This is a genomic window from Streptomyces panacea, assembly GCF_040560175.1.
Taxonomy (GTDB): domain Bacteria; phylum Actinomycetota; class Actinomycetes; order Streptomycetales; family Streptomycetaceae; genus Streptomyces; species Streptomyces panacea.
Genome location: NZ_JARJHW010000013.1, coordinates 1 through 57,671 on the forward strand (window position 1 = coordinate 1; position 57,671 = coordinate 57,671).

Sequence of the window (57,671 nt, forward strand, 5' to 3'; positions counted from 1 at the left end):
TCACCGGGTCGAGCTGGGCGAGGTGGAAGAAGTCCTCCGCCGCCACCAGCAGGTGAACGAAGCCGTTGTCGTTGCCCGCGAGGACGCATCCGGATCACTGCGTCTGGTCGCGTACGTCGTCCCGGACAAGCCCGGCGACGTCATCGCCGCCGAGCTGACCTCCCACGTCCGCACCTGGCTGCCGGACTTCATGGTTCCTTCGGTCTTCGTCGGCCTGGAGGAGTTCCCGCTTCTCCCGAACGGGAAGATCGATCGGAACGCGCTTCCCGACCCCGAACCCGGCACCGGCCGCACCGCCTACCGGGCACCCACCGGGCCGGCCGAGGAACTCGTCGCCGAAATATGGCGCGAGGTTCTGGACGTCACCGAAGTCGGGGCGGACGACGACTTCTTCGCTCTCGGCGGCCACTCCCTCCTCGCCACCCGTCTCACCCACCGACTCGGCGCGGCCCTCGGCACACACGTCCCGCTGCACCTCGTCTTCGAACACCCCACACTCACCGAACTCGCCACCCACCTGCCGCGCTCGGGCGACGGCCACCAGCCCATCCCGACCGCGCCGCGCACCCCGAACTCCGACGGCACCATCACTATCCCCGCCACCTCCGGCCAGAAGCGCCTGTGGCTGCTGTGCGCGCTGGACCCACAGGCCAATCTCGCCTACACCCTCAACGGCGGGGCCCGGCTGTCCGGCCAACTCGATGCCCCGGCATTGGCACGGGCCGTCGAGGAGGTCGCCCGCCGCCACGAGGTGCTGCGGACCACGCTGCGCGAGGAGAACGGCGAGATCGTCCAGGTCGTCCATCCGGTCTGGCACGGGGATCCGCTGCCATCGACGGCAGCGGACGCGGCACCGGCGGACGACGAGGCCGAACTGCTGGAGAACTGGCGCCGGTCCACGGTGGACCTCGCCGACGGCCCCCTGTTCCGCGCCCGGATCGTCCGCCGCACCGAGGACGCCCACCTGCTCCTGCTCTCCCTGCATCACACCATCGCCGACGGCTGGACGCTCGCACTCCTCCTCGACGAAATAGCCCACACATACACGGCACTTGTCGAAGACCGCCCGCTCGCCCCGGCCCCTGCTCTCCAGTACGGCGACTTCGCGCACTCGCGGGCTGCCGTACCCCTATCCGAGGACGACACCGGGCTCGTCCACTGGCGTGAGCGGCTCGCGGGGGCGCACTCCCTGGACCTCCCGACCGACCATCCGCGCCCGGCCCGCCGTACCCACAACGGCGCGGCCATCCCCGTGGAGCTGAGCGCCGAAGCGGTCAGGCGGCTCGCGCGGAGTACCGGAACCACCCCGTTCGCCGTGGTCGCCACCGCGGTCACCGTCGTCCTCGGCGCCCTGTCGGGCAGCCACGACGTGACCATCGGCATCCCGACCAGCGGCCGTACCCACCCCGACACCGCTGAAATCCTCGGGTTCTTCACCAACACACTGCCGCTACGGCGGACCCTGGACCCGCAGGCCACCCTCGCGGCGACCCTGAGCGCCACCCACCACGCCCTGGTGGAAGCGCACCAGCACGCGGAGACACCGTTCGAGGAGATCGTCCGGCACGCGGCGCCCGCCCCTGACGGCCAAGCGCGCAGCCCGCTGTTCCAGACGATGCTCGCCCTCAACGAAACCCCGTCGCGGAGCCTGCACCTGCCCGGTCTGACCGTCGCCCGGCTCGACATCCCGCCGGCGGGCACCCAGTTCGAGTTCTCGCTCCACCTGGAGCAGGGCGAGGACGCGATCACCGGCTACCTCACCTACAACACCGACCTTTACGCGGACACCACCGCGCGCCTCGTTCCCGAGCGCCTTGCCACCGTCGTCTCCGCTCTGGCGGAGCATCCGGACTCTGTACTGGCCGAGTTGGATGTGCGGTCGGTGGGGGAGCGGGAGCGGGTTGGTGTGCTGTCGGTGGGGTCGGCGGTGTCGGGTGTGGTGAGTGGCCGGGTGGAGCACATGGTGGAGGCTGTTGTTGATGGGTTGTGCGGTGAGGGTGTGGCGGTTGTCGGTGTCGGTGGGGCCCTGACATACGGGGAGTTGGAGGAGCGGTCGAACCGTTTGGCCTGGGGTTTGCGGGGCTTGGGTGTGGGCCGGGGTGATGTGGTGGGTGTGTTGTTGCCGCGGTCGGTTGATCTGGTGGTGGCGTTGTTGGGTGTGTTGAAGTCGGGTGCGGGTTATGTGCCGATGGATCCGGGTTATCCGGCTGAGCGTGTGGCGTTCATGGTTGAGGATTCCGGTGTGTCGTTGGTGCTCGATTCGGCCGGGGATTTCCCTGACGGGGGCCGGGTTGATCGTGTTCCGGTGGTGGGTGGTTCGGATGATGTGGCGTATGTGATTTATACGTCGGGTTCGACGGGCCGGCCGAAGGGTGTGGTGATCGAGCACCGGCAGGTGGTGTCGATGTTGGCGTGGGCGGGTCGGGTGTTCTCCGGTGAGGTGCTGGCAGGCACACTCGCCGCGACATCCGTCTCCTTCGACCTTTCGGTGTTCGAGATTTTCGCCCCGTTGTCGGTGGGCGGGACGGTGTATGTCGTTCCGGACAGTGCGCTGGACCTCATCGCCCATCCGGAGCGGTATACCGGTGTGACGTTGGTGAACACCGTTCCCTCCGTGGCGCGGGAGTTGCTCGCGGCGCACGCGGTCCCCCCGCAGGCGCGGACGGTGAATCTGGCGGGTGAGCCTCTGGCGCCTGCGCTGGTGCGGGAGTTGTACGCGCATCCGGTGATCGACGCGGTCAACAACCTGTACGGGCCGAGTGAGGACACCACCTACTCGACGCACGCCGTGACCGTGCCGGGCGACGTGCGGACGTCGATCGGTGTTCCGGTCGACGGAACAACCGCACATGTCCTGGACGGCAATCTGCGGCCGGTGGTGCTGGGCGCGGTCGGTGAGTTGTATCTGGCCGGTGCGGGTGTGACGCGTGGTTATCACGCCCGTCCCGCTCTGACTGCCGAGCGTTATCTGCCCGACCCGTTCTCGAACGCGGGCGGGCGGATGTATCGCACGGGGGATTTGGTGCGGTGGCGTCCGGACGGCCAGTTGGACTATCTGGGCCGTGCGGACGGTCAGGTGAAGGTACGTGGTCACCGGGTCGAGCTGGGCGAGGTGGAAGAAGTCCTCCGCAAGCACGACCAATTGAACGAGGCGGTGGTCGTCGCCCGCGAGGACGCATCCGGATCGCTGCGACTGGTCGCCTACGTCGTCCCGGACAAGCCCGGCGACGTCATCCCCGCCGAGCTGACCTCCCACGTCCGCACCTGGCTGCCCGATTTCATGGTCCCCTCCGTCTTCGTCGGCCTCGACGAATTCCCCCTCCTCCCGAACGGAAAGACCGACCGCAACGCACTCCCCGACCCCGAACCCGGCACCGGCCGCACCGCCTACCGTGCCCCCACCGGGCCGGCCGAGGAACTCGTCGCCGAAATATGGCGCGAGGTTCTGGACGCCACCGAAGTCGGGGCGGACGACGACTTCTTCGCTCTCGGCGGCCACTCCCTCCTCGCCACCCGCGTCATCAGTCGGCTTACGGCGCGCACCGGCAACGACGTACCGCTCAACCTCATCTTCGATCACCCCGTACTCGCCGAACTCGCCGGGCAGTTGCCCGATCCGGCGTCCTGGACGGCCCCCGTCCAGATTCGGCGCATCCAACGGGTCCGCGGACGGTCCGCCGCGGGGTGAAACCCGGCCCCTTCCCCTCTACGTACGCCCTGCTCCCCCCCCTCCCACCGTTCCGCTCCCTACTAGATCAGGAGAAAGCGATGAAGCAGGAAAAGTCAACGCTCGAGGCCCCACCGGCGCCGGTCGCCGAGGCCGCTCCCGCGGCGAGGCCGGCCGCACCCGTGCCGGATCTGTCCACCGGCCCCCAGGCCACCGAGCCCGCCATGCTGGGCTTCGGGGGATTCCTGCTCGGCTCCATCTCGCTCGCCTTCTACCTGAAGGACGTCAGCATCCCGGCCAACTCCCTGGTGGCCTCGCTGCCCATCATGGTGTTCAGCAGCACCATCATGCTGCTGATGGCCTCGGTCTGGGCGATGCGCCTGGGCGACGGGATCTTCGCGGCCGTGTACGGGCTCTTCGGGACTTTCTGGCTGAGTTTCTCCATCCTCAGTCTCGCCCTGAACAACAACTGGATGGGCGAGTTCGAGAACATCGAACAGCGTCAGGCCACCGCCAACTTCGTCCTGGTGTGGGCCATCGTGATCATCCTGCTGACGCTGACGACCCTGCGACTGCCGCGAGTCTTCACGTTTCTCTTTGTGGTCGTCTCGACGACCCTGCTCGTTCTGTACGGCTCGATCGAGCAGGCCATCGACCAGATGGTCAACAACCCCACCAAGCCGGACGACCCCTGGCTGATCTACGTCGGCATCACGACGATGTTCCTCTTCATCGTGCTCGGCATGTACATCTTCGCCGCCTTCATGCACCAGGCGACCGGCGCCAAGCGCCTCCCTCTGGGCAAGCCGCTGATCAAGGGCCGCTGAGCACAGACGCACGACTCCCCCCGACGTAACGCGTATGAACAGGAGGCACGATGACCGACTACCTGCCCCACGTCGCCACCGTCCCCTTCCCCATGCCGCGGCCGGAGGATCTGCCCGTCGACGCCCCGGCGATCGCGGCGGCGTTCCCCACCGCCCTCGCGGCGCCGACCGCCCGGATGTCCGACCCGGCGAACCGGGCCGGACTCGCCCAGCTACTGGCCGCTGCCGTGGCCGCCCGCGCCGACTTCGGCCCGGTGCCCAGCACCCTCGTCGGCGACGACCCGAAGGAGTCGCGGCCGAATCGGGACAACGACCTGGCGTTCGGCATCGAGCGGCACCACGGCGACCCGCTCGCCCTGTTCGTCGCGGCACTCCTCAACGCCCAACTCGGCATCCTGGAAATCGCCGAGGAACGGGGCACCGGCCTCGACCAGCCCTCATGGCACGACATGGTCGCGGGCTTCGACGTACTGCTGCGCTGGCCGGCCGATCCGACTCGGCTGCCTGAACCACTGCCCGCGCCCGAGTGCGTACGGTCCGGGAAACCGGAACCCCTCGACGGGCTCCGCCGCTGGGTCCGCGGCCACCATGTGTTCATGGTGCTCGCGCAGGGCGGCGCCCTCGCCGTGAACAGTCTGAGGGCGGCGGCCGAGGCGGGCGACGAGGAAACCGCCGCTGCGGCGGCCGGGGTGGCCTCCCGGGTCATGTGGGCCTGCCGGGCCGCTCTCCAGTTCGCCGGGGACGCCAGCCCGGACCAGTACCAGGCGGAGATCAGGCCCACCCTGATGCCGCCCGTCGCACCCCCGCAGATGAGCGGGCTGCGATGGCGGGACCACGAGGCCCTGGTGGCCGCGCTCACCGGGTCGAGCGATGCCTGGGCGTGGCTGGCCGAGCGCCGTCCCGGCCCGCTCGAAGACTTCCGGACCGCGCTCGACGCCACGTACGACGCGCACAAAGGCGTGTGCGGACACTTCGTCGGCAGACAGTCGCCGAGCCTGCTCGCGACCAGCCGGTCCCATCGTCCCGCGGTCGGTGTCATCGAACAGTTCCACCGACTGCGGGCGGGCACCCTTCCCGACGCCCCGCTTCCTGACCACAGCTGAATTCCCAACCGCGACGGACTTCCCGACCACCACAGGTGTCGCGGACCACAACCACCAGTGACCGGTAGAGACGCATCCACATCCGAGAGGCAGGGCACTCATGACCGCAACCGCACCCACCCAGCACGGCGGGCCCATCGAGCTCGACATGGACGGCCTGTCCCGGATTCTCTTCGGGCATGCGGCCTTCCAGTACCTCAATGCCGCCTGCGAATTGGGTCTGCCGGACCTGGTCGCCGAGAAGCAGGAGCTGACCCGGGAAGAGATCCGCGACGCGCTCAGTCTCGAGGACCGCGCCATCGACATCCTCCTCCTCGGCTGCACCTCGCTGGGCATCCTCGTCAAGCAGGACGGCCTGTACCGACTGGCCGAGGTCGTCAAGGGCCTCATGGACGAGGGCGACTGGCAGCGCTTCAAGGACACCGTCGCCTTCGAGCAGTACATCGTGTACGAGGGCCAGCTCGACTTCACCGACTCGCTCCGCGAGAACCGCAACGTCGGCCTGCGCCGGGTCCGCGGCTCCGGCCGTGACCTGTACCACCGGCTCGCCGAGAACCCGCACATGGAGCAGGTCTTCTACCGCTACATGCGCTCCTGGTCCGAGCTGGCCAACAAACACCTCGTCCAGGAACTCGACCTCTCCGGCCGCAAGCACCTGCTGGACTGCGGCGGCGGCGACGCGGTGAACGCCATCGCACTCGCCCAGGCCAACCCGGACCTCAAGGTCACCGTCTTCGAGATCCCGGCTTCCGGCACCATAGCCGAGAAGAAGATCGCCCAGGCGGGGGTCGGGAACCAGGTCTCCGTCATCACCGGTGACATGTTCGCCGACCCGCTGCCCACCGGCTGCGACGTGGTGATGTTCGCCCACCAGATGGTCATCTGGACACCGGACGAGAACACCGAACTGCTGCGCCGCGCGTACGACGCCCTGCCCGAAGGCGGTCAACTGGTCATCTTCAACTCCATGTCCAACGACGAGGGCGACGGTCCGGTCGTCGCCGCGCTCGACAGCGTCTACTTCGCCGCGCTGCCGGCCGAAGGCGGCATGATCTACTCCTGGGCAACGCACGAGCGGTCCCTGCGGGCCGCCGGGTTCAGCACCCTCAAGCGGATCCCTTTCCCGGGCTGGACCCCGCACGGCGTCATCGTCGCCACCAAGTAACCCACGTCCCTCGCCAGCGGATCCCACCCGACGAACAAGGAGGTGACAGCGTGCTCCACCCACAACTCCGGGACGACGCCGCACGGATGCGCATGCTGCTCTACGGCCAGCTCGTATCGAGGGCGGTGTGCACGGCGGTGGAGCTCGGCCTGCCGGAGGCCCTGGCCGGCGGCCGCCGCTCCGCCGAGGACCTCGCCGGAGAGGTGGCGGCCCACCCACTCGCCCTGCGCAGGCTGCTCCACGCCCTCGTCCCCTTCGGCGTCTTCACCGAAGAGGCCGACGGCACCTTCGCGCTGACCGGACTCGGCGCCACCCTGCTGCCGGACACCCCCGGCACGGCACGCCCCACCGCCCTGCTGCTCGCCGGCGAGGTCGGCCGGACCTGGGGCGAGTTCGGCCACACCGCCCGGACCGGCGACTCGGCGTTCCGGCTGATCCACGACTGCGAACTCTTCGAGCACCTGGAGCGGCGGCCGGAGCGGCGCGAGGTCTTCGACCGGTCGCAGGAGGCCGGGCTGCGCCTGGAACTCGACGAGATCTTCGAGGCGGTCACCTTCGACCGCTACCCACGGATCGTGGACGTCGGCGGCGGCAACGGCCATCTGATGTGCGAGCTGCTGCTCCGCACCCCGGGCAGCACCGGCGTCGTCGTGGACCTGCCCGGTACGGTCGCGCTCGCCGAGAAGCGGATCGTCGAGGCGAACCTCATCGACCGATGCACCGCCACCGCGGGAGACTTCTTCGGCGCCGTGACTCCCGGAGCGGACCTCTACATTCTCAGCCATGTCCTGCACGACTGGGGTGACGACAGTGCGGTCTCCATCCTCCGTACCTGCGCCGCCGCGATGCCTCCGCACGGGCGGATCATGGTCATCGACCTGCTCACCGACGCCGACTCCGAGGAGGGCGGACGGCACCGGCTTCCCGCTCTGATGGACCTCTACATGCTCTCCCTCTTCGGCGCCTCCGGCGGTCGGGAGCGCACCGGTGGAGCGTTCACGGCGCTGCTCGCGGCCGCCGGGCTGGAGCCGGAGGAGACCCTGGTGCTGCCCAGCGGAATGGCCGTCATCACGGCCCGTCCGCTCGCCGCCTGAATGACGTCGGCAACCGTCGTGTCCGGATTCGCCGACTCCGCCCGCCCACGGGAAGGGTGATCTCCGTTCAGCATTCCGGTGCCGCCGACGCTCGGGCCCGCACGGCCCGGGCGTGGGTCCGGCGTGCTACGACCCGCCGCCCACCTGGCCCGAAAACCGCTCCTGAGCGGCCGTTGGCCGTTCAGCCGGGCGTATCGCCCTCTCGTCGCTGGATAGGCACTCCGACATGAGTCAAGACGCCACTTACTCCCCACCCGCGCGTGCCGGAAGACGCGAATGGACAGCCCTCGGCGTCCTCGCCCTGCCGGCGCTGCTCATCACCCTCGACAACACGGTGCTGCACCTGGCGGTTCCGCATCTCAGCGCGAGCATCGACCCCAGCGGTCTGCAACTGCTCTGGATCGTCGACATCTACAGTTTCCTCATCGCCGGCCTGCTGATCATCGCGGGTACGCTGGGCGACCGGATCGGGCGCCGGCGGCTGCTGTTGATCGGGGCGGCGGGCTTTGGACTGGCCTCGCTGCTCACGGCGTTCTCCTCCAGCGCGGAAATGCTGATCGTCAGCCGGGCGTTGCTCGGTATCGCCGGGGCGACCCTGATGCCGTCCTCGATGTCGCTGATCCGCAACATGTTTGTGGACCCGCGGCAGCGGTCCGTCGCCTTCAGTGTCTGGATCGCCTGCTTCCTGGTGGGTGGAGCGATCGGTCCCATGGTCGGCGGTGCGATGCTGGAGCACTTCTGGTGGGGATCGGTCTTCCTGCTGAGCGTGCCCGCGATGGTGCTGCTGCTGATAGTGGGACCGGTCCTGCTGCCCGAGTACCGGGACCCGAACCCGGGCAGGATCGACCCCGCGAGCGTGCTGCTGCTGGTGGTCTCCCTGCTGGCGACGGTCTACGGACTCAAGGTGCTCGCCGGTGAAGGTGTCCAACCCCTGCCGGTGGTGCTGCTCGTCGCCGGACTTGGGCTGGCCGTGGTCTTCGCGTCGCGGCAGCGACGCCTCAGCCATCCTCTGCTGGAACCCGGCCTGTTTCGCGAGCGCACTTTCGCCGTCTCCCTCGGTGCCATGGCCCTCGCCCTGTTCGTGATGTCGGGATCCCAGTTTTTCGTCGCGCAGTATCTCCAGATGGTGGTGGGGCTGTCCCCGCTGGAGACGGGTCTGTCCTCACTGCCAGGGAGTATCGGCGGTGTGGTGGGTGCCCTGATGGCCCCGCTGGCGCTGCGATGGATGCGTTCCGCGTACGTGATGACGGCGGGCCTCGCCATCGCCTTCGTCGGCTTCGCCGTGCTGACCCAGGTCCAAACGGAGAACGGACTGATCCCGGTGATGGTCGCACTGGGGCTGCTCAACTTCGGTGTGGCGCCGACCATCGCGCTCGGCACCGACATGATGATCGCGTCCGCTCCGCCGGAGAAGGCCGGAGCTGTCTCCGCGATCTCCGAGACCTGTCACGAACTCGGCCTGGGCATGGGCATCGCGATCCTCGGCAGCGTCGGGACCGCCGTGTACCGCGGCGAGGTCTCCGACACCCTGCCCGCCGGTCTGCCCGCCGACGCTGCCTCACGCGTCCGGGACACCATCGGCTCAGCCGTGTACGAGGCCGAACGGCTGCCCGGCGAGTTGGGCACGGCTGTCCTCGACGCCGCCCGAGCGGCTTTCACCGACGGCCTGTTGTATGTCAGCGTGATCTGTACGGTCGTCACGCTGCTGACCGTGTTCATGGTCGCGGTACTGCTGGGTCCGCTGCCGACGGGCGACGCCGACGGCGGTGGTGAGAGTGGTGACGGCGGTGAGAGCGGTGACGGCGCCGCCGAGGGCTCCGGTTCCCCCGAGTCCCTGGAGACCATCGACCTCCGAAAGCCCGACTACCACCGGCAGTCGACGGCGCCGGAGGACCGGGCGCACTGACCTCCTCCCGATCTCTTCGGGCGCCGTGCGGTTTCCTTATCGGTTTGCCGCCGGCGAGCCGGTCGGATAGGAAGCTTGCGTGTTGAGGGGTAAAGAGGTCGGGCTCAGGGCCGGGTACGAGGAAGACATCCCGATCCTGCGGGCCGAGCTCTACGACGACGTGGTCGACTCCGCACGGGCCGACGGACGGCCGTGGCGGCCCATGACACCCGGCTCCAAGGACCCACGGCTCGTGGTGGACGACACCGAGGAAGGGCATGTCCCTTTCTCCGTCGCGGAGTTGGCCGGAGGCACGCTGGTCGGCACCGCGACGCTGTCGCGCATCGACAACCACAACCGGTCCGCGCACATCGGGCTGGGACTGCTGCCGGCCGCCCGCGGCCAGGGCTACGGCACCGACGCGGTCGGGGTGCTGTGTCACTACGGTTTCACCGTGCGCGGTCCGCACCGACTGCAGATCGAGACGCTGTCGGACAACACCGCGATGCCGCGCTCCGCCGAGCGCAACGGCTTCGTCCGCGAGGGCGTGCTGCGCTCCTCGGCCTGGGTGATGGGCGAGTTCCTCTACGACGTGTTGCTCGGTCTCCTCGCCCAGGACTGAACGCCGGAGCCGGCGTAGGCCCGCTCGCCGAACCCGGTGGCCACGGCGGAAGTCGCTCCTCCCGCGCACCACCACAAAGGCGGAAACAACTCCCGTCCACGGAGCCAACTTGACCCCTGCATTCCACTTAAGTAGGGAGATCCAAGAATCGTTTCAGTTCCAACGTCATGACATAAGATCCGATCGGCTGATGCCGGACCAGTCGGCGGATTGCCAAGATTCAACTGTGCTCCGTTCCAGTAAAATGCGAGGAGTCGCGTACATGTCTGAATTGAACCGCCGTGGATTACTTACACGTGCCGCACTCGCCGGGGCCGGCCTGGTCGCGGCGGATGCCTTAGTAGGCGCTCGGCCCGCGACCGCGGCGGGGAAGGGGAAGGCCGCCGGAGCATGCACTCCGGCGTTCGACTCCGTCACCGTGCAGCCCGGGGACTCCCGGTACGAAGGCTTCGTGCGCGCGCACAACACCCGGTTCTCCAACCGGCCCGACCAGGTGACCATCGCGACCACCTCGGCCCACGTCGCCGAGGCGCTCGGCAAGGCCGTCGCGGCCGGCCGACAGGTCTCCGTCCGCTCCGGGGGCCACTGCCTGGAGAACTTCACGACATGGTCCGGAGTCAAGGACCTCATCGACCTCTCGCAGATGTCGGACGTCTACTTCGACGAGCGGCGGAAGGCCTTCGCCGTGGGGCCGGGCGCGATCGTGGCTCCGACGCAGAACACGCTCTTCAAGGGCTGGGGCGTCACCATTCCCTCCGCGGGCTGCTCGGAGGTGGGCCTCGGCGGGCACATACTCGGCGGCGGCTACAACTTCTACTCGCGCGTGCACGGCATCGCCGTCGACCACCTCTACGCCGTCGAGGTCGTCGTGGTGGGCGCCGACGGACAGCCCCGCATCGTCGTGGCGACGCGCGAGGCCGATGACCCGAACCGTGACCTGTGGTGGGCCCACACGGGCGGTGGCGGCGGCAACTTCGGTGTCGTCACCCGGTATTGGATGCGTACGCCCGGGGTGGACACCGCCGACCCCACCAAGCTCCTTCCCCGTGGCTCCGATCAGCGGGTCCGTACGGTGCAGTGGTCGTGGGACACCCTGTCGCAGCAGTCGTTCACCACGCTCATCCGCAACTACTGCCAGTGGTACGAGCGCAACAGCGCCCCCGGCGCGAAGGAGGTCCAGATATGGGCCTCGTTCTCCGCCTCGCACGTGTCGGCCGGTGTGATCGGCCTGATGGCCGGTGTCTCGAAGACGGTCCCGGGCGGCGAGGCCATGCTCGACGGGCTGTTCGACGCGGTCACCGCCGGCGCCGGCGTCACGGCCGCGTCGGACTCCAGGTCCGAGCTGGCGTGGCTCGACCGGGACAACTGGTTCTGGGGTCCCCCCGGCCGCCAGAAGGACAAGACTTCGGATCTGCGGAAGAGTTATACCGATGAGCAGATAGCGACGATCTACCGCTATCTCCACGACGACTCGATCAGCAATCCCGGCGCACAGGTGAACCTGGCCGCCCTCGGCGGGAAGATCAACAGCGTGCGCGCGGACGCGACCGCCTATGTGCATCGCGACTCCATCCTGCGCACCTACTTCACCCCCGGTGTGTGGAGGGCGGAGTCGGACGACGCCGCGCACGTTGCCTGGGTCCGCAAGTGCTACCGGGACGTCTACAGCAGGACCGGCGGTGTTCCGGTGCCCGACGCGATCAACGCGGGTGCCTACATCAACTATCCGGACGTCGATCTCGCCGACCCGGAGTGGAACACCTCCAACACGCCGTGGCACGGGCTGTACTACGGCGCGAACTACGCGAAGCTGCAGCGGGTCAAGAGGGCCTACGACCCGCGTGATGTGTTCCGCCACGCGCTGTCCATACGTCCCAACTGATTGAGCGTCGACACGGGGCACCCACCGACCGGTGGGTGGGTGCCCCGTGGCCGTACGCACCGGGAGTCCGCTCCCGTGGGGAGAGATCCGGCGCGGGTGGGTGGCGGTCGTGCTCGGCCGGAGAGCGGAAACGGGCCAGGGTAGCCGGTGCCCGGACTCGGAAAGCCGAGAAGGTCGACCCGTTCCACGCCGCTGACCTGCGCTTTTCGGCTTGACCCGCTCGACCGGGGCCGATTCGGGCCGCCTTGACACCCAACACCGGTCGTGAGTTTGTTTACGCGTCATAGCAAGATTCGATTACCCCGGGGGAAGCTCCCGGCCCCGTACTCCCACTGTGGCCCGCCAGGGCCCCTGCGGTGGTCCGGCCGGTCGAGCGACCGGGGTCAAGGTGTCGCAGACACGACAGGGAGATCGAGATGGCTGCCGAGATGTCCGGCGTTGACGATGTCGCGAGTTTCTACGAAGGCCTCGGTCAGGTTCTCAACGCCGCCTGGGGTGAGAACCTGCACTACGGCTACTGGGAGGACGACACCGACGACAGCGCCGTCGCGGTCGCCACGGCCCGGCTGACCGACCTGCTGGTCACCCTGCTCGACCCCGCACCCGGCGCCGCGGTCCTCGACATCGGTTGTGGTGTGGGCAAACCCGCGCTTCAGCTCGTCGCGTCCAGGGACGTGCACGTCACCGGCATCGCCATCAGCGACGTCGAGGTGGAGCAGGCCGCCGAGCGCGCCGAGGAGGCGGGCCGGTCGGACGTGACCACCTTCCGCAACGCCGACGTGATGGAACTGCCGTTCGGCGACGGCTTGTTCGACGGCGCGTGGGCGGTCGAGTCCCTGCTCCACGTGCCGGACCGGGGCCGGGCGCTCGCCGAGACGGCCAGGGTGCTGCGCCCCGGCGGGCGGCTGGTGATCGCCGACACCGCCGAAATCCCGCCGGTGGGTCCCGACGGCCGCAAGGTGCTGGGCGACATCTGCGCCTCCTACGGCGTGAGTTCGTTCGCCACCGCCGCCGAGTACCTCGAACTGCTGGCCGCCCACGGATTCGTCGACGTGGAGGTGCGTGACATCAGCGACAAGGTGGTCCGGACAGGGGCGATCATGGCCGACGTCGTCGAGGCCCGGCGCGACGAACTGGCCGAGATCGACGGACCGGAGCCGGTCGACCAGTACATCGACCTCATGCGCCGCGCGGCGGCCAACCCGGACATCGGGTACCTCGTGATCGTCGCGACGCTGGGCGCCGCATCCGGTTCCTGACCCCGGCCCGCTGACTGTCTGCTGCCCCGTACCCGTCCGCGACGACGGGTGCCGGGCAGTTCGCGGACGCGGCGGCTCAGTCGGTGGTCCGGCCGTCGGCTTCCAGCAGTTCCGTCGACGCCCCGCCGGCTCTTCCGGACTCCCCGGTCCCGACGGCCGCGGGCACTCTGCGCAGACCCAGCGTCATGAACGCGGTCAGCACCGTCAGGACCCCGCAGACCACGCTCACCAGCACCAGCCCATGGGTGAACGCCTCGCGTGCCACATCCAGCGCGGCTGTACCCAGCCCCTCCGGCAGACGGGAGATCTCATCGACGGCGTTGCCGATGCTGTCCCGGATACTCGCCGCGGCCCCCTCGGGCAGCCCGGCGGGCAGCTCGCCGGAGACCCGGTCGCTGTAGATCGCGCCACCGAGGCTGCCGAGCACGGCGATGCCCAGGCCCAGGCCCAGTTCGTGAGAGGTGTCCGAGATGGCGGAGACCGCTCCGGCCTTCTCCGGCGGCGCTGAATTGATCATCATGTCGGTGCCGAGCACGACGGTAGGACTGACGCCGATGTTCAGCAGTCCCAGCGCGACCATCACCGTGGCCGGCCCACCGTCGGCACCGGCCTGGGCCAGGACCACGAAGCCGGACGCTGCGATCACGAGGCCCCCGGTCATCACATACGCGGCACGCATCCACCGCAGAGCCACCGGCGCGAACAACGACCCGGCCACTCCACCGAGACTGCCCGGCAGCGACGCCAGCCCGGCCTCCAGCGGCGACAGTCCCACCACCATCTGCAAGTACTGCGCGATGAAGAACTGCGATCCCGACATCGCGAAGAGGGCGAGCCCCATCCCGCCGAGGGACGCGGAGAAGGTCCGCTCGCGGAACAGACCCATGTCGAGCAGCGGGTGGGTGAGCCCGCGCTGGCGTACGACGAACCACACGCCGAGGGCGAGACCGGCGAGCAGGATCAGCGAGGGGACCGCGGCGATGCCTTCGACGGCGAGCTTCTTGAGACCGTAGACACTCGCGAGCAGGGAGAGGACCAGCAGGCCCATGCTCGCGAAGTCGATGGTGCCCGGCCGGGGGTCGCGGTACTCGGGGAGCAGCACGGGACCGAGGATCAGCAGGAGCACCATGGCCGGCACGCTCAGCAGGAAGACCGAGCCCCACCAGAAGTGTTCCAGCATCACGCCGCCGACGAGCGGGCCGATGGCGCCGCCGACCAGGAAGCACGTTATCCAGACGCTGAGTGCCACGGTCCGCTGCCGGGCGTCGTGGAACAGATTGCGTATCAGGGACATCGAGGAGGGCGTCAGGGTCGCCCCGGCTATGCCGAGGAGCGCGCGGCTGACGATCAGCATCTCGGCACTGCTGGAGAACGCTGTCAGCAGTGAGGCGACACCGAAGCCCACAGCGCCGATCAACAGCAGCCGTCGGCGCCCGATCCGGTCGCCGAGCGTACCGGCGATTATCAACAGGCTGGCTATGAGAAAGCTGTAGATGTCGACGGCCCACAGCAGTTGCAGACCGCTCGGGTTCAGGCTCGCGTTCAAGTGCGGTACGGCGAGGTGCAGCACCGTGTTGTCGAGGGTGATGAGCATGGCCGGCAGCGAGAGGACGGCGAGAGCCGTCCATTCGCGTCTTCCGGCGCGGGCCGGGGAAGTGGTGGTCGTTTTCTGTTCAGTCATGGAGGAGAGTCCAGTCGGTGAGAGTGAACGTGCCTCCCGGCCGGGTGGCCGTCGTCGAGGGCCGACGATTCCCGGCCTGCGGGCGGCGTCGAATAACCGATGGCCCGCTCACGGGCCGGGGTGGCGGACTGCCGCCGTCACCACCCCGGCCCGTGAACGGTGCCCGTCACCGATACCCGGTGGCGTCCGCCGGCTTGCCGGTCTCCTCGACCTCGACCAGGTAGCGCCAGCAGTCGGGGCGCGAGCCGTCGAGGTCGGTGAAGCCGTATTCCTGTGCGAGTTGCCCGCTGGACACCGACTGACCGTTCCGGCGCGCGATGTCGGGGTCGCCCGCCAGCGCCGCGACGGCGCGTCCGACGTAGCCCGTGCTCTCCGAGATGCAGAAGTGCGGTACCTCGGTCAGCGCGTCGCGCCAGGTGTCCTCGGTGACACCGAGCGTCTCCAGCATCATCTCCGAACGCATCCAGCCCGGACTGAGCGCCACCGCGGTCCCGCCGTGCGACTTCAGCTCATGTGCGAGCACGAACGCCATGCGCAGAACGCTGTTCTTGACCAGGTCGTAGAAGTAGGAGTTGCGGTAGCGCGTTCCGTTGTACGCGGACGTCCCGTCGGTCATCTCGATCACGAGCCCGCCCGGCCGGCGCACGAGCAGCGGCAGCACGAAGTGGCTGGTGATCGCGTGGGTCTCCACGCCCAGCCGCATCAGCCGCAGTCCGTTGTCGAGGTCGTGTTCCCAGACCGGTTTGTCGAACTCGAACAGCCGCTCCCCGCCCCAGACATCGTTGACCAGCACGTCGAGCCGCCCCTGCTCGGCGTCGATGCGGTCGGCCAGCACCCGGACCTGCTCGGGCACCAAGTGGTCGGTCGGCACCGCGATGCCGGTCCCGCCCGCCGCGGTGACCAGCTCCGCGGTGTCCTCGATCGTCTCCGACCGGTTGTACTCCGAGCGCTGTTCCCGAGTCGTGCGGCCGGTGACGTAGACCGTCGCACCCGCCGCGCCGAGCTGGACGGCGATGGCGCGCCCGGCTCCCCGCGTCGCACCCGCGACCAGCGCGATCTTTCCGCTCAGGTCCGGCGCCGATGTGTCGGGCATGTGTCTCATTGCGTTCCTTATCTATCTGCACGGCCCGGCCCGCGTCAGTCATCGACGCCGACCGGTGACACCATGATCGACCCCAAACCAGACATCTACTGTCGGACTTTGCCGGATAGCCTGGCGAGATGCTGACCGAAGTCATCGCGACCCGCTACGTCGCGCCCTTGCGTGAGGGCGGCTCGCTCCCCGGCATCGTCGAGGCCGACGATCTCGGGACGCACGGCGTGGAGGGCCCCGGGCCAGTGCTCTGAACTGGGATTTTGCGGCCCTTGAGTGTCTGATCTGCGAGGACGTGCCTTTCGGTGTCTTTCAGAGGGATACACGCTTGTGTCGCTGCAACTCCCCTGCCGTTCCCCGAGCGACGAAAACTCTCCACCCGCTCCCCAGAGGGGAGGCGGCTTAGCCGGCCTCAACAAGACGCCGCTCGCCTGCGATTTTTGGGTGTCGAGGACCGGTTTCAGCCTGAGGTCGTGGGGCGGTGACAGTCTCTGATGGCCGCGGGTCAGTGAGCAGCGATAAGTGAACTTCAACCTGTTCCCGATGACCTCGCATGTCGAATGTGTGGCGATTCTTGAACCGGCCGCAAAGGGCGTCTGACCTGCGGGTTTGGGCGGTGTGCGTTATGTGTGGTGTGCGCGTTACGGGCGATATCTTGACGCTGAAATGACGCTCCATGAGGCATTGTGACGCTCATTTGACGCTCGTCCTGATGGGTCATCAGGCGCATTGCGCCGCTGTTCAGGCTGCCTCCTGACCGTACGGGTGCGGCAAGGTGCTGGGAATTTTGTGGTGCTGAGCGGTCCCGCTCAGCCAGCTGCGCAGAGTGCCAGCAAGTTCTTCGTCTGCTGGTGGTACAGCCATTACATGCTTCTGACCTGTATTCATGCGTTGTCGCGGGTTGGCTCACGGACGGATGCATCCATCACGGCCCTGTTGCGCTTCGCCCACCCGAGCACCATCCCAGCAGGCGCGGGGAGCACGCCATGCGTGCTTCGGCGGCGGCGAGTTCGCCGGGACCATCCCTGCGGGCACGGGGAGCACGGCCGATGCCAGCAAGGATGTCGCCGTCAATCGCTGCTCCCCGTACGCGCGGGGATGGTCCCGGTGTGGCCCCTGCACGAGAGGGTCGCCCGCCGGTTCTGGATCGGCCGCCGCTGCCCGTCTGCGACGCGAAGGCTGGCCAGGACTGTACTGATCCGGGTGGGCTGGGCGGCAAGGCGAGCCGGCGTGAGTACGGCCATGACGAGCGGGTCGAGCCGATCGTGAAGGAGCGCGAGGCGGCGGTGAAGGCCAAGAAGGCCCGCGAACCGGAGGACCGGTGTACTCAGCGGGGGAGCGCGAGCATGGTCCCCTGCTACCGGCTGATGAAGATCTGCTGCCCCGTGTGCTACGCCAAGCCGAATGCCGAGTGTGCGCGTGCCCCGGATTCCACCAGGCGAGGCTGGACAACCGCAACCGCAACCGCAACCGCAACCGCACCGGCAACGGCGGCCGCCGACGCCGGTAGCCTCCCGCGTTCAGGCGGCGGGCGGCTGGCTGGAGGGCGTGGCCTGGTCGGCGGTTTGGTCCAGCTTGGCGGCGCCGCTGTTCGTTGTGGTGGTGACGAAGGCCGGGCCCCGGAGTTCGACCGCGAGATCGATTACGTGCCCGCCGCCGGGGCCGTCCCTCCTCAAGATGCGAGGAGCCTCAGGAGATGCCGGGGAGGCTAAGATTCTCGTACTTTGGGTTGGGCTCCGCGCGTACGACCCTGGACAGCGCGGGCCCGGAGATCTCACCCGGACATCCCTGCGAGGGGTAACCCGGCACATTGCGAACCTGGTAGTAGATACAGACCAGTCGATAGTCCTCGGGCCCTCGGAAGCCACCCCCGTGGGGCAGCATCCGCTGCTCACCACAGGCTGGGCACCGGGCCTCCAGATGAAGGAGCACCCTGGGCTCGGTGAACACGTGCGGCAGGCGTCGTCCGGTCACGGAGGCTCGGGGCAGAGACAGCCCGTAGTGCTGACCCATGATCCGGTAAACGGTCGCCATCCCGGTGTCTTCGGACGCGTCATCCCGGTAGACACCGTGGGGGTATGCGACGAAACCGGCCTCCGCGACCAATCGCCGGCTGATCGGATGGTCGACGTCCCTGGTGCCGTACTCCCGAAGCATCCAGTCGGTCCGTCCGTCCACGCTCACCGTGACGGCCGGCGGGTCCATGGTGGTGTTCAGGATGTCCACCACCGTGTGATGGGCCCTGAGGTCTCTTCCGGGAGCCAGCCGGTCTTCCCGGTGGCCGACCTCGGGCGCCTCCAGGGCGAACGCCCAGCCGTCGCCCGTCTCACCCACCATCGCCCAGTCCGGCAGCTTCGACGACCCGGGCCCGTGGAAGAATTCCGGTGCCCCGGGGGTGGTGCCCGGATCTATGAATGTGCCTGATTGTGCGCCCAGATTCGCCGCGAGGACCTCGGGGGCGATGCCCTTCACCATGGTGAGGGAATAGCCATCCGCGCCCAATTCGGCGTCCAGCCAATCGATTCCGTCGTTCATGACCGGAATCCTAGTAAACGGGTTGGGCAGCGAGCCAGGGGGTCTCGATCTCGCACCGAACTTGGTGTGGCCACGGCGTAGGGGCCCAGTCATGGCGACCGGGCCCCTGTTCCTGTTCCCTCCGCTACACGGGCGGAGTTGATAGGGCGTCAAATTGCTCGCTCAGGGGCGATTGGCGTCGAGCCAGTAGTTGTCTCCTTCGAGAACTCGGTTGTCCTTACGCCAGGTCGGAAACAGGCTCATGGACTGGGTGTTCTGGTTGTTCGACATGCTGGAACGTCCACACGGCTCGGTCCAGGTCGGCACGTGGGAGCGCGGGTCGGGCACCAGCCTCCACAGACCGTCCGCGCCGCGCTGGGCGATCGTGTTCAGGCAGCCTTCACCCGATGTCACCTGGTTCAGGTTCTTCCCGCCCCAGCCTTTCGGCGTCGCGGCGCTCTGCCAGCTCGCCGCGAAGGGGAACTCGTCGCAGCTCGGCACGTCATTCGCGCCGAGTTCGGGCGACATCGTCGCCAGCGGGCTGCGCTCCCATGACTGCGGGCAGATTACGCCGCGGTTGTGGTCGACGATGCTCTTGTTGCTCGTCGGCGGATCGGGCACCAGGACATCGTCGCCCAGGAAGGTCAACGGATTGTTGCCCCGCAGCCCGTAGCGTCCGGGCAACTTGTTCTGGACCAGCGAGGCGTGCGCGGCGGCCGCCGGGAACTTCTTGGAATTCATGACGTACGTCGGCTTGTACGAGCTGAAGACACAACCCGGTGTCGCCTTCACATCGCGGTCGCACCGGACGTCAAGTTCCGACTTCTCGGCCGACAACGGATTGCTGGTCTGACCGTTGGCCGTTCCCTTGACCGTCAGATAGGGGCTTATCCGTCCGCTGACGTCGGCGGTGTTGTTCCACTTGATCTTCTGAGTGACTGTGGCCGTGTGAGTATCGCCCGCGATGAAGGTCTTCGAACCGCTCCATACCGGCGTCTCCTTCTCACAGTAGCCACGGCAGCCGAAGTCGATATCCAGGGTCAGTGAAGGCACTTCGGTAACCAACGACTTGAGGCTGACCGACACGGTCTGAGTGAAGGTGTCGCTGTTCGGGTCCAGGACGAACTCGTGCCGGAGGTCGAAGCTTGCCTTCGGTGTGCCGCTCGTCGATCCCGCGAAGTACAGGTCGTCCACGACGCACGCGTCGGTCCGCGTGTAGTTCATGGAGTTTGCTGTGAGGGAGCAGCTCAGCGCACCCATGGTGGAGGCGGAGCCGCCCGACGACTTGGCGGACCGGGTCGCCGACGCCGACGTGAGGACCAGTTCCTCCGCCCCGGTCGCGGACCGAGCGGAGCCGGAGCGCGTGGAGCTGGCACGCGTGGGAAGCAGATCGAAGTAGTCGCCCGAGATGCTCTCGGGCGGCTCTACCGGTGCCGGATCAGGGGCGTTGACATCCGGGTCGCCGAAGGTCAGGTCCGCTGGCATGCCGGAGTAGTCGCCGGGTACGAACGCGATGGCGTCATAGGCGATGTCCTTGGTTCCGTCACCACCGTTGAAGTTGTGCAGGCTGACCTCGGGAGTCATACCGCTGAAGAAGTACGCGCCGAGATCGACCCACTTGTTGGACTGGTTGGCGCTCTGGTCGATCGCCTTCACCGTTTCGCCGGCGGTGTGTTTGATGCGGTACTCGGCCTTGGAGGTCTGCGCCCCGTGGTCGGGGATGTGTACGTAGACCTTGGCCTGGCCGCTGTGTTCGGTGATCTGCCGGCCTAGCTTCCAGGTGCCGGTGACCTTCATACGGTCGCCTGGCTCCGGGAACGATTCGGGGGAGCGGGTGTGGGTGAACCAGAAGTGGTTGCCGTACGCCGCGCCGATCTGGTGGGTGTCGATCTTGCCGGGGTAGGTGGTGACGGTCTGCCCGGTGTCGGCATCAATGATGTCGGAGGGCTGGTACGTGAGGTTGAACGTGCCGTCCGACCGCACTGCCCCGCAGCCCCGTGGGCCGGATCCTGCCGGGGTGGTGCCGTTGGGCACATCGTCCACGATCAAGGCGTTCGAGGGCAGGCCGCTGCTGCAACGCGGTGGGTAGGAGTTGGCGTCCGGCTGTTCCGGATACGAGGTGTTGAAGCGGTGGACCTGGTGGCCGCACTGCGCCGACTGATCGCAGTCCTTCCACTCGGCCGACTTGTCCCACCAGCAGTGCAGCCAGTGCGGGTTGGTGTCGGAGTCGCCCGCGTCGAGTGCGCAGGCACCCAGGCCGGGGTCGTTGGAGTCGTTGTCGCCGATCTTGGAGGGGGCGCAGTCGTTGGAGGCGTCGCAGAACAGGTCGATCGGCGGTTTGACGGTACTGCGGTACTCGTTGCTGTTCCACCAGGCGGCCAGATAGCCCGCTTTGAAGTCGCCGGGAGCGAACATCGCCGAGATCGGGCGTGCGGCCCAGCCGAGAACCTTCTCCTCGTAGGGCCAGTCCTGCGGGTGGGCGGCATGGCTGTAGTCGTCCTTGGACGGGTCCGTGGCGCTTTGCAGGAAGGGGATCCGGTTGGCCTTCCACAACGGGTTGGCCGGGTTGTTGGTCCAGCCCAGTCCCTTGTGCCCCGCGGAGTCGGCCGTCTCGTAGAAGCCGGAGTTGTACGCCCACAGTGCGAAGAACCAGTTCTCGATCCACTGCGGGTGGCCGTCGTTGACCTTCATGCCGGCCCGGTAGGTCTGGTTCCACTTGTCGGAGAGGATCTGCGCGCCGTAGGCGATGTTGGCGGTGTAGTCCAGTGCGACAGCCTCCTGGGTGAGCGGGGACCGAGCCGTCTCACCCTCCTTCTCCTTGCCCGCCAGCCGCATACCGTCAGTGGCCTGGGTGATGCCGTAACCGCAGTCGGCTTCCGAGAAGTTGATGCGCCACGGGTCGGCCTGCGTACCGTCGGAGGTGTACTGGGTGCCGTAGTAGTTGCCGACGAGGCTGTTGGCGGTGACGCCGGGTACGGCGAACCGGGTGGCCTGCCACATGTTGGATTCCTGCGCGGTGACGCCGAGCATCACCTGCGAGGGTATGTGCCATCGGTCGGTTACATCGGGGTCCTCGTTGTCGAGGGTGCCGTTGGGGTCGCCAGCCAGCACGATCGGCGGGAACAGGCCCTGAGGCTGGTAGCCGCCCATGCCGGTGTTCTTCCAGTTCGGCGAGCGGTAGAAGTTCAGCTCACCGACGACGGCCTGGTCCACGGCCCATTCCACCTGCCGGGGGGTGGGCTGGAACGCCTGCTGCTTGACATCGTTGCGAGCCACCGCGCAGTAGCGTTCATCGGCGCCCTCGCTCGGACCGGTCGGCGACGCTGTCAGAGCCTGGGTGCGCGTCGTCTGCGTGGACAGACCCTCGCTGTCACCGCTGGCGGACGGCTTTGCGGACGGCTCCTTCGCCGTCGGGACGCCCAGTGCCGGGGAGAGCTGACTTCCAGCCTCGGTCCGCTCGGCGGACAGCTGAGGTGTGGCGTCCAGTTCGGTGCGCTCGCCGGTGGCGACGACGTCGAGAGCGATTCGCGCGTCACGGACCGCAGTTGCCTCCTCGGGCGTGATTAGGCTGGTCCTGCCGTCCGCCCAAGAGGTGGACACGCCCACGTGGCCCAGACTCGACATGCGAGCCCCCTTGGCGAGACGCCCCGGGTTCTTCACCGGTCCAGGCAGAGTCCCGGTGGCCTTGGCCTCACCCGTGAGAAACACCGTTCCGCCAGGGGTGGCGGACAGGTCCCAGTCGGTGAGATCTCCTTCGGCCACCGTCTTCGGCGTGGTCCTCTCGCCCTTGACCTGCTCGGCGTCCAGCCGTTTGGCCCAGGACTTCGCCTTGATCTTCTTGGTGTCGTCCTCCCGGTCGATGAAGGTCACGCCGTCGCCGCTGTCGGCCGCTATCTGGAACGGCACGTGCTCCGTCACGGCGAGGACGGTTTCCTTCCGCCCGTTGATACGGACGAGCTTGTTGCCGTGGCCGGCCACGATGCCGTGACGGGTCGGGACAGCCGAGGTGACCTGACCGGGAAAGGCGAGCGGCTGGGACTGCTTGCGGGTGGCCGCGTCCACGGTGATCAGACGGGTCTTCTGCGCCTTGTCCCCGTCATGGCTCAGCTGGGTGAACACCACCTCGTCCGTGGTGCCGCAACCCGGAGAGAAGTAGGCCAGCGACGCGGTGAACGGCAGCTTGTTGACCTCGCCGGTGCCCAGGTCGACAACGGCGGTGAACGCGCCGCGCACCATCAGTTCGGGGTCGTTGGTGAACGTCCGGGGCGCGTAGGCGACAGCCGCGTACTTCCCGGACGCGGTCACGCAAGCGTTACCGATCCAGGCGTCCGCGTCGAATCCGTCCTCGCGCAGGGTGGCTGCGGTGCTGAACTCGTAACCGTCCTTCTCCCTGGCTGTCAGGACATGGAAGCCCGTGCCGTCGCCGGAGGTGGACAGGGCCACGTCCTTGGAAGAAGAGGAGTGCGAGCCCAGGACGGTGGCGCGGTCCCTCTCGCCGACCTCGCGAGGTTTCTTCGTTGCTTTTGGCAGGCTCTTTCCGCCTTGAACGGCGTTGTCGGGGACTTTCGGTCCCTGAGCCTGCGCGGAGGTGGACAGCGACGAGGTAAGAATCGCTGTCGCCGCCGCTATCACCACCACGTGTCTTCGCAGCCTTATGCGCACAGTAATGTGTTCCCTTTTCTAACTCTGGTCCACAATCGGGTTGAACTCGTCGACGTAGATCTTCGGAACCTTCGGAATGGGGCCCATGCTGTCCGAGCCGATCACCGCTTCATCTCGACCGGTTTCGCCCGGCGGGACATCCTGAAGCCAGAACCGGTTGTACGCGGTCCAGCCCGCACCGTCGGCGATGCTGATCTGCACCGAGTACGTCGTATTCCGCTCGTAGGTATTGGCAATCTCGATCTCGGTACGCACACCGTCGCTCTCCGGCGTTGCGCGCACCACCAGGTCGCCGTACTCCAGGACACGCGTACGGCCTTCGGAGTGCACCGAAGCCACAGGCGACGGACGCTCCTGGGGACCGCTCTGCTCAGCGGTCGGCGTCACCGCCCGCTGCGACGCGGGGGTCCTGTCGGCGGGTGCCTTGTCGGCGGCGTCCGTACACCCGGCGGCCAGCACACACGCGGTCACGAGGCACAGCGACCGGATCTTGCGCGCAGCGGGCACCACCGCAGCTGCTTTCACTGGGAGGCGGACGTCGTCCGCTGGTGCGCGGCAGTGATCTCCTTGCCGTGCTGCTCCTTGATCCCGGTCAGCCGGGACTTGTTGTCGGCGATCTGTTCGTCCTGGATCGCAGACTCCACATCGGACCAGATCCGCACCAGATCCGTCTGCTTCTTACAGTCAATGTCGTCAACCGCCAGAGCGATGGACTCCCCTGACGGCTGCCCGTCTTGCGTGACACCGTGGTCCATCGCCTTGTACGGATCGGCAAGTCCAGAGTGTCCCTTGCCGTCCATGCACGAAGACCACGCGGCGACAGCCTTGATGACCTTGTCGTCCTGCATCGACTGGATCAGGCTGTCCCCCGCGAGCTGCGCCACGACGACCGGGGCGGCTTCATCCACGCCGAGTCGCTCCTTGGACCAGCCGACGCAGCCGCCCGTCTTCAGCTTCTTCCCGTTGTGCTCGGACCGAGCGGACTTGGTCTCCTGCCCGGGGCTGAGGAGCAGCTCTCCCGCCTTGACTCCCTTGGGGGGCCTGGGCAGTTCCGGCTTGGTGTGGCCGGTCAGGACCTCCACCTCGACATCGGACAGATCACGCAACGGCTGCTCGGTGTGCTCCCGGAGCGCCGGGGGAAGCTCGTAGCCGTACTTCTCGGCCCCGGCCCGGTCGGTGATGCCATAACGGCGTTCGATGTTGGCATCGTTGTCACTCGGAGGCGGGTTGGCGCCCGCCCGCGGCAGCGTCAGATCGATGCCGTAGTCCTTCATGCAGGACTGCTGGAGATCGTTGGCGGCCTGCTCGACGGTGACCTGATCCTCGTAGGAGGCCATGTATCCCTCCAGAGGAAGGGTCAGACCCTTCGTCAGGCCACTGGTGGGGATCTTCTCGGGCCAGTTTTCCTTGTTCACGATCTGCTTGCCGTCGGCCACGCTCTGCGTGGTGTCCGGGGTCGTGCCGGAGGAGCAGGCGCTGACCAGGAAAGCAGAAGCGGTCAGGGCTACGGCGGTGGCTATCCGCTTGGTGTGCTTCACGGGGCTTCCTTCTTACGCGAAGTGGGAGGATGCGTTGTTGTTGTGCAGGGCGGAGATCAGGTCGGTGATGTTGCAGTCTCCGTAGGGCCCGTTCTTCGCGAAGTACTGGGATGTGCCGCCGTAGCCGGAGTTGTAGTACACGCGGTAGTTGTCGTCTCGGGCGCAGTTCTGCACGGACCCCGCGTTGTTCTTCATGTACTCGCCGTTGCCGTTGCCACCGTTGCCGAAGACGTACCGGTAAGTCGTCAGCGTCGATCCCTGATACTGGCTCGTACCCGAGTGATCGGACACATTGCTGTAGAACGTCGTGAACGCCGACTTGATATAGCCATCCTGGACGGCATATTGCTTCGTGTTGTAGAACAGCCATAGATCACCGTACGAGCAGGTGATCCACGGAACGTCGCAGTTGTCGGTCACCTTGAACTCCGCCGCGTGTGCCGGACCGGCGGTCGCCATCACAGCCACCACGGCCGCGAATGACGTAGAGAAGGCGGCTGCCTTCTTATTGAAGTGGATCTTCATTGCATCTCCATCGGTAGATCGCTTGCGCGAGAAGGATCTTCACACTCGATGGATGTCATGACCATGAAAGATGCGCAATCGAGATGCTGCGGAGGCTGGCCGCGACGTTCGTGCATCACTCCGGCTGCGCGGAGGAGCTTCGATACGAGGCTGCGTCAGGTGCCCATCGTGCGTGGCGCGTTGCCGGTCCACACGGTCCGGTCGTGTCCACTGGAGGGCACCGCCTTCGCCCGTCGAAGCCCGTGCTCGCGCGGTACGACCATGGCCCTCGACAGGGTGACAGCCCGGCCGTAGACGGGCCGGTGGAAAGCGCGGGCGTCGGCGTCGGCCGCCCGCGCCTACAACCAGACTGAAGCAGCCCTCCCTGGGTGAAGAGCTCGCGCCGCGGTGCGAACCTTCCACGTCACCTGTACGGCAGAGGGTCAAGACCATCCCCGCACGCGTGGGGAGCAGCGTTCCATCGGCCGATGAGCGCGCAACTGCACGCGCGGCTCGACGCGGGGCCATCCGCGCAGGCGCGGGGAGTGCGGGAGGGTCGCCTCAGAGTTGTACGCGTACGTGAGGCCATCCCTCGCGCCCGCGGGGATGGTCCCACGCTCGTGATGTCCACCCATTTGCCCTGGTTGTGCTCCCCGCGCCTGCGGGGATGGCCCCTCCAAGATCAATCCGGAGGTGTTCCCCGACTCGCCCGCCTACGCCACCCAACTGCACACGACCGCCGCGCGGATCGGCGCCGGGCTCGCCGTGATGATGACCGTGAGGAAGGAGACCTCGACGCACTTGCCGAACTGGAGTCGGTACGACTGGCCGCACTGCGAGGTCACAGTGCGGACGCCGTGAACATCGACCGCATGATCCGAAGCGAGATGGACAGGCACAGGGAAGAGATCCGCCTGTTGCCGCGATTGCGGGCCACCAACTTGTGGCGCGCATACGGTACGGAGCGCGGTGCCGCCGCAGCGGCTGCCCGAGCCCTGAGGGTCACCCCGCAGTCCGCACGGCGCTCTCTGAGCGTTGCCGACGAGTTCGACATCCGCGCACGCGACATGGCTACGCAGGCACCGGCAAGAACTCTGGAGCGTCCCGCTCACTGGCCACATCTGCGCGGCCTCGCGCACCCAGACCAGTGCCACCGCCGTGCGCGAGCACGGCGAGCACGCCGAGCGGCCTTGCCGGACGGGGGGCGCAACCTCGGCCGGGAGGGGACACACGGAGCGGCACGGTGGCGTTCACCCGCAACTCCCCGTACACGTTCGCGAGGTTGAGGCCGGCGGCGTGGCGGTCACCCTTCGGGGCGACCGAGGATCGCCACTACGACATCCACCGCCGGGCGCCGGGGTTGGAGGAGTGGCGGTCGCCCTTCGGGGCGCGAGGATCGCACCACTGAGATATCTGGGGCCCCGGCTTGAGCGATCAGGGTGGCGGTCGCCCTGCGGGGTGGCCAATGGTTGCAACGCGATCAGCACCGGCGAGACGATCTGGACTGCTCGATGTCGGCTTTCGGGGCTACTGCAACTCAGCACACCCGCCGTCAGTCTGATACCGCGTCGTTTCGAATCGGCGTTCCATGCGATCACGTGGGCCTTTGCTGTTGGCGTCAGAGGGACCATTCTTGCGGTTCACATACTCCGCGGACGTCCTTCCGCGGCCAATGGTGGGTGGGCGCCCGTTTCAGCGGTAGAACAACCATGAGTCACCGTCAGGGAATAGGAGTCTCCCTCTACGAGGTCCAGCACCTCCTCGGCCACGAGAGCTTCCAGACCACCCAGCGCTACGCCCACCTGCAGCCGGACGCGCACAAGGCCGTCCTCGGGGCCTGGGAGCGGATGGAAACCCCGCTCACGATCGCCGCATAAACGTTCTTTCGCCCCTGTCCTGCTTGGACAGGGGCGAAGCCGGTTGCGAGCGTAACGCGGTCACGATCACGAGTTGGCCGGCTGTTCCTGGGGGAGCACCCAGCGGCCGTCAGCGTCGAACGGCCACGGATAGGCGTAGGCATCGACCTTTGCAAGCTCGCGAAGAACCTCCCGCCTGGCCGGGGGATCCGGCGGAGTAACAAGCGCGTGGGGCAGCGGGTCGAGCCGTGCGGCATACGCCTCCGCCCACTGCAGCCATTCCGCCTCGCCGGCCGGAATCGGAGCATTGCCAGTTCGAGCGCGGGCTGCCTGGCAGAAGGCGCGGATCTCGACAGCCTGATTCCACGCACTCATCTGTTCGGCGAGCACCTTCGCACGCTGCTGATCGATCTGCTGCTCACGCGCCTGTGCGATAGCCGCGTACCACCGGCGCCGCCGCTCGGCTTCGAGGAGTTCCTGCTCCCGGTCCCGGCGTTCGCCTTCAGCAGCGAGATGTTCGAGGTCCTGTAGGAAGAGACCCAGGCGCGACTCCAGCGTCCATCGCGCCCCGTCGCTGTGCGCATACGAGTGCTGGTTACCAGCTCTTGGCGGGTGCACCGAGGGCGAGGCGTCCGTTGAACTCCTCGTCGTACTTGGGGAGCCGGATCCAGGGATTACGCTCCTTTTGGCGTACCTCCTTCGGAGTCGGCTCGTGAGGGACTTTGGTCGTCCGTTCCGTGAGGACGAGGGGAAAGGCTCGGCCCCGGATCACGATCGCCAGTGTGTGTAGGGCCTCGCCGCGTTGGAGGTCGGTCTGAGGCTCAGCTGTGTAGCCGCGGTTCTCGGCTTCGGTCAGTAGCGCGTGCATGATCCGTAGGGCGCGGTCGGCAAGCGGACGCGACACATGCAATGGGATGGCCTCCGCTCTGCCGCGGGTGTCGACCGTGCCCTGGGAGCGGCCCATGGCTTCACGCGTCACACGGACGAGAGGGTGAGGCCGATCCAGAACTTTCGGCACGTCGATGCTCGGCACCGGAGGAGACTGCCTAGCCTTCTCGGCCTCTTCGTTGACCAAGGTGAAGACACAGTCGCCACGTTGGCGACCGTTCCACCGCACCTTGTGACCTCCCGGAACGTGCCCGTGGTGGAGTGCGTCGTAAAAGGCGGCCCGCCACCGTCCCCGGGTCCGAGGCGCAGGATCAGCAACCGTGATCGTCCCTGATGCCGACAGCAGACGGGAGACCAGTTCAGCCCCGCCGACCGGGGCGAGCGCAGCCTGAGCACTGTCACCCGCCAGCCGCTCCTTCTCCGCCTGGACCTGCCGGGGATGCTTGCCGTGCTTGAGGTAGTAGCGGCCGTCCGGAGTCACCACGGCGACGTGACCACTGCCGCGCCAGGTCCTCTTAATCAGCCCTCGCTGCTCCAGCGCCCAGGCGACCTGTGTACGGCCGGGTGGAACGTGCACCGCATCGGAGACTGCCGCGAGCTCGCGCAGCAAGTCGGCCTGCGGCGCAGACACTGCGTACTTCACCACTCCGGCTCCACTCGAGGGTGCAGATGGGATTGTCAAGGTAGAGGGAAGGGAGGCGAAGGAGGTGTGTTGGCCCCTCATACGGGTGGTGCCAAGGCTGAACTCGACCACGGCCGACGGCACCTGGTGTAAAGCCCTGCCGATCCTCCACAGGACAGATCTGCCCGGAATTTGCTGTTCGACATCGTCTTGGTGCCCTGCATCCGCAACCGAGACGCGCTGCTCAGGCGCGGCAGCGAACGACCGGACGAGCAGGAGAGCAGGGGCCGAAGGCGACGCTCGTCTCTCGCGGAGTCATCTATGCTCGCGCCCAGTTGGTATGACCGGTTCGCTTCAGGGGGCGGAGAGCCGCATGGTCGATGAGATCAAGTACGAGTACAAGGTCGTGCAGACGGTTCGGGGCACCGACGGTTTGGTGATCTCGAAGATGCAGAAGGAGGGATGGGAGCTCGTGGAACAGCTCCCAGGCGGACTTCGCACCACCCTCAACTTCCGTCGGGCGAAGAGGCCACTTCCTTGGCGTCTGATCGGGGCGGGGGCTGCCATCCTCGTGGTCTTGGCCGCCATCATCGGCACGGGCGTTGCGCTCGGCGACGGCGACGAGGAGAAGGGCGCGTCAGCCAGTTCGCCCGCCGCCAGTGAGAAGTCTTCCGCTACGCCGCCCGTAGACGAGCCGACCACCGCTGAGGTGATCACGGCGCAGAACAGTCCCGAGTTCGCCACCTTATTGAAGGCGGATCCGTGTGGCGAAGCGAACGTGAACTTCGCCACCAAGCACGCGGGGCAGACGGTCGCCTTCGACGGGTCAATCAGGCACATGGCGGCCCACGCGGATGACCAGACCCGCTACGACTTCCTCCTCGGCCCGGGCGACAAGGGGCCGCAGACGACGGACGGCCCGAACTTCAAGTACGAGGACGTCAACACCGGCAACCTCCACCTGACCGGCAAGGAGGTCTCTGCCACCATTGCAGTTGGCGACAAGTTCCGCTTCATCGCCGAGGTGATCGAGTTCAACACGGTCCAGTGCCTATTCCGCCTCGCCCCGGTCTCGACGGAGACCCGGTAGCCGAGATGGCCAAGCCTTCCCATCGTGGAGGGAGCTGCCCGATGGAACGGCCCCCTGCTCCATCCATTCGAGAGTTTGAACTTCCCACCAGCTTGCCCGACGGCAGCGCCATCCTTGACCCATGCTCGCATCCAGCCCTACCCAGCGGCTCGCCGACCACGTTCGACATTCCCTTGGCAGCGGACCGTTTCTCCAGCCCGGCGGATGGACCCACATGGGGGCTGTCATCTGCGACGTCAGCTTCCAGCCCCGGTGCAACTACGAGAGGACTCTCCGACCGCGGCTCCTCCATTTGCAACTGAGCTGGGCTGATGCAAGAACAGTCCGCGGCTTCCAGCGCCGGCTCGTCACGGAAGACCTCGCCGTGGCCATGAAGTTCAACCACGCACAGAAGGTCGCGACGGCTCACGCCATCACCGACCTCCTCGCTGCCGACGGGGTCGATACCCGCGAGGAACTTCACACCTGGCTCGATCACCAGGCCAATCGCGCCGCTCTGCGCACGGTGAAGGGAGTAGGGCCGAAGAGCATCGACTACATAGGCAATCTCGTCGGCCGTTCCCACGTCGCCGTTGACGTACACCTGCGCGCCTTCGCCATGGATGCTGGTGTTCCGGACCTCCCATACGACCAGTTGCGCGCCGTGTATGAGGAAGCCGCCGCGCTTCTCGGGCACGACAAAGGCGGGCTGGAGCATGCCGTTTGGCGGCATAGGTCGAAGGCCCCGTAGCCACCCAGCGGGCCTGGCCGTTGTAGGTGCGGTTACAGCAGGCTGATCTGCTCGTGGGTGATGCGTGGCAGAGATCGCGGACCATGTCTCCGGTCTTCTCCTCCCACCAGCTAGCGAAGATCCTGCGGCGGCACTATCGAGGCCAGGCGGAACCGTCCTGTGGCCGGGGAAAATACCGTGATCCCGTACATCGGGTCACCTGTTCGATTCGTTATGCAGCTGGAGTCGCGAGACCTGCCCGTTTCCGGCGCGCAAGGGCACCACGGGCAGTCGAGCCGGATCCCGTGGACGGGCGTTCAGTCGAGCGGACTGGACGCCCGTCCTGGCCATGGCTTGGGGTCCGGGCGAACGTCAGCAGCGGAACCCGGCGCGGGCCTTGCGGATTTCGTCCTCGAAGGTGCTGAAGAATGTCGTCTCGTCGTCGATGCCCGTGACCTCGACATGCCGGGCCAGCACGTCGGCGAGGACGCGCCGAACTCGCCAAGTTTCCGCGCGTCCTCGTGGGGCGGGGTGATCAGGTGCCCAGCCCGCAGGCGCCGGACGCCGGGGGTGCCGACCAGCGCGGCCATCGGCCATGGGTACCGGGTTCTCGGTGGCGACATCAAGGTCCTGGCGTATCCGCCGGTGAGGACCAGCGGACATGGGGAGCCGAGGGCGATCACATTCGCCAGGAGCCGCGTGCAGCTCAGGCATGTCCGTCATGCGGCTGCCCGGGTGCGGGAGGCGAGCTGGGGGAAGGTGTCCTCCCACACCTTGCGCACGGTGCGACCGACCAGGGCGTGCAGCACTGGCCACAACTGGAGGAGCCGGTCCTGGTTGAGGTAGCGGGGCAGGTCGTCGCCCAGTCCCTCGTGCAGGACAGTGCGGTACAGGCCCATGCGCTGGCGAGGCTTGCTCATGTCATACGAGGTCATCCCCGACCAGGCCATGTGCAGAGGCAGCTCTACGACCTCTTGGATCGGGCCGTGCAACTCCTCCAGCGACTCCGGCAGACGCCGCCGGAACTTCTCCCGGTACAGCGCGAGGTCCTCGGCCTCCGCCCCCGAGAGGTTCTTCGGCATGGGTGCGGGGTGTTGTGGGCTGGAGGGCATGCCTCCATTCTGGGACCGGAGTAGTGGCGCGGGTCATGATGAGCCAGCTGGCCTCTGGAGTGAGCGGGACGGAGCCTGCTGGGGCAACTGGTCGTGGCAGCTCGGTCTGGCCCGAGTAGGCGGGATGGGCTGTCGACCCTGACGCTCGTTTGACGCTCGGGGCGCACTCATGCTGTGCGGCGAGCCGAAAAAGCTGCTCTGACCTGGTCTTTTCCGTGACTCGCTCAGGCCGACATCTTTCCGATGACGCACCACGTGGAGTGCGTGGCGATCCTTGAGCCGGTGAAGAAGGACGCCTGACCTGCGGTTGCGTGCGTGCGCACTATGTGCGGTGTGGGTGTTGCGGGCGATATCTTGACGCTGAAATGACGCTCTCCGAGGCATCGTGACGCTCATTTGACGCTTGTCCTGATGGCGTGTCAGGCGACCTGGTGGGCAGGTCAGGCACGTCGAGCCTCTTGTCCGTGAGGCACTGGCGGGGATACTGCCCGACGACCGGATGCCCGCGGCTTGTCGCTGTTCGGACGGTCCGAAGCCTCGGGTGTCACAGCGGCGCCGCACCGACCACGACCGCCGCCACTCCGAGGAGCGGCGCCACGATGTCGAGGTTGCCGGAACGGTCATCGGCCTCGATCCTCGGGGGTAAAGGCGATGACGGGCGCCGGCGGGCCGGTCAGCGGGGTGTCGGCGGATCAGGGAGCCCCGCGATCTTCTCGCTGTTGTCGGCGGCCAGACGTACGAGGTCCTCGTACTCCTTCGGGGTGAGTGCGCGGTCGGAGGTAAGGATCTCGCCGTGGTACTGGCCCCGGCTCGCCCCGGGCCCGACGGACGGCCCGGTCCCGGTGCACGAAAGGTCCTCCGAGTCGCCCGGCTTGATCAGGAGGACCCCCGAGCACTCCGGGTCCAGCTCCACCGGCGTTCCGTCCCGGTCGACGGCCCACGAGTAGGTCACCGGGACGGCCTTGGAGGCGTCCGGGTCCGAGGTGGACCCGAGGTACGTAACGGTCACCCGCGCGGTGAAGACACAGGCGGTGGGTGCGCATTCACCCTTGTAGTCACGCAGGATCTGGGTGGTTACTTTGATCCGGGGGTCCACCGAGTCGCGGATCTGAGGGAGTTTCGACCGGAAGTCGGTGGAGAACCGCTCCACCTCCTGCCTGGACATCGCCTTGATGTCGAGCACGACCGTCCCCCCGGAGAAGCTGATCCGGTCGACGAACCGAGCGCCGTCCACCCGTTCGTCGCTCAGGCAGATGGTGGCGCCTCTGCCCTTGTCACTGCCTTCGCCGTCTTCGTCGCCTCCGCCGCACGCGGTCAGCGTGAGCGCACCGCTCAGCAGCAGGACCGCGATGCGTCGCCTCGACACGTTGGGGGTGGTCGTCATGTGTCCGTCCTCTTGTGGGGTCGGGTCGCTTGGATCAACACCGGGGTATTCACGATGACTTCGGACGGATCGCCCCCTTTTCGGCAAGCCAGTAGAGCATCGCGTCCACCGAGTCGATGGCGTTCCGGCGGGCGGTGCCCGCAGCCTTGGCTGTCGTGGCGCTCGGCCGCGTGGCGAGGGACCGGCAGGTGCCGGCCATCGCCCGGTGCCGGGCCAGCACGCGCGCCCACATTCGCTGTCCCGCGGCGCTGGGTACGCTGAAGTACGTGTTCGCCCGCCGCGCCGCCCGGTCCATCTCCCCACAGGTGCTCTTCATCCGGTCCATCACCTCGAGGAATTCGGCGTCGGTGGTGTACCTGCCTCCGGCCGTGAAGGCGGCGCTGTATCCGCGTTCCGCCGCTTGCAGCGCCTGGATCCGTTCCAGCCCTCCTGCCGCCGCCCACGTCTGGTGCTGCAGCCGGGACACCGCCGCCGAGGGCGCGGGCGCCGACTGGTCCAGCATCAGTGCTGCCGGCCGGGAGGGCTGTCCGCGCGACTCGGACACATCCACACTGAGCGCCGTGGCTCCGACTCCGGCCACGACGGCTCCGATTGCCGCCACGAGGACAGCGCGCCGCCACACCGGACGGAGCAGCTGCTCCTCGACAGGCGCGAGCCGCGCCGCCGATCGCGCCCCGGCCCGGCGTCCGGTCATCAGCGACCGCCGGAACAGCCCGGCGCCACGGCCCACGAAGGCGGCCACGCCCGCCACCAGCGTGCCCAGGCCCACCGCGTAGGGAAGATGGACGTCCCGCGACAGGGACCACGACACCGTGCCAGGCCCGGCGCCCGCGTCCGCCCGCAAGATGGCGTACGTGGCTCCCACGCCCAGCAACGCGGTGATCCCCGCCGACACCAGAGCGGCCGTCAGCCATCCCGAGTCCGTCAGGGCGGCGACGACGGCGGCAGTGAGGGCCGTCGCGGCGCAGATCACCAGGACGGGCCCCATGACCTGCGCGAGTCGGAGCGGTCCCGTCGCGCCCACGGCTCCCAGGTCCGCCGTACGCAGCCGGGCCAGCGCCACGGCCAGCCCGGCCGAGCAGACGACCCCGCCTGCCAGTCCGGCCGCCAGCAACCGCCCCGGCCCGTACGGAGCCGACGCCGACTCCGCGCTCGAGCCCGACAGCGTACGAGTGAGCCACCTCGGGCGTTCCACACCCGAGCCGCCGCCCAATCCGCCTCCCGATCGGGAGCCGACGATCAGAGCGAGCAACGGCAACACCCACAGCAGCACCTGCGCCCACCACAGACTCCCGGCACGTGAACGGCCAGCCGTCCGTCAGGACCTCGCCCAGGAACCACCACCAGTACAGGACGGAGGCGTACGCGAGCACAGGCACCGCCAGGCCCGCGAGCATGATCGGACCCGGCGAACGCCCTCGCCAGGTCCGCAGCCACCACTCGGCGTTCTGCCCGGTCCACGTCATCACCAGGACCAGCGCGGCCACGAGGATTTATACCGGCCTCGACCTGACCTCCGGCCTGGGCCGGGTGGTGGGCGACATGCTGACCGGTTTGCACGAGGAGCGCGACACCCTCACCAGCGGTCAGTTCGACGCGGTGACGGACCGGCTGGTCGAGCTGTTGTGCATGCTTGCCGCAGGCGACGACCGCCCCACCGCCCCGGGACATCTGACCGATGTGGAGCGGGTGGTCCGCCGGTACATCCGCGAGCAAGCGACCGACCCCGACGTGACCGGCGCCACCATGGCACAGGCGTTGGGCTGGTCACTGCGCCAAGTGCAGCTGGCCCTGCAGCATGCCGGGACGACTCCCCGCGAGCTGATCCGCGAGGAGCGACTCCGGTTGGTGCGGGACCGACTGCGGGCACCCACGTACCGGCATATGACGATCACCGAGCTGGCGTACGCGTCGGGATTCTCCTCTTCGAGCGCGCTCAGTACAGCATTCCGGCAGCGCTTTGGGGTAAGCCCCCGGGAGATGCGACACACGGGTCCCCAGTCCGTCGGCGATACGCGCCGGAGTTGATTGACAGCCTCCGGTCTTCTGGTCGAACCGGTCGCGGGCAGTAGACCACCGGGTGTGTGACAACTCGTAGGTTCCAACCGCTTTCAGGATGCCTGGAGCGGACAGGACCAGGTGACTTCAGGAGCCTGGTATCGCCGCAGCGAAATGAGCACGAGGGCATTTCAAGAATCCGTCGTACGAGTCGTAGATCGTGCCCTCGGCGACAACCCACCCGACCAGGATCATGCGCTGGGTGTGTTGATCACGAGCGTTGTTCACCCTCGCGGGTCTTGATCACGGCGAAGACCTCCAGCGTGGGCTCCACCACGTGACTGGGAGATGAGGGCCATCACCCGTATGGACGTCCAGACCCGGATCCGCTTCCTGGTCGAGAAGGGTGCGGGGGCCGCCGCGATGCCGGTTGTCACTGTGACGTTTGAGGACGCGGTCTCGCTTGGTCGGGGGAGGGAATGAAACGGGGTTCCCCGCCGGGTGTCCGCGTGAGGCTCTCGGAAGCGAACGAGTATTGGGGGGCGCGGTGAGTTCGGGTGGGGAACGAATACGTCGTCCGTCGGCTGGTGAGATGCGCGTGGGGGTGGCTGAGTTCATCCGGAGGGTGACGGTGCGGAACCGGTTGCCTCTGGACTACTCGGTGGCGAGCCTGCGTGTGGTGGATCGCATCACCGATGGGCTGCGCCGCGCCGGGCCGGAGCAGGGGAGCGTGGCACGCGAGCTGTTCTGGCTCGGGGCGTACGCGGGTGAGGTGTTCGTACGGCGGGCCGGTGCCGAGTGGGTGGACTTCGACAGGGGGCAGCGGGAGCTGTTCGGGCAGTTGGTGGGCGTTCGGATGCCCGACGGGCGGGTGTGGAATCCGATCGGAAAGGTGGCCAAACGGTTTGCGGCCGGGCCGGAGGAATCCGTGCGGCAGATGTACTTCCTGCTGCACGGCCGCGTACGGATGAAGGCTCCACGATGAGTTGACCTTCGGGGCTGCGGTGGGCGGTGAAGCGAAAGTTCCGGGTGATGTGACGTTTCTGTGCGCCGTAGCGCTGTGAGGAGGGGGAAGAACGCTGGACGATCGAAGAGGCATGTGTGGGTAGGGGCGGGGATCAACGTCGTACGCATGCGTCCGACGCGGAGCTGGGGAGTGCCGTGTCGCTTGCTCAGCAGGGGGACGAGGACGCTTTCTCGACGGCGTATCGGCTCGTGCATCCAGGGCTCCTCGGATACCTGCGCGGGCTGGTCGGGGACGACGCGGAGGATGTCGCCTCGGATGCCTGGTTGGAGATCGCCCGGGACCTGAGGCGCTTTCGGGGCGACGGCGCGGGATTTCGTGGCTGGACAGCGACCATCGCGCGACATCGGGCGCTGGACCACCTTCGTAAGCAGAAGCGAAGACCCCAGACGTCGCTCATCGAGGTGGATGTCCTGGAGCTGCCGGGGCGGGCGGACACGGTGGACTCGGCGCTGGAGTCGATGTCGACGCAGTGGGCGCTGGGACAGATCGTCGGGTTGCCGCCGGACCAGGCGGAGGCGGTGCTGTTGCGGGTGGTGGTGGGGCTGGACGGACCCGCCACGGCACGGGTGTTGGGCAAGCGGGCGGGCGCGGTACGGACGGCCGCCTATCGGGGGTTGAAGCGGCTGGCCGAGCAGTTGACCTCGGGAAACCGGGCGGAGAGTACGGCGCCCGCGGCGTCGGGCACGCTGAGGGATGAGACATGAGACGCAGGGTGGAAGCGACGGATGCGGCGCTCGTCACGCCCGAGATCGAGGCGCTCGCGGATGCCGTTCGGGGCGACGTCGAGCCGGAGGGCGTCGGGCGGGCGCTTACGGCATTCCGGGTGGCCGGCCGCGCGGCCGAAGGCGTCGCACCGCGGCGTGGCCGAAGGCGCGACGACTGGCGCCCGGCCCGGCGCCGGTTCGCCGCGCTTGTCTCGTGGAGGGCGGCGCTCGGGGCGGCCCTCGCCACCGTCGCGCTCGGCGGGCTGGCGCTGGCGGCCGTTCCCGGTGTGCTCGCGGATCCGCCCCGGCCGGCCGACGCCCCGGTCGGGAGTCTTACGCCTCGGCCCGGCGGGGACGCCCCGCGTACCCCTGGCGGTACACCCGAGGCGACGCGCCGGAACACCTCGTCACCGGCGGCCTCGGCCTCGGCCTCGGCGCACGATCCGGTACCTCGGAGTCATGCGGCGCTGTGCCACGCGTGGAGCAGGGGCAATGGCAAGCACCGGGGTACGGCGTTCCAGCAACTGGCCGACGCCGCGGGCGGAGAGGGCGCCGTGGACGCCTACTGCGCCACGTTGTCCGGTACGGAAGAGGACGTTCCTCCGGCGCCCAAGAAGCCGGGCAGGACGGATGCGCCGGGGCAGTTGAAGAGTCCCCCGGCGGCCTCCCCCTCGCGAGGCAGGAGTTCGGAGAACGCCCAGGGCACCGGCAAACAGGCGTCGTAGTCTGCCTCAAGGGACTGCAACTGCGTGCCGAGCCCGACTTGGAGCCCGCCCTGGACCTGTTCCGCCGGAGCTACGCCGCAGCCCAGAGCGATCAGTCCGAGCCTCCGGCCGCAGCTGCGAGGCGGCGCCAGGATGACCGCGCCGCCCACCAGTGCTTCCTCCTCGTCATATTTGCTGTGGTCACGCGGCTTCGAGATGCTTGGTGATCAGTGACCGAAGTTGTTCGGAGTCCTGCGGGTCACCCAGACCGCGTTTGGGGAGGATCAGCACTCCGGTTCCCCAGATGTCCGGGGTGAGCAGCACGAATACCCGTCGGCCCTCGACGCCGCGCCCGTAGAACCCCCAGTTGGTCTGATTCGTATGCCGCTCGGAAACGGTACTGATCCCGTCCTCGTCGATTGTTACGCGGTGTTCGCCCAATTGCCGGGCGTAGGCGAGCAGTGCGAGAGCTGTCAGCCAGCGGACGACTATGAAGATGAGGCAGACAGTCAGAAGGAACTTCCACACCGGCCAACCCATGGCATCAACACCCCTGGTCAACAGGTTGGCCGTGCTCAGCAGGCTGAGCAGTGCGACCAGTACCCACAGGACGCGGAAGAGCCAGCGCCCGACCGGGCTGTGGCGCATCTGAATCTTCAGCCCGTCAGATATCTCGCGCCATGTCACTACATAGGTCAGTCTCACAGAGCCGTCGACAGTCATACGTCGTCCCTCTCGCATCGGTGTCAGGTGGTTCCCGGCCCGATCGGGTGCGGACCCGCGCGTTGACGCGCGAGCCGGCTTTCGTTCGGTGCGCCTTCGAGGGGCGAATGCGTCTGGTGGGAACTGGGCGGTTATACACCATCAGATTTGACGCGGTCGAGCGGGCGGACATAGCGGGTGAATCGTGGCGAGTGCCCGGTTCTTCGCACTGTCGGACGGTCGCGTCGAGGCCGAACTGATCGCGGTACCCACCGCGTACCGGGACGGGAAGGACAAGACCTGGAAGCCGATCGACGTCTCCGTGCGGGAGACTTCGCAGAAGGGCTTCGACTACGCCAACACCGCCAACCTCGGCCGGACCTACCTCGGTTCCCACGCCGGGCGAGTTGGTGCGGATCGAGGGTGAGGGCGGAGAGTCCGTCACTCTCGGCCTGCTCCCCGCAACACCTCTAGGCGGCAAGGCCCTCAAGCCCACGAAGCGGGGCGCCAAGGTCACCTACCTGGACGCCGTCGAGGGCGCGGACCTCGAATACGTCGTCGAACCGGGCCAGGTCAAGAAGAACATCGTCCTGGTCGAACGCCCCGACGGACCGGTGAACCGGCAGTACCCGGTCGTGATCGACCCGACGATCACCGTCACCCCGGACGCGGCCGGTTCGAAGGACACCATGGTTCTCTCGGACCAGCCGACCACCAACTTCAACACCACCTGGAAGCTGTCGGCGGGCAAGACCGACCTGGGTCTCGCCCGTTCCCTGGTGCAGTTCCCGCTGACGGAGATCCCGGCAGGAGTCAAGGTCGACTCGGCCCGCCTGGGCATGTACTTCGACCAGTCGCACACCACCAACGCCGCCGACGTGACCATCGGCGCCTACCGGGCCACCGGCACCCTGGACCGAGGCCGGTGCCAACTGGTCCAACACCAGTGCTCTGGGCGGTGAGTTGCCCGGTACGGGCCTACCAACGGTCATCCTCGGGCCTTCCTGCTGAGCCGGTTGGCAACGACGACACCCGGCACGGAGAGGTGGTGGTTTCACCCGAACCCTCCCGGGTTGCCGTCGGTGCGCCTATTCTGTTGTCTCGCCAAGGGAGCACAATCCGGGGGGATTATGTCCGACGCGTTCAGGTCCAAGCCCGCGCTCAAGCGCTGTGCGGTATGCCACCAGTTGGTGGGCAGGAAGAAGCTGGTCCTCGTCACAGGGGGAAGGCCGGCGCACCGTGCTTGTGTGCCGGCCACGGACCGCTCGCCGAACCGATCGGCGGCTCTGCCCGGCCTCACCCGGGCGCCGCAAGACATCAGTCGCGCCGAACTCCTCAAGAGGATCGAGGCGTCGCGGAAGCGCGACGCCAAGAAGAAGCCGGGGGCTGTGAAGGCGCGGCCCGCCGACCGCCCCGAGCCGCCGAAAGCGCCACACCGCAGCAATCGACCGGTGGTGCCCCCACCCCAGCCGTACTACGGCGTGGAGATGAAGTTCATCGACGGCCGGTGGGTACAGATGCACCCCGACTCCGAATAGTGGCTGCCATCTCGGCCCGGTCCGAGGCGCGTCCGGCACGTCCGCGCTGCGGGCGAGTTGGGCTTGCTGTGGCTTTTCTGACCTATGGTCCCGCTGGACCATTGGTGTGGCAGCCGTGGCAAGGAAGCCGGCGAGCAGTGTCCCTGGCAACGGGGGGAGACTCGTTGCTCGCCGACATTGCATCCCTCCTTTTCTTGTTCTTGATGGGCGGGTCGTGTCGGTATTCGGCAGGTGCTCGAAATCCGGGATGGTGTAGCGGAATTCCTGGGCGGCGTCGGAGGATCGCGGACTTGGTGGACGGGGCTGGTTCGGGGTGTCTTCGGGTGGGGCGTCGGTGCTGATGACTGCCGTGGTACGGGAGTGCCATCCGATGGTGATGGCTCGGCGCGAGTTCGCTGTTACTGGGTGAGGGCCGGCGTTCGGCGGTGTTCGTGCCGCTGGATGCCCATGGGGATTGCGGTCGAGCGTGATCGATCCCCGGATCCAGGACCTCGGTGCTGAGCAACGGTTTCCTGTTCCGAGGCGGCTCGGCTCTCGCCAAGCTCCCTGTGCGACCGGGTTCCGCTGGAAACCAGGAGTGGCTGAGCGGCGCCAGCAAGAAGTTTCTGCTGGCGCCGAGGGGCGGAGTCGTGACGCTGGCGGCTGTGGTCCTTGCCCGCTGCCCTTACGGCCCCACGCCCTCGCCGATGCATTCACAGGCACGGGGCATGGACACTCGTTTGACGTTTGGACCGCGAGATCTGTTCTTGATGCGGCGAATCCGGCCTGGACTGGGACTCTTCGTCCTTGCGCTCTGCGGCATCTTTCGATGACGCACCACGTGGAGTGAGTGGCGATCCTTGAGCCAGTGGGAGAGGGCTTCCGATCTGAGTGACGCCGGGCACGGCGACATAGTGCGATCGCCCGTGGATCATGTCGCTCTGTGGCACGGATCTCTCAACTTGCTGGCCAGCCCCGGCCCGACCGATCTGATGATGCGGCTCACGGATCCCGCCGCCTGTGAGCGGGTGGGACGCGTGATCGAGCGAGCGCGCAAAGACGGGGCGGCGTGGAACCCTCGGTCGTCCGGGCCTTCGGCGAGTGGAAGTGAGAAGCAGGGTGAAAAGAGGCTGTATTTGAATGTCCCCTTCGCGGAGAAGGACGAGGCGAAGCGATTGCTGGGTGCCCGTTGGGACAAGGACCGGCGCAAGTGGTACGTGGACGCCGAGCGGGTCGATCGTGAACAGGCGGCGCGGTGGCTGCCGCCTTCATTCTGACGAGTTGTCGGGCGTTGGCCAGGGTACGGTCTCCGACAGGCTTTAACGGCAGGTCAATTGGACTGTCGGCCGTATTTCCGGAGCATCGCGTCGTCGCGACACACTGGGCCAGCGCGAAGGCCGCCAACTGCTCGGAGAGGCCGGGAGAACCGCTTGGGTGCCGCGGTTCCTCTGCGGCGAGTGGAACCGGATGATCCTCGGCCGGACCGTGACGTCGGGCGCCGACTACTTCAAGGCCGTAGGCGGGCCGGAGCCGCCGCCGTGGGCCGCCCCCACCAGGCCGAGAGACCATCGGTTGTGGCAGTTCGCTCGGCCCGCAGGTGCTGTGGGCCGAGTTGACCAAGTGAAACCCCCTTATTGGGGCGTGCCGGCGCATCCGCCCCGCAGGTTGGCGACCGTCTGCACGTCGTTGTCTTGGACGACGCACGAACACCTCCACGTCTCAGCGCACTTCAGCACGATATCGAGATCGCATGATTTCTGCGGGAATGTGAGTCTCGTGACAGTCGACTCGAGGAACATGACGAGCTGAGGGAGGTGGCGCGTGGAAGGTTCGGAGGCACCACGTGGAGTGCGTGGCGATTCTGGAGCCGGTGAAGCAGGACGCCTGAGCTGCAGGTTCGGGTCATGTGCGGTGTGGGCGTTACGGGCGATATCGTGACGCTGAGATGACGCTCTCTGTAGCGTTTCGTCAGCTCGTTCTGATGGGTCGTCAGAACTTCGCTCCGCTGGTCGGACCGTCTGTCGTCTGCGCTGGCGTGGCAGGGGTGCCATGACGATCGTGGTGCCAAGCAGTCTTGCTGCGCCATGTACGTAGCGTCCAGTGCGTTCTTCGTCTGCTGGGTGGTACAGCGCAAGTGGCTCGCTGACCTGCGAATATGGTAGCTGTGGGGATCTTGCCGGGACTGCTGGCCCGGGAATGGTCCGGATCTTTGGCCCGGCCTACGCCGGGGCGGCGAATAGATTGGTGTGCGGGGCCGACGGAACCGGGTAACGTCTTTGGCATGTTCTTCCAGACGCTGATTTACGAGTGAGAGCGCGATGGGACCCTGCTGACGTCCTTCGACGTCGCCGCCCGTCCCCCCACCCGTGAATCCGTAGATCACTCCAAATCATTACCCGGGAGAACCCGTGACCGTGAGCAAGAACATCAACAACCCCGTAGGCATGGGTGGCGGCCAGCGCAAGAGGCTGTCCCGCGCCGAACGGCAGAACAACGGACCGCACCGCAACCTCGACCGCCAGGGCGCGGCCGACCAGAAGGCGGAGCTGGTGCGCAAGATGCGCGAGAAGGCAGGCGCAGCTGAGGGCGCCGCGCAGGCGGGCGACGACACTGCCCAGAGCTGACGCACCGCCGCAGCAGGGCGGCAACGCACGGGGCAGGGCCCGGACCGCGCCGCGCGGTCCGGGCCCTGCTGCCGTACCAGCGAATGGGACGTGCTGGTGTGATCATGTGAATCCACTCGCCGGGCGACGGCAGGATCCGCCGTCACGGCACCACTGCCTTGGTACGCCCCTGACGGGCGGGCAACCCTCGTTGCCGTACTACTGGCGCGGTTGACCGGTCCTCGGCGAAGCCGGCCACGGCGAGACAGCCGTCGGCCCGACGGCCGACCCTCTCCATCTGCCGCCACGACCAGCCGCCGAGGTAGACGGGCGGTCCCCGTGCCGGGCCGGCGTCCACCAGGCGTGCAGGAGGTCGAGCGTCTCGTCGAGACGGCGACCCCGCGACTGCCGGAAAGTACCGACCGCTGTGTACTCGTCACGTATCCACGACGTCCCGAACCCCCACGTGCGAACACCACGGGGCTGTGGAGAGGTACAGGCGCTCGGCGTTCCACGGTCTGGCGAGCAGGCCGCCGTCGGTGGCGACGAGCGAGAACGTCCGGTCGTCGGAGAACCCGAAGTTGTACAGGCGGGCGTTGGAGCCGTTGAGCAGGCGCAGCCGTACGAGCTCGGTCGTCACATCGACGTACGGACCGATCGTGCCGTTGACGAGCACCTCCTCGCCTATCACGCCCAGCGAGCCGCCCAGCGGCACCCGCGTCTCGAACTGGTTGTCCCCGTCGAACGCACGGTCCTGAACGATCATCGGGATGTCGTCGACGCCGTACTCGGACGGCAGCTTCGACGCCTCGGTGCCCTCGTCGTCGATGATGAACAGCCCCGCGAGGCCCCGGTACATGTGGTCGGCGGTCGAACCGTGTACGTGCGGGTGGTACCAGAGTGTCGCGGCGGGCTGGTCGATCGTCCACCGCGGTCGCCAGGTCTCTCCGGCCGGGACGACCTGGTGCGGTCCGCCGTCCATGGCGGCGGGCAGGTGCATCCCGTGCCAGTGGAGCGAGGTCTCCTGATCCAGGCCGTTGCCCACGGCGAACTCGACCCGCTCGCCGCGCCGCGCGCGGATCGTCGGACCGAGGTACGTACCGTTCACGCCCCAGGTACGGGTGGCCGACCCGCCCTTGAACCGGGTCCTGTCCGACCGGATGCCGAGCGTGAAGACCCGGGCACCCGAAGTGTTGATCTTGGACTCCGCCAGCGGCGGGATCGACAGGGCCTTGTCGAAGGCGACCTTGCCGACCGTGTCCTGCTTCCCGGCGGCGTAGTAGACACCGTAACCACCGCCGGCGAGGAGGACCGGGCCCCCGATGCCGAATCCGAGGGCCTTCAGCGCTGTGCGTCGTTTCATGGGGACACCGTCCCGCGCCGGAGGGCCCCTTCGCGTCGGCGTGAATTACGTAGACCCGGTGCTCCGCCGACACGCACTCGAACGCCGACCGATGATCAACGACGGGAATGGCGTGACGCTCGCCGTGGGCGGAGTCGGCGTGCCACGGGCCCCCGGCGGCAGTGAGGCCGGCTCGGGCTCATGTCCAGCGCAGTCGGTTGCCGGTCGAATTGCGGGCCAGGAACAGCGTGAGGTACGTCTGGCCCGCCATGGCGCCGATGCGGTGCTCCCGCCCGTAGTAGGTGTTCTCGCCCGCGGCGCCGTAGGTTCGGCCGTCGGTGAAGCGGGACATGAGGGAGAGCTGTGCGTTGTTGTGCAGCCGCTCCCATTCGGCGGCGGGCGGGGAGATGTCCCGGTCCTGCCCGGTGAGGGAGACCAGAAGGTCGAAGTTGCCGAAGTAGAAGGGGAAGTGCGTACCCCAGTCGTTGCCCTCGGGGTAGTAGATCTCCGCCGAGTTCGCGCGGTAGATCGGGCTGGTGCCTCCGCCGGGCAGCGGGAAGGGTTTGTTCACCAGCGCGGCGTACGTCCGATCGATGTTGTGCAGCGCGGCCCGCGGCGCCGCCCGGTTCGCCAGGCCGAAGACGAAGCCCTGGTAGAGGCTCTGGTCGAAGGCCACCATGTACAGCGGGTGCAGCCGTGCGTGGTTCTCCAGTGTTCCGTCGTCAGCGATGTTCGTCCCCCGCAGCCAGGAGGACAGCCGGATGCCGTTGATGGTCTCGCCGCCGGTGAGGTCGGCCGGTTTGGCTGCCGCGGCCAGCAGGAGTTCGATGTTGCGGCGCGTCCAGCGGGCGGTGTTGGGGTGGCTGGGCATCATCGAGGCGGCCAGGGAGAGTGCGGCGGCGCTCCAGTTGTCCTCTTCCGCCTTGCTGTCCCCGGGGGTGACGACGGTGCCGTCGCGGCGGGTCATGTACAGCTGATCACCGTCGGCGCCGATGAGGTGGACATCGCCACCGGTGGTGAGCCGGTCCGCTTCCCACACCAGCATGGCGACGAGATGGCCGCGCTCGGTGCTGTCCAGCCGGTCCCAGAAGAGCCAGCCTGCCAGCGCCGTGTAGTACGCCCACAGTGCGGTCTGCCATCCACCGCCCCAACGGGTCCCGGAGTTGGTGTTGTTGGCCCGGTGCCGGGCGGCGAGGGTCCGGATCAGGTTGTGGGTTCGGATCGTGGCGTTCGCGGCCGAAAGGGCCCGGGGGTCGTACGTGTCCGTGACCAAGGCCGTGGTGGCGGCGACCGCGGCCATGGCGGGCAGCCGGACAGCCCGCTCGTCGGTTCCCTTCAGGTCGATGTAGCCGTCGGGAAGGTAGCGGGTGTAGTTGGCGGCGTACCAGGGCCCGATCAGGTAACGGGCACTCCCGGCAAGGACGGCTGTCACGCGGGTTCCGGCGGCGTCCGCCCCTGAGTAGGAGCCCAGGGACAGCCAGTTGACGGGTACGACGTTGTCGGCGTCCGCTGCCAGGGCGATGCCCGTCGACCCGGCCCCGAATGCTCCGGTGAGTCCGATCGCGCCTGTCGCTCCGAGGAAGCGACGTCGGGAGAGTGCGGGCGGGTCGAACTTGGGCGGACTCCTCCTCGCGAGGGGCATCGGTCAGCAAGAGGCGTGGCCGGCGGCAGTGCGTCGACGGTTCGCGGCGGCGGTCGTGACAAGCCCGGCGGCGCTTGCGACAAGTCCGGAGACGCTCGCGACGAGCCCGGGGACGGTTCTCATTCGAAGAACTTGAGGCTGTACCCGACGGTGCTGGTGGCGCCGGGGACGTTGGCCCGGCGGTACGTGGTGTTGCCCCACCAGACGGCGGTGCCCGTGTACCAGTAGCGGTTGGCCCACGAGTACGGCGTGCCCTTGGCGACCGCGTGGAACATGGTCGGGAACCGGTTGCCCGACGGCGGGCCGGCCGCGACGTCGCCGCGCGGCAGGACGAACGTGTGGTGGCCGGGGCCGTCGACATTCAGCGTGGGGTCCCAGCCCGACATCATGGTGGAGGCGTGCGAGCCGAAGAGGCAGCCGTTGCTCTTGTACCAGTCCCATACGTACGTCGGATCGCCACCGGCCCTCAGCCGCAGATCGGCGATGCAGTACTGGTTGCTCCAACTGCCGTTCGCGGAGTACACGATGTGCAACTGCCCGCTGGGGTCGACGATCGGCTGCGGCGCCTCGTTGATGTACGGGTTGCCCACGACCCGTTCCCACGGCTCGCGCGGCTGCGAGATGACGTAGCGGCCGCCGGTGGCCGTGGTGGGACCGCTCATCCGGGCGACGTACAGGTTCTGCTCGACGTTGGTGTCGCCGGACCAGCCGGACCACACGAACCAGCGCTGGCCGCCGAAGGTGAACGGCACCCCGTCGATGGCCCACTTGTCGTCCGGCAGGGCGACCTTGGTGGCGCCGGAGTAGCCGGTGTCCGGGCCGGCCGAGCTGATGTGGTACATCCGGTGGGCCGCACCGGTGCCGGCGGCGAAGTAGATGCGGTACTGACCGTCGTGGTGCACGATCTCCGGGGCCCAGACCTCGCCGAGGTTGCCGGTGTCCCGCCACACCTGGTGCTTGGGAGCGGTGGCCACCTCCTCCAGGGTGGACGCGGACCGCACCGCGATGCCGCCGTCCACGGACTTGGCGGAGACGTAGAGGTCGCCGACCTTGATGACGCTGGGGTCGGCGCCGCCGACGAGGGGGCGGCCCAGTGTGGACGGTCGGTCGTCCGTCACCGAGGTGGCGGCTTCCGCGGGTCCGGCGGCGGTCACTTGCCCGAGGACGAGTGTGCCGACGAGTCCGAGGGAAACGAGAGCGGCGAGCCATCGCGCAGGGGACATCAGGTTCCTCCTGATCATGTCCACGACAGAGAGCGCTCTCAACTAATCACCATGAGACGAGCGGCCGTCAAGAGGGCGCGCGGTCCGGACTCCTCCGGCGACAGCGGTACGACTTCAACCTGGACCCGCCCGACCGCACCCGGGTGCGGCGGCACGTGATCAGCCGCTTCTGCACCCGGGGCGGCTTGGAGACGTACCGGCCGATGGTGCGGCGGCACGCGGACCGGCTCCTCGACGCGATCGCCAACGGCGTGTGCCCCCCGATGCTGGGTGCGGCCTGGGACCCGGCGCACTGCCGCGACCCCGCCGAGTTCAACATCCACCGCCGCACGGACGGCACCGCGACTTTCGGTGCCGGCCCTCACTCCTGCCCGGGCGCCTCGCTCTCCCGGATTTTCCTCCAGGCCGCCTACCAGGCCCTCTTCACCCGATTCCCCAGCCTGCCGATTGCCGTCTCCGAGGACGGCAATCCCTGGGGAACGCGGCCTGTTCTTCACCGAACCAGCGACGCTCTCCGCGGCCTGGGACCCCGGTTCCCCCTGACCGGGACAACCGCCGGGCCTTACGGGGCGACCGGGGCTCTCGTGCCCGTCACTCGGTGATCTCGATCGCGGCGGCCGGGCAGGAGGCCACGGCTTCGCGGACATTGTCGTGGTGCTCGGGCGCGGGGGATTCGGTGAGCAGGATGACGAGACCGTCGTTGTCGTCCTCGTCGAACACTCCCGGCGCGATCGCCCCGCACTGGCCCGCACCGCAGCACACCGCCCTGTCCACCGCTACCTTCATCGCCATCTCCCGCTTTCTCGCTCAGTGACCTGGATTCAGGCCCGGGGTGTGACCAACCCGCTGTACCAGCAGCCTATTTGGCCTCGGTGCCCGATGTCTGAGCGATCACGTTATCGATGAAGGCGGGCGAGTCCGATCACATCGGCCCGGCGATCCCGTGTCACGGTCGCCGACCGCCGACCGCCGACCGCGCGCCACGCACGGCCTGTATGCCCCGCTCGCTGAACCGCTCCCCGCATTCCGTTCCGTCGCCGCGCCGAAGCGGCACTGTCACCTGGTACGGGGCGATTCACCGCTGTCGTCGTCGTCCGACCCCGGTACGTGCACGTCCAGGACGTCGATGTTGACCTCGACGACGTCGAGTCCGGTCATGCTCCCGACCGTGTCGGAGACGCCCGACCGGATGTCGTCGGTGGTCCGGGTGATCGGATACCCGTACTCCACCACCACGCTCAGGTCGACGGCGGCCTCCTTCTCGCCGACCTCCACCCGTACACCGCGCGAGACATCGTCGGAACGGCCCATCTTGTCCCTGGCGGCTCCCAGCGTCCGTGAAATACCGCCGCCCATCGCGTACACCCCGGAGGCGTCACGGGTCGCGATACCGGCTATGGAGGCGACCACCGAGTCCGCGATCGTCGTCTTTCCCTTGACGTCGCCGTGGTGATGGTGGTGGTGGCCGTTCGACTTCGCTGTTGATGTCGCTTCGTTCACTGTCATGACCGACCCCATCTTTCTGAAGAGAGAGCTACCGCGGAGACCCCTTCGCTGTTCTCCGGGAGAAGAAGCGGAGGAGAGATGTCACAGTCGGGAGATGTTTTTCTCGGGCGGCTGCGCCCCTTACCCACTGTGCTCCGCGCATGGGCGTAATGCCATTCGGGTGAAGCTTCTCCGAAAGCGCGAAAGCGCGAAAGCGCGGATGCGTACGCGTGAGCGCATATCGCTCTGCGGCTCTGCGGCTCTGCGAATCAAGGGGTCGCCGCCGCCGAGATCCGGGGAGAATCAGCGCTTGTACGCGTCGCGGCGCCGTGCCGTCCTGTCGTCCCGGCCGCTCTTCGCCGCCGGAGCGCCGCGCCCTCCCGAACGGCTGTCCGCCACGGATTTCCGGGGACGCCTGCGTGCTTTCGCGGCCTTACCCGTCCGGTCCGATGCCGCGCCGTCGTCCGACGTCGCGGCCTCGCCTGCTTCGTCGACTTCGCGGGCCCCCTTCCGTCCCGCGCTCCCGGCAGCGTCCCCCACATCACGCCCGGCACCGGCGACCGTCTCGCCGACCCGCTCACCGGCATCCTGACCAACACCTTCGACGGCATCGCCGGCCCCCTTCCCCACGGCCTCGGCGCTCTTCCCGGCGCCTTCGCCGACTTCTTCCACAGCCTCACCGGCGCCTTCGCCGACGTCCTCGACGGCTTCCCCGGCACCGTGCCCGACATCCTCCACAGCGGCCCCGGCGCCCCGGCCCACGCTCTCCGCGGCGTCTCCCGTGCCCCGGCCGATCTCCTTGACGGCGCCCCCGGCGCCCGTACCGACCTCCTCGACCGCCTCCCCAAGGCCACTGGTCAGCTGCTCCAGGATCTCCGGGTGGTTGTCGATCGTCGTCAATACGCGGTTGACAATGGTCGCGACATTATGGAGGCGGACCTTCAGCTGTGCCCGCGCCTCAACACCCTTGATATCGAGTTCCACCGAACCGAGCGTGACGTCCGCTCCGACATTCAGCTTGAGGAGATCGAGTACTTCCGCCTGGAGGGACACATGGGCCCGCAGATCCTTCACATCCAGCTGAATCTCATCGATATTGAGCACCGGAACATCCAGATACACATCCGGTGGCCCTTGGTCGACCACGTCGCCCTCGGCGTATTCGTCCGATTCCGCGGAGACGACTTCCGCGTCCTGCGCGTCCTGCGCATCTTCTGCGTCTTCTGAGTCTTCTGCTTCGAATTTCTCGTCGTCGTAGTCTTCCTGGCCGTTGTCGCTCTCGCGCATACGACACATCCTCACTGGGCGTGGCCCCGCACTCTCAAGTGTCATGCGGCGTCTCCGTCGCCGCAATCGTCCCTCGGCCGCGGGCGGGCTCCGCGAGAAGTCCGGCACCTGGCGTATGCCGGGCGCGGCCCGCGTCGGCGTGCGCTTTGATGCCTGAAGGAAGCCGCCGCGCCTCGCGTCGAGGCGACCGGCCACCGGGCCGTCCAGGGAGCGCCGAGATGACCGATGAAGAGTCCGGCACCACCCACTGGCTGTTCGGAGACCAGCTCGGCCCCCATTTCATCGATCCGGCACGGGGCGGCCCCCACCGGGACGCGCCGCTGCTGATGATCGAGTCCAGGAGTGTCTTCCGGCGGCGGCGGTTCCACCGTGCCAAGGCGCACCTGGTCCTTTCGGCGATGCGCCACCGGGCCGCCGAACTCGGTGAGCGGGTGCGGTACGTCAAGGCGGACACCTACCGTCAGGGGCTGCGCGAGGCGGTGGGGGACGCCAGGGTGACGGTGCACCACCCCACGTCCCACAAGGCCCGCGCCTTCGTGGACGCGTTGCCCTCGGTGCGTGTTCTGCCGGCGCGCGGCTTCCTCGTGACGCACGAGGAGTTCAGGGTCTGGGCGGACGGCCGTGGGGCGAAGCGCCTTCGCCAGGAGGACTTCTACCGGTGGGTCCGCCAGACGCACGACCTGCTGATGGAGGGGGACCGACCCGCCGGCGGCCGGTGGAACCTGGACCACGACAACCGGCGGCCCCCGCCTCACGGCGCCGCCGACCTGGGCGTTCCGAAGCCCTATCGGCCCCGTGAGAGCGACATCGACGCGGAGGTCCGGTCCGACCTCGACCGCTGGTCGCGCGACGGCGACGTGGAGTTCGTCGGCGAGGACGCACCACGCGGGTTTCCTGCCACCCGCCGGGAGGCGCTTGCCGCACTTCGCCGCTTCACGGAGCACCGGCTGGCCACGTTCGGCACGTACGAGGACGCGGTTCTCTCCGGGGACGCGACGATGAGCCACAGCCTGCTCTCCACATCGCTCAACCTGGGCCTGCTGGACCCCGCCGAATGCGTCGAGCGGGCGGAGGAACGCTGGCGGTCGGGCGACGTACCGCTCAACAGCGCCGAGGGTTTCGTGCGGCAGATCGCCGGGTGGCGTGAGTTCGTCTGGCACGTCTACTGGTACTTCGAGGAGCGGTACCGCGCGAGCAACGCTCTGGGCCACCACAAGCCACTGCCCGACTATTTCACCCGGCTCTCCCCGGACGGCACCGAGGCGAACTGCCTTTCCCACACCCTGAGACAGGTCGGCCAGACGGGGTGGACCCACCACATTCCCCGCCTGATGATCCTGGGCAGTTTCGCCCTGCAACGCGGTTGGCAGCCCGAGGCGGTCACCGACTGGTTCCACCGCAGCTTCGTCGACGGCTACGACTGGGTCATGGTCCCCAACGTGGTGGGGATGTCGCAGTACGCCGACGGGGGCCGCATGACCACCAAGCCGTACACGTCCGGAGGCGCCTACATCGACCGGATGAGCGACCTCTGCGGCCCGTGCCGGTACAAGCCGTCCGTACGGGTCGGCGAGGACGCCTGCCCCTTCACCGCCGGATACTGGAATCTCCTGCACCGCCACCGTGACCGGTTCGAACGCAACGCGCGGATGACGCGGGCGGTGCGGGGACTTGACCGGCTCAGTGACCTCGATGCGCTGCTCGAACAGGAGCGCGAACGCCGGGACTGAGACGCGCCCTACGCCGCACGTCCGCGCCTTCGCGGGCGTTGGCCGGCGCGACGGCCCGCCCGACGCCCGAGTCGCCGCCCGTGACCAGCGACTCGCGGTCCGTGAGTGGCCGTACCCGCTCCGGCATCCGACAGGCGGCGGGTTTCCCGAACGGCTGCGACAGTGAGAAGTAAGCGGCCGAGCTCGCCAAAAACCTGGTGGCCGGCCCACCCCGGGGGGCGTGGACCAGGGCTGGAGGGCCGATGGCCGTACGACATCGATTGATCGAACGGTCCGTGGCGGACGTCTGGGCGGTGCTCGCCGACGGTTCGCGCTACGGCGACTGGGTGGTCGGAACGTCCGAGTCGCGGCCCGGGGAGGGGGCGTGGCCGGAGGTCGGATCGAGCATCACGTACACGATCCGGCTGGGGCGGTGGTCGGCCTCGGGCAGCACGACCGTCCGGCGGTGCGAGGAGCCCGGTGTGCTGGAAATGGAGGCCGACAGCGGCCGGCTCGGCACCGCGCGGATCGCCGTCGAGGTCCGGCCCTGGGGCGAGTACGCGCTGGTCATCATCGACGAACACCCGCTGCGCGGACCGGGCGGGCTGCTGCACAACACGGCCGTGGACGCGCTGATCCAGCTCCGTCACCGCAGCATGCTCGCCCGTCTGGCGGAAGTGGTGGAGAACGCCCCGGCCCACACGCGCGCGGGGGTCTGAACCGACCGCGCGGGCGTGTGCCCGTGCGGTCGCCCCGGCACAGCCGTGAAACGGGCCCGACGAGAACACCAGGAGGCTGCCATGCCGGACGCGGTGGTGATCGGCGCGGGACCCAACGGTCTCGTCGCGGCGAATCTGCTCGCCGACGCCGGGTGGAGCGTGGAGGTCCTTGAGGCGCAACCGGAGCCGGGCGGGGCCGTCCGCAGCGACCGGGGCGTCCATCCCGACTACGTGAGCGACCTCTTCAGCTCCTTCTACCCGCTCGCCGCCGCCTCCCCGATCCTCGCGGACCTTGAGCTCCAGCAGGAAGGACTCGGCTGGGAGCACGCGCCGCGTGTCCTGGCGCATCCGCTCCCCGACGGCCGGTGCGCGGTCCTCGCACGCGGGGCGGCGGACACGGCCGCGAACCTGGACACGTTCGCGGCGGGCGACGGGGCGGCCTGGCTCGACCTCTGCGCCACCTGGAACCGGCTGGGCCCCGACATCCTCCGCGCCCTCTTCACCCCCTTCCCGCCGGTACGCGCCGGGGTCCGCCTCGCCGCCCGGCTCCGGGGCGCCGGCGGGCTGCGACAGGCCCGGCGCCTGGTGCTTCCGGTCCGGCGCCTGGGGGAGGAGGAGTTCCGCGGCGAGGGCGGCAGGCTGCTGCTCGCGGGCAACGCGCTGCACGCGGACCTCGGCCCCGAGGCGGCGGGCAGCGGGGGCTACGGCTGGCTGATGTCCATGCTCGGGCAGACCTACGGTTTTCCGGTGCCCGTCGGCGGCGCCGGCGCGCTCACCCAGGCCCTGGTGCGGCGGCTGGCGCGGCGCGGCGGGGAGGTCAGGTGCGGAGAGCGGGTGACGGAGGTCGTCGTACGCGGCGGCCGGGCCGTCGGCGTACGCACGGCCGGGGGCGAGAGCGTACCGGCGTCCCGCGCCGTGCTCGCCGACGTGTCGGCACCGGCCTTGTACGGCGATCTGGTCGACGCGGCGCACCTGCCCGGCCGGGTGCTGGACGATCTGCGCCGGTTCCAGTGGGACTTCGCGACCTTCAAGGTCGACTGGGCGCTGAGCGGACCGGTGCCCTGGACGGCGCCGGAGGCCGCGACGGCGGGCACGGTCCATCTGGCCGACGGTGTCGACGGACTCACCCGCTTCGCCGCGCAGCTCGCCACGGGACAGGTGCCGGACCGCCCGTTCCTCCTCTTCGGGCAGATGACCACGGCTGATGCCTCGCGCTCCCCGGCCGGTACCGAGTCGGCCTGGGCCTATACGCACGTCCCCCACCGCATCAAGGCGGACGCGGGGGAGGGCGGCCTGACCGGGGCGTGGGACCGGCGCGAGCGGGAAGCCATGGCCGACCGTATGGAGAACGAGGTGGAACGCCGGGCGCCGGGCTTCCGCTCCCGCATCAGGGCCCGCCGCCTCCTCGCGCCACCCACCCTTCAGGCGATGGACGCCAACCTGCGCGACGGCGCCATCAACGGCGGCACGGCGGCCATGCACCAGCAGCTGGTGTTCCGCCCGACGCCCGGCGCCGGGCGGCCGGAGACCCCGGTCGAGGGCCTGTACCTCGCCTCGGCGTCCGCCCACCCCGGCGGCGGTGTGCACGGCGCCCCGGGCGCCAACGCCGCCCGCGCCGCACTGCGCGGCCGGACCGACCGCCGCCTCCGCGTGCCCGGCCCCCCATGGGTCGTACGGGCCGGACAGGACGCACCGGGAAAGCCGCGCCCGGCAGGCGGGCCCCAGGCCGACCCGGACGCGTGACCCGCGACGGACGAGGGCCCCGCGCAACCGCAGAGTGACGAGGTGAGTCGATGCTCGGTCGGATCAGTACGTACGAACAGGGCGGCCTGGTGATGCTGCCGCGCGGCGTCTACGGGCCGCAGGGGGACACGCTGCTGCTGAGAGAGGCGCTGGAGCGGGAGTCGGTCGGTCCCGGAACGGCGGTTCTGGACGTCGGGACGGGTTCGGGCTTCCTCGCTCTGGCCGCGGCGCGGCGGGGCGCGCGGGTGACCGCCGTGGACCGTACCCGCCGTGCCGTTCTCGCCACCCGTCTGAACGCGGCGCTCGCCGGGCTGCGGGTCGAGGCCGTCCGGGGTGATCTCCTGGCCCCCGCTGTCGGCAGGCGGTTCCAGCTCATCCTCAGCAATCCGCCGTACGTACCCGCGCCGGACGCCGGCCCGCCCCTCCGGGGCCCGGCCAGGGCGTGGGACGCGGGGCACGACGGACGCCTGGTCGTCGACCGGCTGTGCGACGGGGCGGCGGGCCTGCTCCGGCCCGGTGGGGCACTGCTCCTCGTTCACTCGGCGCTGTGCGGGGTACCCGCGACCCTGGAGCGGCTGGGGCGCGCGGGTCTGCCGGCCGGGGTGACGGATCGCCGCTCGGTGCCCTTCGGCCCCGTCCTGGCCTCGCGGAGGAAGTGGCTGCTGGAGCGCGGTCTGATCGCGCCCGGCGACGACAAGGAAGAACTGGTGATCATCCGTGCCGAACGCGCCGAGTGACAGGCCCTGCCGCATCACCCCGACACGGGAGGGGCCGTTCCTGGTCGAGGGGCCGGTCGAGGTGACTCTGGACGACGGGAGCACGGTGCGTTCGGACCGGTTCACCGTGGCCCTGTGCGCCTGCCGGCGAAGCCGGACGTATCCCTGGTGCGACACCAGCCACCGTCGCAGGGCCACGGGCTCCGGGACGGCCGGGACCGGTCCGGGCCGCGCGCACGATACGGGTGACGCCACAGACGTCGGCGACGCCGGTGAGGAGGCCCACGGGTGAAGCCGGCGGAGCCGACCGGTCCGAGGCGGAGCGAGCCCGTCCCGCCCGCGGGCCGCGGCGAACTCAGCGACGGGGTCCTCCGCGCGCTGCGCGGGCGCCCCGAACGGGAGAGCGCCCTGCCGTCGGACGGCGTGGCCGACCGGACCGATCCGTACGGCGAGGATCTGCATCTGGCGCTCTACCTCTGTTACGAACTGCACTACCGCGGGTTCCGGGGCGTCGACCCCGCCTGGGAGTGGCACCCGGCGCTGCTGGGGCTGCGGGCGGCTCTGGAACGCCGCTTCCTCGACGCGCTCCGCAGAGACACCGAAGACCGCCCGCACGGAGCCGACGAGGCGTTCGACGGGATTCTCGTCGAGCCGGTCCACGGCACGGGGCTTTCCCATTTCCTCCGGGACGAGGGGGAGTTGTGGCAGCTGCGCGAGTACGCCGCCCAGCGTTCGCTCTATCACCTCAAGGAGGCAGATCCGCACGCCTGGGTGATCCCGCGGCTGCGGGGCAGGGCCAAGGCTGCGATGGTCGCGGTGGAGTTCGACGAGTACGGCGGGGGCCGGGCCGACCGGATGCACTCGCGGCTCTTCGCCGAGCTGATGGCGGACCTCGGTCTGGACACGACGTACGGCCGGTACGTGGGCGCCGCGACGGCCGAGACGCTGGCGAGCGTCAACCTGATGTCGATGTTCGGACTGCACCGCGCCCTGCGCGGCGCCCTGGTCGGGCACTTCGCCGCCGTCGAGGTCACCTCCTCGCCCGCCTCCCGCCGGCTGGCCGGGGCGATGCGGCGGGCGGACGCGGGGGCGGCGGCGGTGCACTTCTACGCCGAGCACGTGGAGGCCGACGCCGTCCACGAACAGGTGGTGCGCCGCGATGTCGTCGGCGGGCTCCTGGAGGACGAGCCGTGGCTGGAGGCGGACGTGGCCTTCGGCGTCGCGGCCACCGATCTGCTCGACGCCCTCGTCGGCGAGCGAACGCTCGCGGCCTGGCGCGATGGCCGCTCCAGCCTGCGTACACCGCTCTGACGGCTCGCGTACACCGCTCCGAGCCCCCCGGGGGGGGAAAGGCGCCGCGCCGAGGGAGGTGGGCACGTTCGCCCGGGCGCGTACGGGTACTCGGGAGCCATGGACGACATGAAACCCGCGGCCCTCGGCGCGGGTGCCTCCGGCGGCATCGGCCGGTACGCGAACCCGGCACTGGGCACCGTGGCGCCGGACAAGGAACGGATCGCGGAGCGGGCCCTGCCATGCCTCGCGGACCGCGTCTACCAGTCCGGGCGACACCGTTCCGGCGCTGGACGTATCGTTCCGCATCGGCTCGTCGTCCGCGCGAGCAGCGGTCGAGACGCGGGTTGTACGGGTGCGGGGCGCTGTTGATCTCTCGCGGTGGGATGTGCCAGCGTGAACTACGCGGCAATTGACGACCAGTTGGGAGCTCCATGCGTGCTGAGGACTTGGTTCCCCTGGGCCGGACCGGTCTGACGGTCAGCCGGCTCGGTCTCGGGCTGGCCTCCATCGGGGGACTCTTCCGGTCCGTGCCCCAGGAACAGGCTCTGGCGACGGTCCGCCGCGCTCTGGAGCTCGGCGTGCGGCTGTTCGACACCGCGCCCGTCTACGGGTACGGGCTCTCCGAAACCCGTACCGGCGCGGCCCTGCGCGACGAACCGCGCGACACGTACGTGCTGTGCACCAAGGTGGGGCGGCTCATCGAGCCGGGTGGACCGGACACCCAGCCGATCTGGGCCGATCCGCCCCCGGGCCTCGGAGCGCGCCTGGACTACTCCCGCAAGGGCGTGGTCCGTTCGCTGAAGGAGAGTCTGGAGCGTCTGGGCCTGGACAGTGTGGACGTACTCCACATCCACGATCCCGAACAGGACTTCCTCCGCGCCGTCGGCGACGCCTACCACGCACTGGACGATCTGCGTCGCGCCGGTGTCGTCCGAGCCGTGTCGATCGGTGTGAACCACGCCGACGTCGCCGCGCGTTTTCTGCGTGAGGCCCCCGCCCCCGGCATCGACTGCGTGATGCTGGCCGGGCGATGGACGCTTCTTGACCAGTCGGGCCTCGACGAGCTGCTGCCCCTGTGCCAAGAGCGCGGCGTGGCGGTCCTGGCCGCGGGTGTCCTCCAGGGCGGACTGCTCGCCGAGCCCGAGCCCGAGGCCGGGCCCGGCGCGCCGCACGGACAGGAGAACCTCGCGCCGGCGTTGGCGGCCCGGCTGCGAACCATCCGTGAGGTGTGCGCACGCCACGGCGTCCCTCCGAGGGCGGCCGCGCTGCAATTCCCCTTCGGACACCCCGCCGTGACCGCCGTCGTCGTAGGAGCCCGCTCACCGGAAGAGATCGACGAGTCGGCCACCCTGCTCGCGCGCCCGCTCCCCGACCAGCTGTGGTCGGACCTGAGAGACGCGCGCGTGATTCCGCCTCCCTGGCAGCCGGCCGGCCCGTGACCACCTGACGCCCGCACAGCAGTCCCGCTCCCGTGCTTCGCTTCACTCCGCGGAGTGGAGTTGGCCCCGCATGGCGGTACTTCGGCCCCGCCATGCCTCGGTGTCATCGTGGTCCACCTCAACCTTGAGCGCATGTCACTACTCAGTCCGCGTTCGCTGGCCGGTCGCGTGGTTCCCGCGCTGCTGGTCGCCCAGGTCGCCTTCCTCCCCCTTCAGCCCGCCTCCGCGGCCCAGCACTTGGCGCCCCCCTGCCGATCGTCCGTCAGCTGCGGCTCCGTCGTCGTCGCGCCTGTCTCCCAGGCGGCCCCCGACCACGGCCCCTGCACCAGCGCGGAACCGGTCGTGTGCCTGATCCGGAGCGAGACTCCGCAGGAGCGCGAGGTCGCCCGCGATCAGCGGATCCGCTACCACGACCTCCTTGAGGACATGGAGCGCGAGGAGTGCGCCATGCGGGCCGAAGGGCACTCGGAGGAGTCCATCGCCCGCACCCTGGTCCAGATGCGCAACGACGCCAAGGATGTCGTCCGTGCCGGCATGACCCGCGAACAGGTCGCGGAACTGGAGGCACGCAACCAGAAGAAGTACGGCAACCCCCTCGGCCCCACAGCGGACCAGCTCTACTTGAAGTACGGCTCCTGGGAGAAGGTCAGCGAAGCCGCCA

At 68.4% G+C, this 57,671-nt stretch carries 49 protein-coding genes and 2 pseudogenes (1 of these 51 running past the window's edge); 31 read left to right on the forward strand and 20 right to left on the reverse strand.

Features of this window, described 5'->3' with window-relative positions:
• From P3L51_RS05490 to P3L51_RS05530, 9 genes are all read left to right on the forward strand, one after another.
• Positions 1 to 3,688: non-ribosomal peptide synthetase (locus P3L51_RS05490; protein ID WP_354603898.1), on the forward strand; the 3,688-nt coding region annotated here is incomplete at its 5' end.
• A gap of 80 nt (positions 3,689 to 3,768) precedes the next feature.
• Positions 3,769 to 4,494 carry a GPR1/FUN34/YaaH family transporter gene (locus P3L51_RS05495; protein ID WP_354603899.1) on the forward strand — a complete coding sequence of 242 codons (726 nt, stop codon included), beginning with the start codon at positions 3,769 to 3,771 and terminating at the stop codon, positions 4,492 to 4,494.
• A 50-nt stretch (positions 4,495 to 4,544) separates the two neighbouring features.
• Positions 4,545 to 5,597: a 3-methyl-L-tyrosine peroxygenase-related protein gene (locus P3L51_RS05500; RefSeq protein ID WP_354603900.1), complete on the forward strand. Its 1,053-nt coding sequence runs from the start codon at positions 4,545 to 4,547 to the stop codon at positions 5,595 to 5,597.
• Between the two features lie 100 nt (positions 5,598 to 5,697).
• Positions 5,698 to 6,762: a methyltransferase gene (locus P3L51_RS05505; RefSeq protein ID WP_354603901.1), complete on the forward strand. Its 1,065-nt coding sequence runs from the start codon at positions 5,698 to 5,700 to the stop codon at positions 6,760 to 6,762.
• Between the two features lie 50 nt (positions 6,763 to 6,812).
• Positions 6,813 to 7,856 carry a methyltransferase gene (locus tag P3L51_RS05510; protein ID WP_354603902.1) on the forward strand — a complete coding sequence of 348 codons (1,044 nt, stop codon included), beginning with the start codon at positions 6,813 to 6,815 and terminating at the stop codon, positions 7,854 to 7,856.
• 226 nt (positions 7,857 to 8,082) lie between these two features.
• On the forward strand, positions 8,083 to 9,762 hold the full coding sequence (locus P3L51_RS05515) for an MFS transporter (RefSeq protein ID WP_354603903.1): 1,680 nt from the start codon (positions 8,083 to 8,085) through the stop codon (positions 9,760 to 9,762).
• Positions 9,763 to 9,841: 79 nt separating this feature from the next.
• Entirely contained in the window at positions 9,842 to 10,363 is a 522-nt protein-coding gene (locus P3L51_RS05520; protein ID WP_354603904.1) for a GNAT family N-acetyltransferase, read from the forward strand.
• Between the two features lie 451 nt (positions 10,364 to 10,814).
• On the forward strand, positions 10,815 to 12,245 hold the full coding sequence (locus P3L51_RS05525) for an FAD-binding oxidoreductase (protein ID WP_354603905.1): 1,431 nt from the start codon (positions 10,815 to 10,817) through the stop codon (positions 12,243 to 12,245).
• Positions 12,246 to 12,661: 416 nt separating this feature from the next.
• A complete protein-coding gene (locus P3L51_RS05530) occupies positions 12,662 to 13,504 on the forward strand; it encodes a methyltransferase domain-containing protein (protein ID WP_354603906.1) in 843 nt (280 codons plus the stop codon).
• Positions 13,505 to 13,580: 76 nt separating this feature from the next.
• On the opposite strand, the gene P3L51_RS05535 is transcribed toward P3L51_RS05530, so the two are convergent.
• Positions 13,581 to 15,185, reverse strand: coding sequence for an MFS transporter (locus P3L51_RS05535; RefSeq protein WP_354603907.1), 1,605 nt, complete (start codon positions 15,183 to 15,185; stop codon positions 13,581 to 13,583).
• Between the two features lie 166 nt (positions 15,186 to 15,351).
• Complete coding sequence (locus tag P3L51_RS05540) at positions 15,352 to 16,287, reverse strand: SDR family oxidoreductase (protein ID WP_354603908.1); 936 nt, start codon at positions 16,285 to 16,287, stop codon at positions 15,352 to 15,354.
• A 119-nt stretch (positions 16,288 to 16,406) separates the two neighbouring features.
• On the opposite strand from P3L51_RS05540, the pseudogene P3L51_RS05545 reads away from it, so the two are divergent.
• Positions 16,407 to 16,520, forward strand: a pseudogene (locus P3L51_RS05545) (HipA family kinase); the annotation flags it as partial.
• A gap of 1,278 nt (positions 16,521 to 17,798) precedes the next feature.
• Here P3L51_RS05545 and P3L51_RS05550 read toward each other — a convergent pair.
• The 7 genes from P3L51_RS05550 to P3L51_RS05580 form a co-directional block, all read right to left on the reverse strand.
• On the reverse strand, positions 17,799 to 17,954 hold the full coding sequence (locus P3L51_RS05550; RefSeq protein ID WP_354603909.1) for a hypothetical protein: 156 nt from the start codon (positions 17,952 to 17,954) through the stop codon (positions 17,799 to 17,801).
• Positions 17,955 to 17,967: 13 nt separating this feature from the next.
• Positions 17,968 to 18,813 (reverse strand): hypothetical protein, encoded by an 846-nt coding sequence (locus P3L51_RS05555; protein ID WP_354603910.1) that lies wholly within the window; start codon positions 18,811 to 18,813, stop codon positions 17,968 to 17,970.
• A gap of 162 nt (positions 18,814 to 18,975) precedes the next feature.
• Positions 18,976 to 23,430 (reverse strand): golvesin C-terminal-like domain-containing protein, encoded by a 4,455-nt coding sequence (locus P3L51_RS05560; protein WP_435594382.1) that lies wholly within the window; start codon positions 23,428 to 23,430, stop codon positions 18,976 to 18,978.
• Between the two features lie 42 nt (positions 23,431 to 23,472).
• Entirely contained in the window at positions 23,473 to 23,961 is a 489-nt protein-coding gene (locus P3L51_RS05565) for a hypothetical protein (protein ID WP_354603912.1), read from the reverse strand.
• A 14-nt stretch (positions 23,962 to 23,975) separates the two neighbouring features.
• Positions 23,976 to 24,992 (reverse strand): hypothetical protein, encoded by a 1,017-nt coding sequence (locus P3L51_RS05570; RefSeq protein ID WP_354603913.1) that lies wholly within the window; start codon positions 24,990 to 24,992, stop codon positions 23,976 to 23,978.
• A gap of 12 nt (positions 24,993 to 25,004) precedes the next feature.
• Complete coding sequence (locus P3L51_RS05575) at positions 25,005 to 25,517, reverse strand: hypothetical protein (protein ID WP_354603914.1); 513 nt, start codon at positions 25,515 to 25,517, stop codon at positions 25,005 to 25,007.
• A gap of 692 nt (positions 25,518 to 26,209) precedes the next feature.
• Positions 26,210 to 26,341, reverse strand: coding sequence for a hypothetical protein (locus tag P3L51_RS05580; protein WP_354603915.1), 132 nt, complete (start codon positions 26,339 to 26,341; stop codon positions 26,210 to 26,212).
• 864 nt (positions 26,342 to 27,205) lie between these two features.
• On the opposite strand from P3L51_RS05580, the gene P3L51_RS05585 reads away from it, so the two are divergent.
• Both P3L51_RS05585 and P3L51_RS05590 read left to right on the forward strand, forming a co-directional pair.
• Positions 27,206 to 27,373, forward strand: coding sequence for a hypothetical protein (locus P3L51_RS05585; RefSeq protein WP_354603916.1), 168 nt, complete (start codon positions 27,206 to 27,208; stop codon positions 27,371 to 27,373).
• A gap of 207 nt (positions 27,374 to 27,580) precedes the next feature.
• Positions 27,581 to 27,883 carry a hypothetical protein gene (locus P3L51_RS05590; protein WP_354603917.1) on the forward strand — a complete coding sequence of 101 codons (303 nt, stop codon included), beginning with the start codon at positions 27,581 to 27,583 and terminating at the stop codon, positions 27,881 to 27,883.
• A 64-nt stretch (positions 27,884 to 27,947) separates the two neighbouring features.
• Here P3L51_RS05590 and P3L51_RS05595 read toward each other — a convergent pair whose 3' ends face one another.
• Complete coding sequence (locus P3L51_RS05595; RefSeq protein WP_354603918.1) at positions 27,948 to 28,886, reverse strand: hypothetical protein; 939 nt, start codon at positions 28,884 to 28,886, stop codon at positions 27,948 to 27,950.
• Between the two features lie 349 nt (positions 28,887 to 29,235).
• Here P3L51_RS05595 and P3L51_RS05600 point away from each other — a divergent pair, with 349 nt between their 5' ends.
• Both P3L51_RS05600 and P3L51_RS05605 read left to right on the forward strand, forming a co-directional pair.
• Positions 29,236 to 29,952 (forward strand): DUF4839 domain-containing protein, encoded by a 717-nt coding sequence (locus P3L51_RS05600; protein ID WP_354603919.1) that lies wholly within the window; start codon positions 29,236 to 29,238, stop codon positions 29,950 to 29,952.
• Positions 29,953 to 30,073: 121 nt separating this feature from the next.
• Positions 30,074 to 30,682 (forward strand): HhH-GDP family DNA glycosylase, encoded by a 609-nt coding sequence (locus P3L51_RS05605; protein ID WP_354603920.1) that lies wholly within the window; start codon positions 30,074 to 30,076, stop codon positions 30,680 to 30,682.
• Between the two features lie 698 nt (positions 30,683 to 31,380).
• Here the strand turns inward: P3L51_RS05605 and P3L51_RS05610 are convergent.
• The 3 genes from P3L51_RS05610 to P3L51_RS05620 all read right to left on the reverse strand — a co-directional run bounded on the left by P3L51_RS05610 (position 31,381) and on the right by P3L51_RS05620 (position 34,352).
• Entirely contained in the window at positions 31,381 to 31,773 is a 393-nt protein-coding gene (locus tag P3L51_RS05610; protein WP_354603921.1) for a hypothetical protein, read from the reverse strand.
• A 673-nt stretch (positions 31,774 to 32,446) separates the two neighbouring features.
• Complete coding sequence (locus tag P3L51_RS05615) at positions 32,447 to 33,157, reverse strand: hypothetical protein (protein WP_354603922.1); 711 nt, start codon at positions 33,155 to 33,157, stop codon at positions 32,447 to 32,449.
• Positions 33,158 to 33,206: 49 nt separating this feature from the next.
• A complete protein-coding gene (locus tag P3L51_RS05620) occupies positions 33,207 to 34,352 on the reverse strand; it encodes a hypothetical protein (protein ID WP_354603923.1) in 1,146 nt (381 codons plus the stop codon).
• 104 nt (positions 34,353 to 34,456) lie between these two features.
• Here P3L51_RS05620 and P3L51_RS05625 point away from each other — a divergent pair, with 104 nt between their 5' ends.
• The 4 genes from P3L51_RS05625 to P3L51_RS05640 all read left to right on the forward strand — a co-directional run bounded on the left by P3L51_RS05625 (position 34,457) and on the right by P3L51_RS05640 (position 37,611).
• On the forward strand, positions 34,457 to 35,185 hold the full coding sequence (locus P3L51_RS05625) for a helix-turn-helix domain-containing protein (protein ID WP_354603924.1): 729 nt from the start codon (positions 34,457 to 34,459) through the stop codon (positions 35,183 to 35,185).
• A 649-nt stretch (positions 35,186 to 35,834) separates the two neighbouring features.
• Positions 35,835 to 36,140 carry a hypothetical protein gene (locus tag P3L51_RS05630; RefSeq protein ID WP_354603925.1) on the forward strand — a complete coding sequence of 102 codons (306 nt, stop codon included), beginning with the start codon at positions 35,835 to 35,837 and terminating at the stop codon, positions 36,138 to 36,140.
• A 116-nt stretch (positions 36,141 to 36,256) separates the two neighbouring features.
• Positions 36,257 to 36,886: an RNA polymerase sigma factor gene (locus P3L51_RS05635; protein WP_354603926.1), complete on the forward strand. Its 630-nt coding sequence runs from the start codon at positions 36,257 to 36,259 to the stop codon at positions 36,884 to 36,886.
• Positions 36,883 to 37,611, forward strand: a complete 729-nt coding sequence (locus tag P3L51_RS05640; protein WP_354603927.1) for a hypothetical protein — start codon at positions 36,883 to 36,885, stop codon at positions 37,609 to 37,611. Before P3L51_RS05635 ends, P3L51_RS05640 begins: the two co-directional genes overlap by 4 nt.
• A 180-nt stretch (positions 37,612 to 37,791) precedes the next feature.
• Here the strand turns inward: P3L51_RS05640 and P3L51_RS05645 are convergent, their stop codons facing one another.
• Positions 37,792 to 38,313, reverse strand: coding sequence for a YcxB family protein (locus tag P3L51_RS05645; protein ID WP_354603928.1), 522 nt, complete (start codon positions 38,311 to 38,313; stop codon positions 37,792 to 37,794).
• Positions 38,314 to 38,497: 184 nt separating this feature from the next.
• On the opposite strand from P3L51_RS05645, the gene P3L51_RS05650 reads away from it, so the two are divergent.
• The 5 genes from P3L51_RS05650 to P3L51_RS05670 all read left to right on the forward strand — a co-directional run bounded on the left by P3L51_RS05650 (position 38,498) and on the right by P3L51_RS05670 (position 42,433).
• Complete coding sequence (locus P3L51_RS05650; protein WP_354603929.1) at positions 38,498 to 38,719, forward strand: hypothetical protein; 222 nt, start codon at positions 38,498 to 38,500, stop codon at positions 38,717 to 38,719.
• Entirely contained in the window at positions 38,703 to 39,254 is a 552-nt protein-coding gene (locus tag P3L51_RS05655) for a DNRLRE domain-containing protein (RefSeq protein ID WP_354603930.1), read from the forward strand. Before P3L51_RS05650 ends, P3L51_RS05655 begins: the two co-directional genes overlap by 17 nt.
• Positions 39,255 to 39,539: 285 nt before the next feature.
• Entirely contained in the window at positions 39,540 to 39,830 is a 291-nt protein-coding gene (locus P3L51_RS05660; protein WP_354603931.1) for a hypothetical protein, read from the forward strand.
• A 941-nt stretch (positions 39,831 to 40,771) separates the two neighbouring features.
• Positions 40,772 to 41,086 carry a DUF5710 domain-containing protein gene (locus P3L51_RS05665; RefSeq protein WP_354603932.1) on the forward strand — a complete coding sequence of 105 codons (315 nt, stop codon included), beginning with the start codon at positions 40,772 to 40,774 and terminating at the stop codon, positions 41,084 to 41,086.
• Positions 41,087 to 42,217: 1,131 nt separating this feature from the next.
• On the forward strand, positions 42,218 to 42,433 hold the full coding sequence (locus P3L51_RS05670; RefSeq protein ID WP_354603933.1) for a DUF6243 family protein: 216 nt from the start codon (positions 42,218 to 42,220) through the stop codon (positions 42,431 to 42,433).
• 415 nt (positions 42,434 to 42,848) lie between these two features.
• On the opposite strand, the gene P3L51_RS05675 is transcribed toward P3L51_RS05670, so the two are convergent.
• The 6 genes from P3L51_RS05675 to P3L51_RS05700 all read right to left on the reverse strand — a co-directional run bounded on the left by P3L51_RS05675 (position 42,849) and on the right by P3L51_RS05700 (position 49,391).
• A complete protein-coding gene (locus P3L51_RS05675; protein ID WP_354603934.1) occupies positions 42,849 to 43,775 on the reverse strand; it encodes a multicopper oxidase family protein in 927 nt (308 codons plus the stop codon).
• A gap of 178 nt (positions 43,776 to 43,953) precedes the next feature.
• Positions 43,954 to 45,396 (reverse strand): hypothetical protein, encoded by a 1,443-nt coding sequence (locus tag P3L51_RS05680; RefSeq protein WP_354603935.1) that lies wholly within the window; start codon positions 45,394 to 45,396, stop codon positions 43,954 to 43,956.
• 119 nt (positions 45,397 to 45,515) lie between these two features.
• Positions 45,516 to 46,619, reverse strand: a complete 1,104-nt coding sequence (locus P3L51_RS05685) for a glycoside hydrolase family 43 protein (RefSeq protein WP_354603936.1) — start codon at positions 46,617 to 46,619, stop codon at positions 45,516 to 45,518.
• Between the two features lie 591 nt (positions 46,620 to 47,210).
• Positions 47,211 to 47,411: a ferredoxin gene (locus P3L51_RS05690; protein ID WP_435594383.1), complete on the reverse strand. Its 201-nt coding sequence runs from the start codon at positions 47,409 to 47,411 to the stop codon at positions 47,211 to 47,213.
• Positions 47,412 to 47,675: 264 nt separating this feature from the next.
• Positions 47,676 to 48,125: an Asp23/Gls24 family envelope stress response protein gene (locus tag P3L51_RS05695; RefSeq protein ID WP_354603937.1), complete on the reverse strand. Its 450-nt coding sequence runs from the start codon at positions 48,123 to 48,125 to the stop codon at positions 47,676 to 47,678.
• A 282-nt stretch (positions 48,126 to 48,407) separates the two neighbouring features.
• On the reverse strand, positions 48,408 to 49,391 hold the full coding sequence (locus P3L51_RS05700; protein WP_354603938.1) for a TrbL/VirB6 family protein: 984 nt from the start codon (positions 49,389 to 49,391) through the stop codon (positions 48,408 to 48,410).
• A gap of 218 nt (positions 49,392 to 49,609) precedes the next feature.
• Between P3L51_RS05700 and P3L51_RS05705 the strand changes: the two genes are divergently transcribed.
• From P3L51_RS05705 to P3L51_RS05740, 8 genes and pseudogenes are all read left to right on the forward strand, one after another.
• On the forward strand, positions 49,610 to 51,121 hold the full coding sequence (locus P3L51_RS05705) for a cryptochrome/photolyase family protein (protein WP_354603939.1): 1,512 nt from the start codon (positions 49,610 to 49,612) through the stop codon (positions 51,119 to 51,121).
• Positions 51,122 to 51,363: 242 nt separating this feature from the next.
• Complete coding sequence (locus tag P3L51_RS05710) at positions 51,364 to 51,819, forward strand: SRPBCC family protein (RefSeq protein ID WP_354603940.1); 456 nt, start codon at positions 51,364 to 51,366, stop codon at positions 51,817 to 51,819.
• Positions 51,820 to 51,900: 81 nt separating this feature from the next.
• Entirely contained in the window at positions 51,901 to 53,562 is a 1,662-nt protein-coding gene (locus tag P3L51_RS05715) for a phytoene desaturase family protein (RefSeq protein WP_354603941.1), read from the forward strand.
• Between the two features lie 50 nt (positions 53,563 to 53,612).
• The gene (locus P3L51_RS05720) at positions 53,613 to 54,299 is read left to right on the forward strand and encodes a HemK2/MTQ2 family protein methyltransferase (RefSeq protein WP_354603942.1); all 687 of its coding nucleotides are present in this window, start codon (positions 53,613 to 53,615) and stop codon (positions 54,297 to 54,299) included.
• Positions 54,280 to 54,471 (forward strand): annotated as a pseudogene (locus P3L51_RS05725) (CDGSH iron-sulfur domain-containing protein); the annotation flags it as partial. The gene P3L51_RS05720 and the pseudogene P3L51_RS05725, both read left to right, overlap by 20 nt.
• A gap of 95 nt (positions 54,472 to 54,566) precedes the next feature.
• Positions 54,567 to 55,589 carry an iron-containing redox enzyme family protein gene (locus tag P3L51_RS05730; RefSeq protein WP_354603944.1) on the forward strand — a complete coding sequence of 341 codons (1,023 nt, stop codon included), beginning with the start codon at positions 54,567 to 54,569 and terminating at the stop codon, positions 55,587 to 55,589.
• A 413-nt stretch (positions 55,590 to 56,002) separates the two neighbouring features.
• Positions 56,003 to 57,010 (forward strand): aldo/keto reductase, encoded by a 1,008-nt coding sequence (locus P3L51_RS05735; RefSeq protein WP_354603945.1) that lies wholly within the window; start codon positions 56,003 to 56,005, stop codon positions 57,008 to 57,010.
• Between the two features lie 132 nt (positions 57,011 to 57,142).
• Positions 57,143 to 57,671: the 5' portion of a hypothetical protein gene (locus P3L51_RS05740; protein ID WP_354603946.1), read on the forward strand. Its footprint extends 80 nt past the window's final position; the window shows 529 of its 609 coding nt (coding positions 1-529); it begins with the start codon at positions 57,143 to 57,145; the stop codon falls past the right edge of the window.

Bases quoted from the DNA above. Each gene is read 5' to 3' on its own strand.
- P3L51_RS05500 (WP_354603900.1), top strand. From the start codon at position 4,545: ATGACCGACTACCTGCCCCACGTCGCCACCGTCCCCTTCCCCATGCCG.
- P3L51_RS05700 (WP_354603938.1), bottom strand. From the start codon at position 49,391: ATGCGCGAGAGCGACAACGGCCAGGAAGACTACGACGACGAGAAATTC.
- P3L51_RS05705 (WP_354603939.1), top strand. From the start codon at position 49,610: ATGACCGATGAAGAGTCCGGCACCACCCACTGGCTGTTCGGAGACCAG.
- P3L51_RS05605 (WP_354603920.1), top strand. From the start codon at position 30,074: ATGCTCGCATCCAGCCCTACCCAGCGGCTCGCCGACCACGTTCGACAT.
- P3L51_RS05495 (WP_354603899.1), top strand. From the start codon at position 3,769: ATGAAGCAGGAAAAGTCAACGCTCGAGGCCCCACCGGCGCCGGTCGCC.
- P3L51_RS05530 (WP_354603906.1), top strand. From the start codon at position 12,662: ATGGCTGCCGAGATGTCCGGCGTTGACGATGTCGCGAGTTTCTACGAA.
- P3L51_RS05675 (WP_354603934.1), bottom strand. From the start codon at position 43,775: ATGAAACGACGCACAGCGCTGAAGGCCCTCGGATTCGGCATCGGGGGC.
- P3L51_RS05610 (WP_354603921.1), bottom strand. From the start codon at position 31,773: ATGCCCTCCAGCCCACAACACCCCGCACCCATGCCGAAGAACCTCTCG.
- P3L51_RS05645 (WP_354603928.1), bottom strand. From the start codon at position 38,313: ATGACTGTCGACGGCTCTGTGAGACTGACCTATGTAGTGACATGGCGC.
- P3L51_RS05720 (WP_354603942.1), top strand. From the start codon at position 53,613: ATGCTCGGTCGGATCAGTACGTACGAACAGGGCGGCCTGGTGATGCTG.
- P3L51_RS05600 (WP_354603919.1), top strand. From the start codon at position 29,236: ATGGTCGATGAGATCAAGTACGAGTACAAGGTCGTGCAGACGGTTCGG.
- P3L51_RS05615 (WP_354603922.1), bottom strand. From the start codon at position 33,157: ATGACGACCACCCCCAACGTGTCGAGGCGACGCATCGCGGTCCTGCTG.
- P3L51_RS05505 (WP_354603901.1), top strand. From the start codon at position 5,698: ATGACCGCAACCGCACCCACCCAGCACGGCGGGCCCATCGAGCTCGAC.
- P3L51_RS05690 (WP_435594383.1), bottom strand. From the start codon at position 47,411: ATGGCGATGAAGGTAGCGGTGGACAGGGCGGTGTGCTGCGGTGCGGGC.
- P3L51_RS05640 (WP_354603927.1), top strand. From the start codon at position 36,883: ATGAGACGCAGGGTGGAAGCGACGGATGCGGCGCTCGTCACGCCCGAG.
- P3L51_RS05540 (WP_354603908.1), bottom strand. From the start codon at position 16,287: ATGAGACACATGCCCGACACATCGGCGCCGGACCTGAGCGGAAAGATC.
- P3L51_RS05515 (WP_354603903.1), top strand. From the start codon at position 8,083: ATGAGTCAAGACGCCACTTACTCCCCACCCGCGCGTGCCGGAAGACGC.
- P3L51_RS05695 (WP_354603937.1), bottom strand. From the start codon at position 48,125: ATGACAGTGAACGAAGCGACATCAACAGCGAAGTCGAACGGCCACCAC.
- P3L51_RS05585 (WP_354603916.1), top strand. From the start codon at position 27,206: ATGAGTCACCGTCAGGGAATAGGAGTCTCCCTCTACGAGGTCCAGCAC.
- P3L51_RS05575 (WP_354603914.1), bottom strand. From the start codon at position 25,517: ATGAAGATCCACTTCAATAAGAAGGCAGCCGCCTTCTCTACGTCATTC.
- P3L51_RS05685 (WP_354603936.1), bottom strand. From the start codon at position 46,619: ATGTCCCCTGCGCGATGGCTCGCCGCTCTCGTTTCCCTCGGACTCGTC.
- P3L51_RS05555 (WP_354603910.1), bottom strand. From the start codon at position 18,813: ATGAACGACGGAATCGATTGGCTGGACGCCGAATTGGGCGCGGATGGC.
- P3L51_RS05535 (WP_354603907.1), bottom strand. From the start codon at position 15,185: ATGACTGAACAGAAAACGACCACCACTTCCCCGGCCCGCGCCGGAAGA.
- P3L51_RS05680 (WP_354603935.1), bottom strand. From the start codon at position 45,396: ATGCCCCTCGCGAGGAGGAGTCCGCCCAAGTTCGACCCGCCCGCACTC.
- P3L51_RS05715 (WP_354603941.1), top strand. From the start codon at position 51,901: ATGCCGGACGCGGTGGTGATCGGCGCGGGACCCAACGGTCTCGTCGCG.
- P3L51_RS05710 (WP_354603940.1), top strand. From the start codon at position 51,364: ATGGCCGTACGACATCGATTGATCGAACGGTCCGTGGCGGACGTCTGG.
- P3L51_RS05735 (WP_354603945.1), top strand. From the start codon at position 56,003: ATGCGTGCTGAGGACTTGGTTCCCCTGGGCCGGACCGGTCTGACGGTC.